General features: G+C 35.3%; 65 protein-coding genes, 3 pseudogenes and 1 riboswitch (1 of these 69 running past the window's edge). Of the genes and pseudogenes, 57 read left to right on the top strand and 11 right to left on the bottom strand.

Annotation, left to right across the window (positions count from 1 at the left end):
• From DZB84_RS25675 to DZB84_RS25055, 5 genes are all read left to right on the top strand, one after another.
• Positions 1-81 (top strand): IS3 family transposase (locus DZB84_RS25675; RefSeq protein WP_142759824.1); only part of this gene is annotated, 81 nt, incomplete at its 5' end.
• Between the two features lie 278 nt (positions 82-359).
• The gene (locus DZB84_RS20815; protein WP_189655327.1) at positions 360-1,331 is read left to right on the top strand and encodes an NAD(P)H-dependent flavin oxidoreductase; all 972 of its coding nucleotides are present in this window, start codon (positions 360-362) and stop codon (positions 1,329-1,331) included.
• 343 nt (positions 1,332-1,674) lie between these two features.
• Positions 1,675-2,202: a P-loop nucleotide/nucleoside kinase family protein gene (locus tag DZB84_RS20820; RefSeq protein ID WP_411266280.1), complete on the top strand. Its 528-nt coding sequence runs from the start codon at positions 1,675-1,677 to the stop codon at positions 2,200-2,202.
• A 568-nt stretch (positions 2,203-2,770) separates the two neighbouring features.
• On the top strand, positions 2,771-3,076 hold the full coding sequence (locus DZB84_RS20825) for a DUF5634 family protein (protein WP_116354228.1): 306 nt from the start codon (positions 2,771-2,773) through the stop codon (positions 3,074-3,076).
• Positions 3,077-3,169: 93 nt separating this feature from the next.
• Positions 3,170-3,310: a hypothetical protein gene (locus DZB84_RS25055; protein ID WP_189655328.1), complete on the top strand. Its 141-nt coding sequence runs from the start codon at positions 3,170-3,172 to the stop codon at positions 3,308-3,310.
• A 151-nt stretch (positions 3,311-3,461) separates the two neighbouring features.
• Here the strand turns inward: DZB84_RS25055 and DZB84_RS25060 are convergent, their stop codons facing one another.
• Both DZB84_RS25060 and DZB84_RS25485 read right to left on the bottom strand, forming a co-directional pair.
• The gene (locus tag DZB84_RS25060; protein WP_189655329.1) at positions 3,462-3,611 is read right to left on the bottom strand and encodes a hypothetical protein; all 150 of its coding nucleotides are present in this window, start codon (positions 3,609-3,611) and stop codon (positions 3,462-3,464) included.
• A gap of 18 nt (positions 3,612-3,629) precedes the next feature.
• Entirely contained in the window at positions 3,630-3,764 is a 135-nt protein-coding gene (locus tag DZB84_RS25485; protein WP_262983989.1) for a hypothetical protein, read from the bottom strand.
• 246 nt (positions 3,765-4,010) lie between these two features.
• Between DZB84_RS25485 and DZB84_RS20830 the strand changes: the two genes are divergently transcribed.
• The 5 genes and pseudogenes from DZB84_RS20830 to DZB84_RS20850 all read left to right on the top strand — a co-directional run bounded on the left by DZB84_RS20830 (position 4,011) and on the right by DZB84_RS20850 (position 10,578).
• Positions 4,011-4,274, top strand: a complete 264-nt coding sequence (locus DZB84_RS20830; protein WP_116354229.1) for a DUF1292 domain-containing protein — start codon at positions 4,011-4,013, stop codon at positions 4,272-4,274.
• Between the two features lie 8 nt (positions 4,275-4,282).
• A complete protein-coding gene (locus DZB84_RS20835; RefSeq protein ID WP_116354230.1) occupies positions 4,283-4,660 on the top strand; it encodes a hypothetical protein in 378 nt (125 codons plus the stop codon).
• Positions 4,661-4,669: 9 nt separating this feature from the next.
• A pseudogene (locus DZB84_RS20840) lies at positions 4,670-5,938 on the top strand (erythromycin esterase family protein).
• 377 nt (positions 5,939-6,315) lie between these two features.
• Positions 6,316-6,400, top strand: a riboswitch (cyclic di-GMP riboswitch).
• A 168-nt stretch (positions 6,401-6,568) separates the two neighbouring features.
• Entirely contained in the window at positions 6,569-8,845 is a 2,277-nt protein-coding gene (locus tag DZB84_RS20845; protein ID WP_189655330.1) for an EAL domain-containing protein, read from the top strand.
• A gap of 53 nt (positions 8,846-8,898) precedes the next feature.
• A complete protein-coding gene (locus tag DZB84_RS20850) occupies positions 8,899-10,578 on the top strand; it encodes a diguanylate cyclase domain-containing protein (protein ID WP_116354232.1) in 1,680 nt (559 codons plus the stop codon).
• A 68-nt stretch (positions 10,579-10,646) separates the two neighbouring features.
• On the opposite strand, the gene DZB84_RS20855 is transcribed toward DZB84_RS20850, so the two are convergent.
• Together DZB84_RS20855 and DZB84_RS20860 are read right to left on the bottom strand one after the other, a co-directional pair.
• Complete coding sequence (locus DZB84_RS20855; RefSeq protein WP_116354233.1) at positions 10,647-11,363, bottom strand: 3-ketoacyl-ACP reductase; 717 nt, start codon at positions 11,361-11,363, stop codon at positions 10,647-10,649.
• 182 nt (positions 11,364-11,545) lie between these two features.
• Positions 11,546-12,136, bottom strand: coding sequence for a TetR/AcrR family transcriptional regulator (locus tag DZB84_RS20860; protein WP_116354234.1), 591 nt, complete (start codon positions 12,134-12,136; stop codon positions 11,546-11,548).
• Between the two features lie 646 nt (positions 12,137-12,782).
• Between DZB84_RS20860 and DZB84_RS20865 the strand changes: the two genes are divergently transcribed.
• The 5 genes from DZB84_RS20865 (at position 12,783) to DZB84_RS20885 (ending at position 18,917) form a co-directional block, all read left to right on the top strand.
• The gene (locus tag DZB84_RS20865) at positions 12,783-13,151 is read left to right on the top strand and encodes a hypothetical protein (protein ID WP_223254525.1); all 369 of its coding nucleotides are present in this window, start codon (positions 12,783-12,785) and stop codon (positions 13,149-13,151) included.
• Positions 13,151-14,710: a sodium/solute symporter gene (locus tag DZB84_RS20870; protein WP_411266281.1), complete on the top strand. Its 1,560-nt coding sequence runs from the start codon at positions 13,151-13,153 to the stop codon at positions 14,708-14,710. The genes DZB84_RS20865 and DZB84_RS20870 overlap by 1 nt, the downstream gene beginning before the upstream one ends.
• A gap of 82 nt (positions 14,711-14,792) precedes the next feature.
• Positions 14,793-16,646, top strand: coding sequence for a 6-bladed beta-propeller (locus DZB84_RS20875; protein WP_116354236.1), 1,854 nt, complete (start codon positions 14,793-14,795; stop codon positions 16,644-16,646).
• A 110-nt stretch (positions 16,647-16,756) separates the two neighbouring features.
• Complete coding sequence (locus tag DZB84_RS20880) at positions 16,757-18,352, top strand: long-chain-fatty-acid--CoA ligase (protein ID WP_116354237.1); 1,596 nt, start codon at positions 16,757-16,759, stop codon at positions 18,350-18,352.
• 241 nt (positions 18,353-18,593) lie between these two features.
• Positions 18,594-18,917 (top strand): hypothetical protein, encoded by a 324-nt coding sequence (locus DZB84_RS20885; RefSeq protein WP_116354238.1) that lies wholly within the window; start codon positions 18,594-18,596, stop codon positions 18,915-18,917.
• 53 nt (positions 18,918-18,970) lie between these two features.
• Here DZB84_RS20885 and DZB84_RS20890 read toward each other — a convergent pair whose 3' ends face one another.
• Both DZB84_RS20890 and DZB84_RS20895 read right to left on the bottom strand, forming a co-directional pair.
• Complete coding sequence (locus DZB84_RS20890) at positions 18,971-19,183, bottom strand: hypothetical protein (RefSeq protein ID WP_116354239.1); 213 nt, start codon at positions 19,181-19,183, stop codon at positions 18,971-18,973.
• Positions 19,184-19,375: 192 nt separating this feature from the next.
• Positions 19,376-20,917 (bottom strand): LysM peptidoglycan-binding domain-containing protein, encoded by a 1,542-nt coding sequence (locus DZB84_RS20895; RefSeq protein ID WP_116354240.1) that lies wholly within the window; start codon positions 20,915-20,917, stop codon positions 19,376-19,378.
• A 253-nt stretch (positions 20,918-21,170) separates the two neighbouring features.
• On the opposite strand from DZB84_RS20895, the gene DZB84_RS20900 reads away from it, so the two are divergent.
• The 5 genes from DZB84_RS20900 to DZB84_RS20920 all read left to right on the top strand — a co-directional run bounded on the left by DZB84_RS20900 (position 21,171) and on the right by DZB84_RS20920 (position 25,150).
• Positions 21,171-22,148 (top strand): S8 family peptidase, encoded by a 978-nt coding sequence (locus DZB84_RS20900; RefSeq protein WP_116354241.1) that lies wholly within the window; start codon positions 21,171-21,173, stop codon positions 22,146-22,148.
• A 264-nt stretch (positions 22,149-22,412) separates the two neighbouring features.
• Positions 22,413-22,736, top strand: a complete 324-nt coding sequence (locus DZB84_RS20905; protein ID WP_116354242.1) for a PadR family transcriptional regulator — start codon at positions 22,413-22,415, stop codon at positions 22,734-22,736.
• A complete protein-coding gene (locus DZB84_RS20910; RefSeq protein WP_116354243.1) occupies positions 22,729-23,286 on the top strand; it encodes a DUF1700 domain-containing protein in 558 nt (185 codons plus the stop codon). Before DZB84_RS20905 ends, DZB84_RS20910 begins: the two co-directional genes overlap by 8 nt.
• Positions 23,283-24,197: a DUF4097 family beta strand repeat-containing protein gene (locus DZB84_RS20915; RefSeq protein ID WP_116354244.1), complete on the top strand. Its 915-nt coding sequence runs from the start codon at positions 23,283-23,285 to the stop codon at positions 24,195-24,197. The genes DZB84_RS20910 and DZB84_RS20915 overlap by 4 nt, the downstream gene beginning before the upstream one ends.
• Positions 24,198-24,502: 305 nt before the next feature.
• Positions 24,503-25,150: a 2OG-Fe(II) oxygenase gene (locus DZB84_RS20920; RefSeq protein WP_116354292.1), complete on the top strand. Its 648-nt coding sequence runs from the start codon at positions 24,503-24,505 to the stop codon at positions 25,148-25,150.
• A gap of 72 nt (positions 25,151-25,222) precedes the next feature.
• Here DZB84_RS20920 and katG read toward each other — a convergent pair whose 3' ends face one another.
• Positions 25,223-27,439 (bottom strand): catalase/peroxidase HPI, encoded by a 2,217-nt coding sequence (gene katG, locus DZB84_RS20925; RefSeq protein ID WP_116354245.1) that lies wholly within the window; start codon positions 27,437-27,439, stop codon positions 25,223-25,225.
• 373 nt (positions 27,440-27,812) lie between these two features.
• Here katG and DZB84_RS20930 point away from each other — a divergent pair, with 373 nt between their 5' ends.
• Positions 27,813-28,256: an SRPBCC family protein gene (locus DZB84_RS20930; protein ID WP_116354246.1), complete on the top strand. Its 444-nt coding sequence runs from the start codon at positions 27,813-27,815 to the stop codon at positions 28,254-28,256.
• Between the two features lie 39 nt (positions 28,257-28,295).
• Here the strand turns inward: DZB84_RS20930 and DZB84_RS20935 are convergent, their stop codons facing one another.
• Positions 28,296-28,559 (bottom strand): hypothetical protein, encoded by a 264-nt coding sequence (locus DZB84_RS20935; protein ID WP_116354247.1) that lies wholly within the window; start codon positions 28,557-28,559, stop codon positions 28,296-28,298.
• 276 nt (positions 28,560-28,835) lie between these two features.
• On the opposite strand from DZB84_RS20935, the gene DZB84_RS25490 reads away from it, so the two are divergent.
• From DZB84_RS25490 to DZB84_RS21060, 24 genes are all read left to right on the top strand, one after another.
• The gene (locus tag DZB84_RS25490) at positions 28,836-28,964 is read left to right on the top strand and encodes a hypothetical protein (RefSeq protein ID WP_262983990.1); all 129 of its coding nucleotides are present in this window, start codon (positions 28,836-28,838) and stop codon (positions 28,962-28,964) included.
• 370 nt (positions 28,965-29,334) lie between these two features.
• Entirely contained in the window at positions 29,335-29,700 is a 366-nt protein-coding gene (locus DZB84_RS20945) for a hypothetical protein (RefSeq protein ID WP_116354248.1), read from the top strand.
• A gap of 65 nt (positions 29,701-29,765) precedes the next feature.
• Positions 29,766-30,515: a phosphotransferase family protein gene (locus tag DZB84_RS20950; protein ID WP_116354249.1), complete on the top strand. Its 750-nt coding sequence runs from the start codon at positions 29,766-29,768 to the stop codon at positions 30,513-30,515.
• A gap of 132 nt (positions 30,516-30,647) precedes the next feature.
• Positions 30,648-30,833, top strand: coding sequence for a DUF2187 family protein (locus DZB84_RS20955; RefSeq protein WP_116354250.1), 186 nt, complete (start codon positions 30,648-30,650; stop codon positions 30,831-30,833).
• A 272-nt stretch (positions 30,834-31,105) separates the two neighbouring features.
• Complete coding sequence (locus tag DZB84_RS20960) at positions 31,106-31,567, top strand: CarD family transcriptional regulator (protein WP_189655331.1); 462 nt, start codon at positions 31,106-31,108, stop codon at positions 31,565-31,567.
• Positions 31,568-32,265: 698 nt separating this feature from the next.
• Positions 32,266-32,712: a GyrI-like domain-containing protein gene (locus tag DZB84_RS20965; protein WP_116354252.1), complete on the top strand. Its 447-nt coding sequence runs from the start codon at positions 32,266-32,268 to the stop codon at positions 32,710-32,712.
• A 127-nt stretch (positions 32,713-32,839) separates the two neighbouring features.
• The gene (locus tag DZB84_RS20970; protein WP_116354253.1) at positions 32,840-33,313 is read left to right on the top strand and encodes a GyrI-like domain-containing protein; all 474 of its coding nucleotides are present in this window, start codon (positions 32,840-32,842) and stop codon (positions 33,311-33,313) included.
• A gap of 51 nt (positions 33,314-33,364) precedes the next feature.
• Complete coding sequence (locus tag DZB84_RS20975) at positions 33,365-33,709, top strand: avidin-fold protein (protein ID WP_189655332.1); 345 nt, start codon at positions 33,365-33,367, stop codon at positions 33,707-33,709.
• Between the two features lie 80 nt (positions 33,710-33,789).
• Complete coding sequence (locus DZB84_RS20980) at positions 33,790-34,425, top strand: DUF4253 domain-containing protein (RefSeq protein ID WP_116354254.1); 636 nt, start codon at positions 33,790-33,792, stop codon at positions 34,423-34,425.
• Positions 34,426-34,624: 199 nt separating this feature from the next.
• On the top strand, positions 34,625-34,975 hold the full coding sequence (locus DZB84_RS20985; RefSeq protein WP_116354255.1) for a YciI family protein: 351 nt from the start codon (positions 34,625-34,627) through the stop codon (positions 34,973-34,975).
• A gap of 145 nt (positions 34,976-35,120) precedes the next feature.
• Positions 35,121-35,453 carry an HIT domain-containing protein gene (locus DZB84_RS20990; protein WP_116354256.1) on the top strand — a complete coding sequence of 111 codons (333 nt, stop codon included), beginning with the start codon at positions 35,121-35,123 and terminating at the stop codon, positions 35,451-35,453.
• Between the two features lie 141 nt (positions 35,454-35,594).
• Positions 35,595-36,155, top strand: coding sequence for a class I SAM-dependent methyltransferase (locus DZB84_RS20995; protein WP_116354257.1), 561 nt, complete (start codon positions 35,595-35,597; stop codon positions 36,153-36,155).
• Positions 36,156-36,328: 173 nt separating this feature from the next.
• Positions 36,329-36,706: a nuclear transport factor 2 family protein gene (locus DZB84_RS21000; protein WP_116354258.1), complete on the top strand. Its 378-nt coding sequence runs from the start codon at positions 36,329-36,331 to the stop codon at positions 36,704-36,706.
• Between the two features lie 188 nt (positions 36,707-36,894).
• Positions 36,895-37,227, top strand: coding sequence for a hypothetical protein (locus tag DZB84_RS25680; protein ID WP_116354259.1), 333 nt, complete (start codon positions 36,895-36,897; stop codon positions 37,225-37,227).
• Positions 37,228-37,349: 122 nt separating this feature from the next.
• Positions 37,350-37,802 (top strand): GNAT family N-acetyltransferase, encoded by a 453-nt coding sequence (locus DZB84_RS21010; protein ID WP_116354260.1) that lies wholly within the window; start codon positions 37,350-37,352, stop codon positions 37,800-37,802.
• A gap of 761 nt (positions 37,803-38,563) precedes the next feature.
• Positions 38,564-38,737, top strand: coding sequence for a PspC domain-containing protein (locus DZB84_RS21020; protein ID WP_116354262.1), 174 nt, complete (start codon positions 38,564-38,566; stop codon positions 38,735-38,737).
• A gap of 54 nt (positions 38,738-38,791) precedes the next feature.
• Complete coding sequence (locus DZB84_RS21025; RefSeq protein WP_116354263.1) at positions 38,792-39,193, top strand: DUF3221 domain-containing protein; 402 nt, start codon at positions 38,792-38,794, stop codon at positions 39,191-39,193.
• A 147-nt stretch (positions 39,194-39,340) separates the two neighbouring features.
• Positions 39,341-39,817, top strand: coding sequence for a hypothetical protein (locus DZB84_RS21030; RefSeq protein WP_116354264.1), 477 nt, complete (start codon positions 39,341-39,343; stop codon positions 39,815-39,817).
• Positions 39,818-39,885: 68 nt separating this feature from the next.
• Complete coding sequence (locus DZB84_RS21035) at positions 39,886-40,269, top strand: hypothetical protein (RefSeq protein ID WP_116354265.1); 384 nt, start codon at positions 39,886-39,888, stop codon at positions 40,267-40,269.
• A gap of 109 nt (positions 40,270-40,378) precedes the next feature.
• On the top strand, positions 40,379-41,164 hold the full coding sequence (locus DZB84_RS21040) for a TIM barrel protein (RefSeq protein WP_223254526.1): 786 nt from the start codon (positions 40,379-40,381) through the stop codon (positions 41,162-41,164).
• 351 nt (positions 41,165-41,515) lie between these two features.
• Entirely contained in the window at positions 41,516-42,208 is a 693-nt protein-coding gene (locus DZB84_RS21045; protein WP_116354267.1) for an SGNH/GDSL hydrolase family protein, read from the top strand.
• Positions 42,209-42,398: 190 nt separating this feature from the next.
• Complete coding sequence (locus DZB84_RS21050) at positions 42,399-43,505, top strand: glycosyl hydrolase family 18 protein (RefSeq protein ID WP_116354268.1); 1,107 nt, start codon at positions 42,399-42,401, stop codon at positions 43,503-43,505.
• Between the two features lie 172 nt (positions 43,506-43,677).
• Complete coding sequence (locus tag DZB84_RS21055) at positions 43,678-44,127, top strand: GNAT family N-acetyltransferase (RefSeq protein WP_116354269.1); 450 nt, start codon at positions 43,678-43,680, stop codon at positions 44,125-44,127.
• 125 nt (positions 44,128-44,252) lie between these two features.
• A complete protein-coding gene (locus DZB84_RS21060) occupies positions 44,253-44,795 on the top strand; it encodes a CBO0543 family protein (protein WP_116354270.1) in 543 nt (180 codons plus the stop codon).
• Between the two features lie 84 nt (positions 44,796-44,879).
• On the opposite strand, the pseudogene DZB84_RS25575 reads toward DZB84_RS21060, so the two are convergent.
• Positions 44,880-45,303, bottom strand: a pseudogene (locus tag DZB84_RS25575) (tyrosine-type recombinase/integrase); the annotation flags it as partial.
• Between the two features lie 112 nt (positions 45,304-45,415).
• Between DZB84_RS25575 and DZB84_RS25495 the strand changes: the two are divergent.
• The 3 genes from DZB84_RS25495 (at position 45,416) to DZB84_RS21075 (ending at position 47,088) form a co-directional block, all read left to right on the top strand.
• Positions 45,416-45,550, top strand: coding sequence for a hypothetical protein (locus DZB84_RS25495; protein WP_262983991.1), 135 nt, complete (start codon positions 45,416-45,418; stop codon positions 45,548-45,550).
• A gap of 118 nt (positions 45,551-45,668) precedes the next feature.
• Positions 45,669-46,367 (top strand): MBL fold metallo-hydrolase, encoded by a 699-nt coding sequence (locus DZB84_RS21070; RefSeq protein WP_116354271.1) that lies wholly within the window; start codon positions 45,669-45,671, stop codon positions 46,365-46,367.
• A 211-nt stretch (positions 46,368-46,578) separates the two neighbouring features.
• Positions 46,579-47,088 carry a DinB family protein gene (locus tag DZB84_RS21075; protein WP_116354272.1) on the top strand — a complete coding sequence of 170 codons (510 nt, stop codon included), beginning with the start codon at positions 46,579-46,581 and terminating at the stop codon, positions 47,086-47,088.
• 79 nt (positions 47,089-47,167) lie between these two features.
• On the opposite strand, the gene DZB84_RS21080 is transcribed toward DZB84_RS21075, so the two are convergent.
• Positions 47,168-47,620, bottom strand: coding sequence for a GNAT family N-acetyltransferase (locus DZB84_RS21080; RefSeq protein WP_116354273.1), 453 nt, complete (start codon positions 47,618-47,620; stop codon positions 47,168-47,170).
• A 414-nt stretch (positions 47,621-48,034) separates the two neighbouring features.
• Between DZB84_RS21080 and DZB84_RS21085 the strand changes: the two genes are divergently transcribed.
• From DZB84_RS21085 to DZB84_RS25065, 5 genes and pseudogenes are all read left to right on the top strand, one after another.
• Positions 48,035-48,703 (top strand): Type 1 glutamine amidotransferase-like domain-containing protein, encoded by a 669-nt coding sequence (locus DZB84_RS21085; RefSeq protein WP_116354274.1) that lies wholly within the window; start codon positions 48,035-48,037, stop codon positions 48,701-48,703.
• Positions 48,704-49,255: 552 nt separating this feature from the next.
• Positions 49,256-49,693, top strand: coding sequence for a VOC family protein (locus tag DZB84_RS21090; RefSeq protein ID WP_116354275.1), 438 nt, complete (start codon positions 49,256-49,258; stop codon positions 49,691-49,693).
• A gap of 154 nt (positions 49,694-49,847) precedes the next feature.
• On the top strand, positions 49,848-51,005 hold the full coding sequence (locus tag DZB84_RS21095; RefSeq protein WP_116354276.1) for an acyltransferase family protein: 1,158 nt from the start codon (positions 49,848-49,850) through the stop codon (positions 51,003-51,005).
• A 395-nt stretch (positions 51,006-51,400) separates the two neighbouring features.
• Positions 51,401-51,826, top strand: a pseudogene (locus DZB84_RS21100) (NUDIX domain-containing protein); the annotation flags it as partial.
• Positions 51,827-52,528: 702 nt separating this feature from the next.
• Positions 52,529-52,720 carry a hypothetical protein gene (locus DZB84_RS25065; protein WP_189655334.1) on the top strand — a complete coding sequence of 64 codons (192 nt, stop codon included), beginning with the start codon at positions 52,529-52,531 and terminating at the stop codon, positions 52,718-52,720.
• 126 nt (positions 52,721-52,846) lie between these two features.
• Here the strand turns inward: DZB84_RS25065 and DZB84_RS21115 are convergent, their stop codons facing one another.
• Positions 52,847-52,951 (bottom strand): YjcZ family sporulation protein, encoded by a 105-nt coding sequence (locus tag DZB84_RS21115; RefSeq protein WP_116354294.1) that lies wholly within the window; start codon positions 52,949-52,951, stop codon positions 52,847-52,849.
• A gap of 961 nt (positions 52,952-53,912) precedes the next feature.
• On the opposite strand from DZB84_RS21115, the gene DZB84_RS21120 reads away from it, so the two are divergent.
• From DZB84_RS21120 to DZB84_RS21135, 4 genes are all read left to right on the top strand, one after another.
• Positions 53,913-54,104 (top strand): hypothetical protein, encoded by a 192-nt coding sequence (locus DZB84_RS21120; RefSeq protein ID WP_116354278.1) that lies wholly within the window; start codon positions 53,913-53,915, stop codon positions 54,102-54,104.
• 90 nt (positions 54,105-54,194) lie between these two features.
• Positions 54,195-54,698 (top strand): hypothetical protein, encoded by a 504-nt coding sequence (locus DZB84_RS21125; protein WP_116354279.1) that lies wholly within the window; start codon positions 54,195-54,197, stop codon positions 54,696-54,698.
• A 1,160-nt stretch (positions 54,699-55,858) separates the two neighbouring features.
• Positions 55,859-57,106 (top strand): DUF4153 domain-containing protein, encoded by a 1,248-nt coding sequence (locus tag DZB84_RS21130; RefSeq protein WP_116354280.1) that lies wholly within the window; start codon positions 55,859-55,861, stop codon positions 57,104-57,106.
• 450 nt (positions 57,107-57,556) lie between these two features.
• Positions 57,557-57,671: the 5' end (the start) of a hypothetical protein gene (locus DZB84_RS21135; RefSeq protein ID WP_116354281.1), read on the top strand. 194 nt of this gene lie beyond the right edge of the window; the window shows 115 of its 309 coding nt (coding positions 1-115); the start codon lies at positions 57,557-57,559; its stop codon lies beyond the right edge, outside the window.

Raw genomic sequence — 57,671 nt, forward strand, 5'->3', positions numbered from 1 at the left:
ATTTATTTCTATAATCACAATAGATATCAAAAACGACTAAACGGCCTCAGCCCTATGGAATATAGAGCTAAAGCCGCTTAGGTCATTTTTTATTATTTCCACTGTCTACTTGACAGGGGGCAGTTCAGAAGCCTGTGACTTTTTTGTGGAAGGGATTAGTTCACTATGGTGTGGATTATCGAAGAAAAGGATGACCAAATCCAACAAGGATCTGTCCCTCTAACCCAATAATTGAATCGATTCTTGAATCTTTTGTGACAACATCAAAATTATGATCTACTTTTAGGATTAGGTATTATATTTGTAACTATTCAATTGATATCCAGTCGTTACAATAAGCTTGAACGATAACAAAAATAATGAAATGGGGTATTCTTTTGAACTTTCCACAATTAAAAATAGGCCATATGGAGCCCAAGGTTCCAATTTTGCAAGGTGGTATGGGAGTAGGTATTTCTTTAAGCGGACTTGCTTCTGCTGTTGCAAATGCTGGAGGGATTGGTATTATTTCAGGCACTGGAATTAGTTTTGATGAATTGCGATATCACATAAGAAAGGCGAAAGAATCCATTCAGGATGGCGGATATATAGGAGTGAATGTTCTTTTTGCGATGAATGATTTTGCCGAAAAAATGAAAGTAGCTATTGAGGAAAAAGTTGATTTCATTATTTCAGGTGCTGGAATATCAAGAGATATGTATAGTTGGGGCAGAGAAGCTGGAATACCGGTTATCTCAATTGTGTCTTCAGCAAGACTTGCGAAAATATCTGAACGATTGGGAGCGTCTGCCGTTGTTGTAGAAGGCAATGAAGCCGGTGGGCACCTAGGTACCGAAAGACCTTTGTTCGAAATTTTGCCAGAGGTGGTAGAAGCCGTTAGGATACCCGTAATTGCTGCTGGAGGGATTATGACTGGGGAAGATCTTGCTCGTGCCATTCAAGTAGGGGCTTCCGGAGTACAAATGGGAACAAGATTTGTTGCTAGTAACGAATGTGATGCACCATTAACGTTTAAAGAAAAATATGTACAAGCGAAGAAAGAAGATACAGTTATGGTAAAAACAACGGTGGGATTAGAAGGTCGTGCAATAAAGAATCATTTTACTGAACTTATATCAGATAATAAAAAAGTAAAAATCAAGAAGTGTATTGATTGTCTAAAAGATTGCTCTTATCGCTTTTGTACAATGGATTCTATGATTACATCAATGAATGGGGATTGTGAGAATGGTCTTGTATTTGCAGGAGCAAGAGTGCATGAAATCAATGAAATCCTTCCTGTCAGAACGATCATCCACAATATTATGACTGAATACAAAGCCTGTATCTAAGGGCCCTATCCTGAAAAAGAGTAATGGAAGTTTTATGATAAGAGAGGTCAAAGTATTTTTCTTTAAAATTGTAGGCTATATTGCCTATCAATTTAACTAGATTAATATATTTGAATGCCGAATACATAGTCAAATGTGAAGTGTAAACAGTAATGTAGGTACATTTTAACTTGCATTTATTGGACACGTTATCATAAACGATTAGGAATACAAAGTTGTATTCGTTCCCTAATTTCTATATATATTCTGGGTACTTTGTTAAAATCAGCATATATTTGTGAAAAAGTGTATTGGAAGGAATGCTGCATGTACGTTTATTGAGGAATAATATATAGGGGTGTTTATGATGAAAGAACAATTCGGGGAAATAATAAACCAAAAAACTTCAAAGCCATTAATTATAATGATGTGTGGTGTCGCAGGTTCAGGGAAGACTACATATGCACAACAATTGGAGAGAGAAGGGTTTGTTCGTCTTTCGATTGATGAAGAAATCTGGAAGGTTAATGGACGTTATGGAATTGATTATCCTGCTGAGAAATATAACGATTATCAAATTGAAGCTGAAAGAAGACTTCGTAATCAATTGGTAAGGCTTATTCAGGATAAACGAAAGGTTGTTATTGATTTTAGTTTTTGGCAAAAGGCCAAACGAGTTGAATACAAACAGCTGATTGAAGAAGCTGGTGGTGAATGGAAACTTATTTATTTGAAAGTTAGTCCTAAAGTTATTCGCGAACGATTGAAAGGGCGAAGTAAAAGATTTGATGCAAATGCTGCCTTTCCGATCACCGAAGATACACTAATTTCTTATCTAAACGGATTTGAAGTACCTTCACAAGAAGGGGAAATTGTAATAGAGTCAACATAAAAAGTTTAATTTATGGAATGTACTAAAGGATTAGTTTAATTGAAAGATGGATTATATATATTCATAGGGATAGCTCGGTATCTGCAAGGCTTTTTTATTTAAAAAGCACCGCAAATTGCGATGCAAATAGAATATTACTAGGGTAAATTAGGTTTTTGCAATAGGAACGTAACCTTTAAAGGGAGTTCCCACCTCTCATCTCCTATAAACGTGTATCTTTTTTTGTTCGATTTCCATAATCTTTGAAACCAAGAATATACTTTCATAACATAATACAAAAACAAAAACGCTCTAATCGTCATTAGATCACACAGACCATAATTTATCCAGACCCATTTCTATAATATCAGAGTACTTATGGTACTCTGTTTTTTATTTTTTGGACAATCCTGTGGTCATCTACCAAATCCTCATTGTTTTCTATCCACTTTAATCATTATCACTAGATCTCAGTGTTCATTACATTTTTTACCATTAATGCAGCAGCTAAATCCGTATGAAGAAACACGGTTTAAATGAACGAAAGTATGGCATATTAAGGAAAAGAACTAGGAAGGGAGAATTTTTAGTGGATTATCTATCTCGTGAACAAATTATGAATGAACTACAGCAATCGTTTCAACCATATATAAATAAGTATGGAATTGAAAATATCGGAATTTTTGAAGAAGAAGGACAAGACGATCGCTACTATCTTGGATATACAACTCGAAAAGATGGAAAAACCCATCATATTCATCTGCCTTTTCAAAAAAATAATGATGGCTGGTTAGCCCCAATTGATAGTAAGTGGACAGTAGAATCAGACAATCCACAGGAAAAAGATCTAAAAGAATTTGAAGATCTAGATCATGTATTCCGCGAAATATACTAAAAAATATTTAGATTACATTTGTGAAAGACATAGAAAAAAGACGAACCTGATTAACCAAATAAGAGAGGCTAATTTACATTTCAGGAGGGTACTATGGATAAGAGTCAATATAATGATGATACCAATTTAATAAGAAAAGAAAATGAAACATTAGAAATAAGTTCAACAGGATATGGGTTAGAATCTGTTCGAAAAGAAAATGAAGATGAATACAAAGTGGAGCAAAAAAAATAGCCATTAACATCGGCAAAACGAGAACTGATTTTTAATGGGACAGCAAAATCTACATTAAAAGCCAATATTCAAAAAAACAACTCTTAATACGTAATAAGAGTTGTTTTTTTATTTTAAGTTTTGTGAAACGAAATAATTGAAAAAAGGGCTTTTAAATGCGGTCATCTTCCCATGCTCTATCATAATCTCTTACAATTTGACTTTCTGTTGAAGTATCTTCTTCTTGTTGAATTTGTTTGAACTCAACAAATTCCTGGTTTGCCTTAATTCCTTTTGCTGTGTTTATTTTTATGTACTTCAATTACGCTCATCCTTCCGTCTATTCCTTACTTTTCTCATTTAAATATAATGTTTTAATACCTTTTTCTTGATTAGGCAAATCAAAATGGGGAGCGGGATTAGATGAGTAGGTTTTGGTCAGATTTTTATTATTCGTTGGTCGTTTATTTTTCATTGGGCCCTCCTAGAATGGTTGAATGATGTTTTTAATGATTCAATTTTACAATGTGAGTTTAAAGCTATTTTTATTCCCGTGACGAAGATCATTTTGAATTGAAAATTTCAGTTCAAAAAGATTATCTATAATTACCTTGCCTTTTTTTCTTTTCGTATAAAAAATAACTTTGTCTACACAGTAGTTTGTTAACTAATTTCTTACGTTTAGGAAAAGATATGAATGCAAATTACAGGAGGTGTGTTCATGAATAGTGATGTGTATCGGGATAAAATTGTTGTTTTAGATGAGAACGGGGATGAAAAAGAGTTTTCGATTGAGGCCTTATTTGATATGAAGGATAAAACATATGCATTGTTACGTTCTGAACAGGATCAAAATCACACATTTGTCATGCAAGTGGAAAATACGGAGGATGGCCAGTTTTTAACAGGTATCAACGATTCATCCGAACGTGACATGGTACTAGATGCGTATGAGATAGCTGTTGATGCTAATCCCGCGGAGTAAGATTCCTTATGGAAAAAAACATCATTGCTGTTATCGATCCTCAAATGAGGAAACAAATAGAGGAAGAAATTGCAGGTTTTACCTTTACCAAAAATTTTCGATCTCCTTCTGCAGAGGAATGGTATGTTTTTTTACCGAACTATCAAGATCCGATTACCGGTGGTGCAGCTGGAAAGGTGATTATTCATTATAACTTATTTGATACAAAGGAAATCTTCATAAATACCACCATCATATTTGATGACCCTGTTTTACATCATTCGTCACTTCATCAACTTGTTTACGCCATTGCTGATGAGCTTGTAAACCGGTTGGTTGGATATGCGGATACTCTTCTTTCTGTTCATTCGGGTGAGAATTCGTATAATGCAGAATACAAGAACTGAGGGGTTCATATGGTTGATAAAATGATACAAGCGGTACAACAACATTCATTTCCAATTAGAAATCCTAAGGAGAATTTTGAACAACTTGTTACTTCTATAAAAAATGAGAAATACATTTTGTTAGGGGAATCCTCACATGGCACGTCTGAGTTCTACCAAATTCGAAAGGAACTCACGAAAAAATTAATCGTTGAAAAAGATTTTACCTTTATCGCTGTGGAAGGTGATTGGCCAGCCTGCCAAGAGGTGAATCGCTATATTAAAGGGTATTCAACTAAATATAACAATGCACGAGAAGTACTCATGTCATTTAAACGTTGGCCAACGTGAATGTGGGCAAATGAAGAAATCATTGACTTAATTGAATGGCTTAAAGAATATAACCAAGGAAAACCGAGTGAAAAAAAGGTTGGCTTTTATGGGATTGATATCTATAGCTTATGGGAATCCATGAATGAAATTTTAAAGTATTTAGAAAAACGAAACTCTCCTGATCTTGAGATCGCGAGAAAGGCGTTCGCCTGTTTTGAACCTTTTAATCGTGATGCAGAAAAGTATGCACTATCGTCTGCATTTTATTCCGAAGGCTGTCATGAAGAAGTTACGAAACTTTTAACGGAGATAAGTGTTAACAAACATATCTATCATGATTCAGAAGAAAGTAGTTTAAACGTAGAGGTAAACTCACTTATCACTGCTAATGCTGAAAACTACTATACAACAATGATAACGAATGATAATGAATCATGGAATATCAGAGACCGTCACATGGTTGAGGTCATCCATAAAATAGATTCCTTTTATAACCATCAATCCAAAGGAATCATCTGGGAGCACAACACACATGTTGGGGATGCACGTGCTACAGATATGGCGAATGAAGGAATTGTAAATGTCGGACAACTCTTGAGGGAGCAAGTAGGTTCTGAAAATGTGTATATTGTAGGTTTCGGTACACATCATGGTACGGTTATCGCAGCTAGTGAGTGGGGTGAAAACTTTGAAAAAATGAATACACCTCCCGCAAACACAGGAAGTTGGGAAGATCTACTATATAAAGCGGGGAATTACGATAAACTCCTACTTTTTACGGATAAAAACAGACATTTATTTGCTAACTCAATTGGCCATCGTGCAATTGGCGTTGTCTATCATCCACAATTTGAACATTATGGAAACTATGTCCCGTCTGTCATTTCTGAACGTTATGATGCGTTTGTATTTGTAAATCACACCAATGCGTTAACTCCACTTGAAGTATCAGGCGTGTTGATTTAACCAAATTTAGCAGAATCCATACTGATGGGATTAATGCAAAAGATATAAGTTGGAATAAAAACAAATTCGAACAAACTAAGCTAAAGTTGCCGAAAATTCTTCCATGCCTGACACCTAGTATTGTTAGAAGCCTTAAATACTAGGGTTGGGCTCTTTTTCGACTCATCTTACCCACTGACCTGCCCCTAAACACTTTCACAAATCATCAAAAAAAATGTGATAAAGAGCACAGATACTGGGAATTATTTTGGATATTCTTAGAAGGGTAGAACGTAATTTTGCATTTAATTGGTATTTTTAAAAACCTGTTGAATATAAAATCTTTTTCTACTATTATAAGTTAGTACTAAAGTAATACATATAGTGAATAAGTATTACATCGATAAAGGCAAACTTATCAAAAGATAGGGACGCAAAGCCACGAGCCTAACGCAATCATGCTATGGTAGTCGGGTTACCGAAATGATGGAGAGAAAAGGAAACTCCCGTTTTTCGGTGAAGTTTCTTTTTTTATTTACTGGCAATTTAATTAAATCTTAAGGTAAAGAACAGCTTCGCGCTGAGTAAAGACTGAAACTAATGAAAATGAATAAGACATACATCACTAGATTTTCCTGGGGGAGGAAAAGAATGAAATTATTAGATCGACTCCGAAAAAAACACCATGAGGTTGATTTAAAGAGAAAAAAGGGTATTGATGCTTATTTTGAGAGTCTTTCAAGTAGTAATATGGAAACATTTGTAGAGGACATCGCAACCACATTTAATAATAGTGAAAAGCTCGATTATTACCGGTTAATATCGAACCACTTAGGCTTGGCCTTATTTACTATTGATCTAAAAAACAAAGAAATAATCTATGTTTCTAGAAAAATTGAAGAAATTTTGGAAATTTCCAAAGAGAATTTAACAATCGAGTATTGGAAATCACTTTGGTATCAAGGGGGCACTATCGATTTTTCAGCAATTTATGCGAGATTAACCAAAGAAGGTAAAAATTCACACACTTATCGGATTATAACCCCAAGTGGTGCTGTTAAATGGATTAATGAAACCACAGTTGCCGTTAAAGATGAGATGGGGAATATCGGAAAAATTGTTGGAGTAATAGAAGATTGTACCAATGCTTTACATCTAGAACAGAAAATAAATTTTATCACCACACACGACGAACTGACGAATCTTCCAAACTTTTTAAACGGAAGTGAACATATACAAGAGGTCATTGAAAGCTATAAAACTACAAGAGAAAGATTTGCTTTGTTTTGTGTGAATTTAGATGGGTTTAGCCGCATTAATAATACATTAGGATTTAAAATAGCGGACGAAGCGTTTAAGCAATTATCCATTAAACTTGAAAAATACCTAAATAAAGGAGTTTTCCTTTTCCGTTCTCAAGGAGATGAATGGTACGCTGTTGTAGAATGCTCCATGAAGAATGAAGAGTATATGAGTCATGCGAAAGAGATTATTGATATTATTCAAGCTCCACTCCAAATTCAGGATTATTCGATTCGAATCACGGCTAGCATTGGAATTAGTGTTTATCCGGATGACGGACAAAATAAGGTTGAACTTATAAAAAATGCAAACACTGCATTAAAACGAGCAAAAAAGCATGGTGTAGCAAACTATCAATTATATGCTGCAAATATGAATATTGAATCCTTTAAAACCTTTCAATTAGAGACAGATTTACAGAGTGCAATTAAGAATGGTGAATTGTATATCGAATACCAGCCAAAAGTGGATGTGAAGTCGCAAAAAGCAACAAGTGCAGAGGCACTAATCCGTTGGAAACACCCACTATGGGGAGAAGTTTCACCATTGGAATTTATCACGATTGCAGAAGAAAGTAATTTTCACCGTGAAATATCAGAGTTTGTCATCGATACGGTAAGTAAGCAAGTGGGCCAATGGGAAGAGCAAGGTATTCAATTTAAGACGGTTTCATTTAATTTATCAGCTAAGGACTTTTTAAAAAGCTCCTTAATTAGTATATTAGAAACTACAATTAGTAGGTATCAGATCAATCCAAAACATCTGGAAATTGAGCTCACGGAAGGTACCTTGTTACAAGAAACAAGTGTTGTTCAGGATCAAATTGAGCAAATAAAAGCGATGGGCATTTCACTATCGTTGGATGATTTCGGGACGGGATATTCGTCCATCCATTATTTGAAGAAACTGCCATCTGATATCATAAAAATCGATCGTTCCTTTATTCAACACATTCATAAAAATGTAGAGGATAAAATAATCGTAAAATCGATTATTGAGCTTACAAAAGGATTAAATAAAACGGTCGTAGCAGAAGGGGTAGAAAATGAGGAACAATTTAGTATCCTGCAATCATTGGGATGTGACTTAATCCAGGGATACTACTACAGCAAATCGGTTTCCTCGAAAAGGATGACTGAACTTTTTAAAATGAGTCAGATAAAGCCTGCGAGCAGTAAGTCTGGGGCTCCAATGAACCGTCGTAAATATTATCGAGTAAGTTTTCCTTTCTTTCCGTTACATACCGAAATGACAATCGTATCCTTTAACGGAAAAGCTGTTACCCTTGGTACAACGGATGTGATGGTTTTAGACATTGGATTGGGTGGGTTACGGTTTGTAAGCCATTTAAAACTTAAGCCACATTCCGATATTTTGTATAACTTTAAGACAACTCTTTTGGGTAAGGAAACGATTTTAAACGGAACAATCGTTCGGTATAATGAGAAAGAGCAAGACATGTTTGAATATGGTGTAGAGTTTCAAATGGAGGAATCTGATCGGGATGAATTGGCATCAATTTTAAATAAAATCTCATTACAAATGAAGCAAAATCCGCTGTTTAATGATGGGGATTTTATTGACGAAAATCCAAGTAGCTATCTTTCAAAAATACAAAGGCGCTAACCATGGTGATTTTCGAAAAGGAACAAACGATACCAACAAAATGGAGATGACGAATGCAGGAACTACAAAATCAATTTTTACATCAAGTCATAATGGAAGGTATTAAGGAACCATTGTTTATTGTAAAAGTAGGGGATGATACAGAGTTCTATTATGAATGTCTGAATCATACAGCGATGGAGAAAACAGGTTTAAACGAAAAAATAATCGGAAAATCCATCTCAGAAGTTTATCCGAAAGAAAGAGCGGATTTCCTTAATAAACAATATAGACTTGCGGTTTCAAAAGCAGAAAGTATAAAATATACAGATTCATATAATTCGTTACTTGGGGAGAAGTATTATTCTGAAACGACAGTAACGCCACTACTAGATAGGGTTACTAATCAATGTACCCATGTTATTGCACATGTTCATGATATAACGGAGAAGAAGTGGGGAGAATTCGAACTACGGGAATATTGGAAAAAGGTAAATGAGAGCAATCAGAAGTACAGTTCCCTTTATAAGAATAATTCGGATGCTATTATCACATTTAATATCGACGGTGACATCATAGAAGGTAATAATAAGGTTGAAGCCCTAACCGGTTATAGCATGGATGAGATTGCATATTCTGATTTATCTGCTTTATTCGATCAGAAAAATGTTGAGTTATTGCAAGCGAATTTTAAGAAAGCTATAGAAGGTGAGCTATTAGATTTTTCATTAATCATGAACAAGAAAACGGGAGAGCAAATCGAGCTTGTTGTGAAATTCACCCCAATTATTGTAAATAACCAAGTCGTTGGGATTTTTTCCATGATGAAGGATATCACAAACCTCATCCACATCACACGAAAATATATGGATACAAAACAACGTCTTAAGATTATTACCGAAAAATCACAAGACTTGATCACAATTCTGGACCCACACGGATTCATCGTTGATGCTTCCCCGTCTCATAAACATATATTAGGCTATGAGCAAGAGGAATTAATAGGTAAACATTTTACTTATAATATTCATCCTGAAGATAAATCTCTTTTAGAGGAAACGATCTTACATGCGATTCATATGGACAAGTCCGGAAGAATTCATATAAGAAAAAAGCATGCGGTTAACGGGTGGATGTGGTTTGATATGAAGGCAACGCCTGTTTTTAATGAAGATAATGAATTCATTTATATGGTTTGTGTATCAAGCGATATTCAATCACAAATGGATTATGAATTAGAACTGAAGCATCTTGCATTCCATGATTCGATGACGAATTTGCCGAATCGAAGGTATTTAAAAGATTTCTTGAAAAAATCCGTAGATGATTACGTAAATAACAAGATAAATGGACTTGTCGTTGGAATGATGGATCTCGATCATTTTAAATCGATAAATGATGAAATGGGACATGATGCTGGAGATGCTGTCATCATTGAATTTGGGAATAGAATCAGAAAAAATCTGAGGAATATTGATTTTATTGCACGTCTAGGTGGCGATGAATTTGTCATTGTATTACCTGATACCCAAGAAGTCGAAATAGGGAACATACTTGAAAATATACAGAAGACTATACACGAACCTTGGTTCATTGGTGATAAAACGTTCCATTTAACAACAAGCATTGGGATTGGAATTGTACCTAAAGATGAAATCTCGATTTCCTCCATATTAAAAACGGCTGACATTGCTCTATATGAAGCAAAAGAAGCGGGGAGAGACACCTATAAAATAATAACGATGGGGACATAGGTACAGTTACCGTCCCAGAACGAAAAAACCTAAACGCAAATTTGTGTTTAGGTTTTTTGTTGGAATGATTAAGGATTTGTCGACCAAAGTCCTGCATGTTTTAACACAACACGTGGATGAAGCTTTAGTTGAGCAACCATTAATTCTGCTAAATCTTCTGGTTGCATCACTTTTTCTGGATTGCCGTCTGTTAAATTAAGCTCGACCGCCATATCAGTAGCAACCGTACTTGGTGTTAACGTTGTTACTCGAATATTTTTCTTGCGCACTTCAAGCATTAAGGACTCACTTAGTCCGATAACAGCAGCCTTTGAAGCTGAGTATGCACTTGTAACGGGTGCCCCTTTTTGACCAGCAGTTGATGAAATATTAATGATGTCCCCAGTGTTACGTTCTAACATTTCTGGTAAGACTGCACGGGTAGTGTAGTACACACCTTTTACATTGACATCGATGATATTGGTCCATTCTTCAGGGGTTAAGTCCATGAAACTGCCGAATTTTGAAATGCCGGCATTGTTTACTAAAATATCGATTGCACCAAGTTCTCCTCGAATGGATTCAACCGCTTGGGTAATCGAATCTAAATCCGCTACATTTGCTGCAGCGAATGCTACCTTCACATCATATTGTTTAAGTTCATCTGCTACTTTTTGTACGTTTTCAAGCGTTCGTCCCACTAGGCCTACGTGAATACCTTCTTGTGCAAAAGCAATTGCTGTTGCTCGTCCAATTCCTCTGCCTGCTCCAGTAATTAATGCCACTTTTCCTGCAATGGTTTGCATGTACTTCGCTCCTTTTGATTGAGATCATTTTATTATACATGAAATTTCATTTCGATTCATATGGTGCATCACATTGCATGAATGTATTCGGGTTACCGAATTTATTGGAGCAGAGAGTAACTTTTTTCATGTTGGAGTTTAAAGAAATCTTTTAAACTTCCTTAATAAGAAGTCGAATTTTCCTACTTCAAAATTCCGTGTAAGACCATCTCCATTGCTTCATCTAACACTTCCTTAGGGACCTCTTCGCCTTCCCAATAAATCCATCTCATCCCGATAAACTGACCGATGCCCATTAAATTATAAGCCAACGCTTCGTGATTTAGTGACTTAAATTCACCAGTTTTATCAGCTTCTTTTAAAACTCTAATATAACCAGATGCTAATTTCTCGTAGTACCAGCGATATAAATCCTTATCAACAATAACTGCCTGGAAAACAATGCTGTATAAGTTTCGGTTTTCGCTTACCCACTCAAAAAACGCTTCAAAACCTCTCCGATGCACATCGACTAGAGGTGATTTATCGATCGCCTGTTTAATATAAAGGCGTAGATCCCGACTCATTTGCTGAACTAATTCATCATATATAGCCTTTTTCGAAGGAAAATACTTATAGATAGTCCCTTGTGCAACATTTGCTTCTTGGGTAATATCGACAATTGACGCTTCAAAATACCCCTTGGTACCAAACACCTTTTCAGCCGCTTTTAATAGTTTTCTTCGTGTGTTTAACCCCTTTTTCGTTAATGTTTTTTCAGTTTTAAGTGACATGTGAATCACCTCTTATTTAATTTTATGTTAACCATTCCCTCATGCATATGGATAAGCGAAATAATATCAAGTGAAAATATGAAGTAACAATTTTGGGAGTTTTCTGATTTAATCATATCGTAATTGGCAGCAAAAGTTAAGATTTCCTTATTTTAAGGGCTTGAAAGGTTTGAAAAATAGTCGGAATAGGAGAACTAAAATGTGAAAGTACTTTCTGAAATATAGGAAATGCAGGATGATGAATCATGGAAAAAAACTTTATTGAAAATATTAGGAAAATTTAGTATAATCAAAAATTGAAAAGTGATTCACTTTTCACAAATGGAAAACGGACAAATTAGTTGACGAAGAAAGGGGGAAGAAACGACAAAAATTAATGGATATAACAAAGGAGATTTTTGTAAAAAGGTTATTTTGACAGGTCCATCGTTTAAATTACTTTGAAGGCAGGGGGTGAGTCACAAGGGGGGATTTTACAATTACTTTCCAACGAAAAAGTAAATAATGATGAATTTATTTTTCAATTGAGTTCCAGGTGCTGTGAAAGAAGTTTGGGGATTTAGATTAATGAAAAAGCCGGCTACATACGTGTTTTGACTGGGTGATCCCGGCAAAGCTACAAAATACAAAGGGAGTTGAAGCTGATTTGAAAGAAAAAGAATTTGTCATGACAGATGAGCCGTGTGAAACGATTGACATCAAAAAGCTCCAAAAACTGGATAGGGAAACAAGGTATATTGTTAGGTCCGAATTTCGAACCGGGTTATCATTGACCATTATTTATTTTGTCTTTATTTTTTCGGTTCCGGTGATGAACTGGTTTAAACCGGATTGGGCTTTTGCCAAGTTGTTCGGCGGAATGTCGGCCAGCTGGTTTTTAACTTCGATAATTGCCATGGTCATGGCCTTTATCATTGCTTATGTGCACACGAAGCTCTATGAGAGATGGGAAAAGAAAGTTCAGACTATCACGCCTTCAGCCGGAAATAAAGTAGAGAAGGAGACTGTTGTATGATGCAATTACTTGACCCCAAATATCTTTTTACCATTCTTCTCCTTGGAACTATTGTCTATATTACCTATCTTTCAAAAAGGAATGATAGTGCAAGTGACTTTTTCGTTGGTGGGCGTGTATTTGGATGGTTTACAAATGGTTCGGCCATTGCTGGAGACTATTTGAGCGCTGCGACATTTCTTGGGTTAGCAGGTCTCACCTTTGCGATTGGTTATGACGGTGCCTTTTATACATTTAGCTTTTCAATCGGGTTAACACTTTTGGCACTATTTGTTGCTGGTCCCTTGCGACGATTGGGAGCGTATACAGTAGCCGATTTTGTTGCGTATCGCTTTCACAGCAAACGAGCCAGGATTATCGCAGTAGTCGTTGTTTTGGCTATTTCAGGTTTCTATGCAGCACCGCAGTTGCTAGGAGCAGCATCTATTTTAAGCATGTTTTTCGGGATTTCCTATGAATTTGGGATTATCTTTACAAGTGTTGTCATGATTTTCTATGTCGGAGTCGGCGGAATGAAAGGAACGACATTAAATCAGGCATTGGAGCTTTGGATCCGATTGGGGGCTTTTATCGTTATGGTTGCGGCTGCCATTTATGGCGGTTTCCACTATCAGAAGATTTTGCTGACCATTAGTGAATTCAGTGGAGCCATCATAAACACAGGAGCCTTTACAGCAGACGGAAAAGATATTGTTTTTAACGGGGAAACCTGGTACAAATCCGGTGCATTTAATCCGAACTTTTGGCACAGCGTTTCCATGGTAATCGGGCTCGCACTGGGAGTAATCGGGTTGCCACATATTTTATTGCGTTTTTACACAAATCCAAATGCCAAAGCTGCGCGTAAGTCTGCGGTTATGTCGATTGGCATCGCCAGTTTATTCTTTGGGCTTGCCGTGTACCTCGGTGTTGTTGGCCGAGCAATCTTTTTAGAAGGGAATGCAAGTCCGGAGGTTATGAAGAACTTACTTACCGGCGGTGATAACATGGTGATTCCGTCCATTGCGACAGCGCTTGGGGGGAAATGGCTTCTAGGATTCGTTATTGCAGGCGCTTTTGCTGCCATTTTCTCGAACTTGTCCGGACTGTTTATTGCCAGTTCGGGAGCGATCGCCCATGATTTGTATGCAAAGTTTTCAAAGAAAGAATTAACGGAAAAACAACGTGTACGTGCTGGGAAATGGGCAATTTTATTTCTCGGAGTGTTTTACGGAATTCTTGGTTTATTGGTCAAGAATGCGTCAATCGGTCACCTTGTAGCCCTTGCATTTACCGTCGGGGCAAGTACCTTTGCACCTATTTTTATACTTGGTATATGGTGGCGGGGCATCACTGAAAAAGGAGCAATCGCTGGTCTGACGATGGGTCTTTTGGCTTCCATGTTCATGATCTTTTTCTCATCCGTTCTACCAGAAGCGTTGCAGTTTAGAGTTCCTGGCATCATTACTGTTCCTATCGGCTTCTTATCCGTCTATGTCGTATCAAAACTGGATAGAAAAGTGCCGGCAGACGTGAACTCGTTCATGCGGAAGGTTCATGCAAAAGAAGAAGTCGCGTAAGAAATATGGGATATTCCTAGCCAAGCCTAAGTAGCGGCTTTTAGTAATTGGGAGTGATGTTCAAAACTAGGGGGAAAACAAGATGAATCAAAGCGCTAAACGGTTTGGAAAAATATTGCCTTCCATTTTAATCGCATTTTTACTATTTAGTGGAACAGTTAGTGCTCATTCTGTTGTTGACATTTGGGGAGAGGCTACTGAAGGAACGGGGGTCATTTTTAATACGCCCGTAGCGATGGCGAAGGACGCAAGTGGAAACATTTATGTAGCTGATATGAGTAATCATAGAATTGTCAAGATGGATCAAGACGGAAAAGTCATTAAAAAGTTCGGAAAGCTAGGTAGCGCAAACGGAGAATTTAATACGCCATTTGGTGTAGCAATTGACAATAATGGAAATATTTTAGTTGGCGATACGGGAAATAATCGTATCCAAAAGTTTGATTCTAATTTCAATTTTATTAAGGCTTGGGGGTCCCGTGGCTCAGGGAATGGACAGTTTGGTCTAGCTAGAGAAATTGCCATTGATAGTCAAAATCGTTATCATGTTACCGATGAATTTCATGATCGTATTCAGGTGTTTGATCAAAATGGAACTTACTTATATCAATACGGTAGTCGAGGAACGGCAAATGGCAAATTTCGCTTACCTCAGGGAATCGCTATAAAACAAGATACAAATGGTGATAAAGTATATGTTGTCGACACTTTTAACCATCGTGTACAAATTTTAGACGTAAATGGGAATTATCTTGGACAAATTGGTGCAACTGGTCAGAGTGGAGATAGTGGAAGCCGATTTTTTTATCCTAGAGGAGTCAACTTGGATACAAATGGAGATGTCTATATTGTAGATACAACAAATCATAAAATTAAGAAATATAATAGCAACCACCAATATCAATATTCGACAGACTTAGGTATTTATAATTTGGAACCTAGTTTCCCTTCTCAAGTATTGCCGCTTGGAAATGGTTACTTTATCGTTTCTGATACAGGGAATAGTCGATTAATAAAATTTAGAGGGTATTCAACCTATGCTTCTGTTCAATCCTATTTAGGAAATTTACGGAACGCTGATGGCGTGTTTTCAGAGCCTGTAGGAATTGCGGTTGACAATAACGATCACGTTTATGTTACCGATACCTTTAACCATCGTGTGCAAAAATTCGATAATAATGGAAGCCTCTTAGGTAAATGGGGTGGCAACAACGGAAATGGTGGTCCTTCAGCTTACGGGATTAACTATTGGCAGTTTATCGCTCCAAAGCAGATAACATTTAATAAGAAGTATAATGAGATCGTCATTGCTGATACAGGAAATTCTCGAATCCAAGTATTTAGTCAAAACGGTTCATGGTTATCTAACTTTGGTTATTATAATTTAAGCTTTCCTATGGGTGTAACGACAACAAGTGACGGCTATTATTATGTCGCTGATACTGGAAATAATCGAGTCGTAATGTTTAATCCCTTTGGCTATTTTGTAAGAAGTTGGGGATCAGAAGGATTGGGAGATGGCCAGTTTAGACAACCAACATTTATTACAGTGGACTCTCATGATAATCTTTACGTTGTCGACAGATACAATAGTCGAATCCAAAAGTTTGATCAATCAGGAAAATTTATTACTAAGTGGGGGACGAATGGTGGGAACCCACAAATTGATCCGTTAGACAATTGGGGTGAAGGAAACGGAGATCTATTCCTCCCGGTTGGCATTGCAGTGGATCAAAATGATAATGTTTATGTCGCTGATTCATCAAATAATCGCGTACAAATGTTTAGTTCAAACGGAACATATTTAGATACGATTGGGCAATTTGGTGGAGAAGATCAAAATTTCTTTTCTCCTCAAGGAATTGCTGTAGGGGCAAATGGTGACATTTATATTGCTGATACGCTATTGAATCGAGTTGTTAAATTCAGACCATAAAACACCCTATTGCTACGCATGCACTTACCTATGCAAAAAACGAGAGTTATTTTCAGATGATTCAATATAGTTTGATATACCCTAAAACTAGATTCATTGGAGGAGTTAACATGTACGTACCGTTACTATTGACAGATTTTTTAGATCGAGCCGTTAAGCTATATGGAGATAAGACGGCAGTCATTGATGACGAAAAGGTTGTCACGTATTTTGAACTGAATGAAAGAGTAAACAGACTCTCCCATGGGTTGAAAGAACTGGGGGTCGAAAAAGGGGACCGGGTTGCTATCTTGGCACCGAATACGTTGGAAATGCTAGAAGGGTTCTACGGAGCATTTCAATTGGGAGCCGTTACTGTCCCGCTAAATATTCGGTTAAAACCAAATGATTATTTGTTTATTTTAAACCATAGCGAAACGAAAGTATTATTTGTCGATTGGGAATTGTACGATCTTATCGACCCAGTCAGAGATCAGTTAAATGTTGAGCAGATCATTGTCCACGGAGGAGGCAACATCAAACTTGAAGAAGATGATCTTGATTACGATAAGTGGATGGTCAAATTTCCGGAAAAGCCGTTTGAACGTGCAGAAATGGACGAAAGAGATATTGCCAGCCTACTATACACAAGTGGCACGACAGGAGACCCGAAAGGTGTTATGCTCACTCACCGAAATAATTACATTCAAGCCCTTCAAGTAATGCATCATTTACGTGTAAGTGATCAGGATGTGCTGCTTCATGTGTTGCCAATGTTTCATGTCAATGGTTGGGGCTCGATATTTTATTACACAGGCAATGGCTCTACTCAGGTCATGTTAAGAAAAACCCGTCCCAATATCATCTTTGAGAAGTTGCAAAAGCATGGCGTGACGATTATGCACATGGCGCCTACTGTACTAAATTCACTGTTACAATACTACGATCAAAATAAACTAAATTTAGGTCAAAATCAAAATGTAAGGGTTATCATTGGCGGTTCCGCACCACCTATTACGTTTGTTGAAAAAGTGGAGGATGAAATGGGGTGGGAATTCATTCAGATTTATGGAATGACAGAAACGTCCCCACTGACTCTAACGTCCATTATCCGGGCCCAACATTTGGATGAGCCAAAAGAAGTACAATACCGGATGAAATCAAAAGCAGGCTATCAAATGTTTTTAACAGAAGTGAAAGTGTTCAATGAAAAAGGTGAGGAAGTAGCACCTAACGGTCAGGAAATTGGAGAACTGGTCATCCGGAGCAACGGTGTAATGGAAGGCTATTGGAAAAATGAAAAGGCAACAAATGAGGTTATCAGGAATGGCTGGTTTCATACCGGTGATATGGGAGTCGTCGACAGTGACGGAAATATCGAAATTGTAGACAGGAAAAAAGATGTTATTATCAGTGGCGGAGAAAATATATCGTCCATTGAAGTGGAAAATATCTTGTACGAACATCCAGCGGTAGTGGAAGCAGCCGCAATCTCCATCCCTCACGAAAAATGGGGAGAAACCCCACATGCCGTTGTGGTTGTACGCGATGGAGAAGAGGTAACAGAAGAGGAAATCATAACCTTTGCAAGGGAACGGCTCGCTCACTATAAAGCACCAACATCAGTCAGCTTTGTAAAAGAGCTGCCTAAAACAGGTTCCGGAAAAATACAAAAGGCACATTTGCGAAACGAATTTTGGAAAAACATGAGCAAAATGATTAACTAAGAAGGTAAGTGGAGCACTCAGTTGAAATACAGGTGTGTTGATTAAAGATCATAAAAATGAATAGTTTTAAATAAACAATTTGTACAGTTAAAGGTTCCAGTTATGATTGGAACCTTTTTATATAGATTCAATTAAGTTTTGTTATCCGATTTTAAAAATTTTTATCTCAAGCTAAGACATAAAAATTACCACATATAATGTTTTTGTCTCGTCCACACACTATAGTGAGGAGGGAAGCAAAATGAACTATATGCAACTACTGTCATCCTTACTTAATAGGTGGGGTGGTAAAAAATCAATGAAATTATTCAAACGAAAACAGAACAATAAAGGGTGGATTTGGATTTCTATTTTAGGAGTAGCAATCCTTAGTATATTTGGAAGTAGAAATAGCCGAGTCAATCAAGAAGTTCAAAAGAGATTTCAGCAAGCAACAAATTCATTTCAAAGTTCCTCTAAAATAAGAAGAAATCCTTTTGATGTGAACTTCGATATAGCCACAGAAATAGCTAAAGAAATTAAACCTGAATTTGAAACCCAAACTCAACTAGAAAAGAATAAATAAATATATCAAATGGCTGGAATCCATTTTCTCCAGCCATTTTTTTACATCATATTCTAATTATGTATTTGTTGTTGAACCTGTTGTATAATCTGTTGCGCTTTTTCTAGTTCATTTTGGGCAAAATGACATGCTTCGGATTCGATACTGTTCGAATTAACTTGTTTTAGATGAAAATGTGCTTGATGAATAATATCTTGAGCTTCCTGTAATTTGCTTTTAAAGTTCAAGGCAGTTCTTCCCTTCTTTAAATAGTTCTCTTTTATCATGTTGTGCTACTCTTCATTTTTTCTGTACTGTTTCAGAAGAATTAGAAGTGGGTATTGTATGACTTTTATCAGTCTTTGTGTCCCAGATACTATACTTAATCTTATTTTGTGAGTTGTTATTGTTTTTAGCCATTTTCTTTAACCTCCCATAAAAATTGTTTAGATATAAGCTACGAGTAATAGGGTTATTCTTTAAAAAGCAAACACATGGTTCCCAATCGTAGTTGAGACTGTACGGCTTCTCAGATAGGAGCTTGATGTTTTATTAGGGTTGTAAAAAAATAAGGCTCCATTTGTTGGATCTTCTCCACTTATAGCTCGTTTGGCTGCTTCGATATGTTGGGCATTCGGAGTGGCCGTTTTTATAACACCCGTTTCTGCTGGTGTAAATTGATAATACCCATTGCTTTTTTCAAACAAAACATCTTTTACGGTATTAGGGAATAAAGGACTTTTTACCCGATTCATGATAACTGCACCAACGGCAATTTGCCCTTGAAGTGATTCACCTCTTGCCTCACTATAGATCATTTTTGCTAACCACTCGACATCTTCTTGGTTATAGGCTGACTGTTGTTTGGAAGCGATCGATTTTTTAGCCGGTGTCTTCGAACTACCAGAAGGAATGGCTAACTCCTGACCAACCTCTAATAAATTTGATGATAAATTGTTGGCTCTCTTAATCGCATCAATTGACGTTCCATTTCGAGTAGCAATACTGTATAACGTATCTCCGGGAGCAACTTGATAAGTAGATTCACTAGTTGGAGCTGGAGTCACCGTACTGCTAGAAGGGAGCGTCAAAGTCTGTCCAATACTTAATATATCGGAAGACAGTTGATTGGCCTTCTTAATACCATCCACTGAAGTGCCATGCCGTTGCGCGATACTGTATAACGTATCCCCCGAAACTACTTGATGAGTGGTAGTAGAAGCTTGGCCAGAAGATGATGCAACACCAGAAGGCATCGTCAACGTCTGTCCAACACTTAATATATCGGAAGACAGTTGATTGACCTTCTTGATACCATCCACCGAAGTGCCATGCCGCTGCGCAATACTGTATAATGTATCCCCCGAAACCACTTGATAGGTTGTAGTCGTTTGAGTAGGAGATGAAGTATCACCAGAAGGCATCGTTAACGTTTGCCCAACACTTAATACATCGGAAGACAGTTGATTGACCTTCTTGATGGCATCCACTGAAGTGCCATACTGCTGTGCAATACTGTATAACGTATCCCCGGAAACAACTTGATATGTATTGTGAGTAGGGATTGCCATTGGTATACCGCCAGAAGGAATCGATAATGTCTGCCCAACTTGTAGAAGATCTGAAGTTAAATGATTGGCCTCTTTAATGGCATTCACTGTTGTGCCATACAGTTGTGCAATACTATATAGTGTATCACCAGCGGTAACCGTATAAGATAAAGAGGCAGTATGTGAAGGTGTGCTTGTTTTCTTTGCTGCAGATGCTTTATCTGCAGGTAATGCACCAATGCCTAGAATGGAAAATAGGATTCCTCCAGCCATCACTTTCACAGTTTTAATTTTTAAAGAAGGCAGCTTTCTTTTGATAAAGCTAATTGCTTCATTTTTTAAGCTTGTCTCCTGCACGTTTGAAATCGACCCTAATTCTGCAGAGAATTCTGTTGTGTTTTCATTCATATATAAGACAACTTCAATTCCATTTTCTGTTTCATTGATTTTATAATGAGTAAAAGTCTCCATGTCATTCACCCTCCATTTACTTTACTATCCCCAAAACGTAAACCAAATAATAAGAAAATAGTCTGCTTTTCATAATTGGGACAAAGTATTCATTTTTATAATTTTCAGTTTATTTACTTGTTAAAAATATGGAGCCTTGATAAAATGAAACAAACCTTCCCGAACCAATGAAGGTTGCCAACCACACCTAGATTGGACAGAAGGGAATAAAGGTAATTAGTTTTGAAAATTGATTTGAAGGAGGAAACCCATCGTGAAAAATCAAGTCAAATTATTACCGTTTACCATTCAGTCAGTTGTGGATCAAACAAATGAAACACCAGAGGGAGTTCAATTGGTACAGGCGCCTTCAATATGGGAAGAAAGCAGTCAAGGTGAAGGCATTGTCATTGCAGTCATTGACACCGGAATTGACACGTCTCATCCAGATTTAAAAGATCGAATTATAGCGGGACGGAATTTTACCACGGATTATCAGGGAAAAACAGACATATTTGAAGACAATAACGGACATGGTACCCACGTATCTGGTACGATCGCGGCAAGTCTTAATAATGAAGGAGTTGTCGGTATTGCACCAAAGGCTCAAATATTGAGTTTAAAAGCGTTAACGGGAGAAGGGTCAGGAAACTATGAATGGATTATCGATGCCATTCACTATGCAGTGCAGTGGCGAGGTCCAGCCGATGAAAGAGTTCGTGTGATTTCCATGTCACTAGGAGGTCCCGAAGATGTACCTGAGTTACATGAGGCGATTCAGCAGGCGGTTAATCAAAATGTATCCGTAGTCGTTGCGGCTGGAAATGAAGGGGATTCTCAAGAGGATACATTTGAATATGCCTACCCTGGTGCGTATAACGAAGTGATTTCGGTAGGGGCTGTAAACATGGATTTAGAGCTAGCTCCATTTTCCAACACCAACACGGAAATCGATCTTGTTGCTCCTGGTGTTGATGTGGTTTCAACATACCCAGATAATAAATATGCACAACTAACAGGAACTTCGATGGCAGCTCCGCATGTCGCAGGTGCTATCGCTCTACTGATTAATGTAAGTGAAAAAGAGTTTGAACGAACACTTAGTGAAGCAGAGGTCTATGCCCAACTCGTCAGACGAACAGTACCACTAGGTAACAGGAAAAGCGCTGAAGGAAATGGATTCCTCCAGCTTGACTTAATTGAAAGATTACATGATGTGATTTTGACTTCAAGCATGAATGTTACAAATTAACTGAACAAATCGCGTTAAATCACTACTTCACATAGGGACAGGAAGCATTACGTAAGGGGGCACACTAAAAAAAGTGTGCCTTTTTGCAATGGTTCTTTTAATGAGGAATGTAAATAATATGTAAATTTATAAAACAGTACCTTGCAATGTTCAGTACTTGTTGTTATATTATTCCTAGTTGCTATATTTTTTTGTTAGGTACTGTTTATTACACGGTAGTGTCTGTTGTACGATAAAAATTAATAAAGAGCGAGGTGAATCCGCATGAACGTTCAATTCAAAAAGGGAGTCCTAGAGCTTTGTGTCCTTGTATTGCTGGATAAAAAAGATCGCTATGGGTATGAACTCGTACAGAAGATTTCCGATCAAATTGAAATTTCGGAGGGAACTGTGTATCCATTGTTAAGAAGGTTAACGAAGGAAGAATATTTCACAACATATTTACAGGAATCCAGTGAAGGACCTTCAAGAAAGTATTATAGACTTACAGATAAAGGGCGGACATACTTACATCAATTAGTCGACGAGTGGAAGGAATTCTCTAAAGGAGTCAACCAATTAATTAAGGAGGGAATGTCTAATGAATAAGAAGGAATTTCTATCAGATTTGGAGCGGCAGTTACGAAAGCTTCCAAAAGATGAAAAAGAGGATATTTTACAAGATTATGAGGAATATTTTTTGATGGGTGTAGAGCAAGGTAAAACAGAAGGTCAGATAGCAGAATCACTTGGTTCTCCAAAACAACTTTCGAAAGAATTACTAGCCAATTTTCATATTGAAAAAATGGAAGTAACCTCATCCACTCGACATATGTTCAGAGCCGTTTGGGCCGTGATTGGTCTTGGGTTTGTTAACTTGTTGCTTGTTCTTGGACCATTTCTTGTTATACTTGCCCTTTTAGCAGCAGGTTGGATAGCTGGCATAGCTGGGGGTATTAGTCCTTTATTAGTATTTGCTAATGCCATCGTCTATCCGGAAATTTTTGAATGGTTTGATGTGTTCTTTTCAATTGGGTTATGCGGACTTGGTCTATTTATCTCTATTGGGATGTATTATGCAACGGTTGGTGTTAAAAACGGATTCCTTCGTTATCTGAAATTCAATGTATACATTGTGAAAGGTGGGAAACCAGTATGATTAAAAAGGTTACTATAGTAGCTTCCTTATTAGTTCTAATTGGTGTAATCGGAAGTGCGGTAACATATGCATCAGTGAATAAAGAAGTTGCCATTAATGAAATAAGACAGATTGAAGATGAGACTATCACTTCCATACAAGTAAATGTAGATAGTATCGATGTAGAATTCATTTCAGTTCCAAGTATGGATGAAGCAAAGGTTGAGCTAGTTGGCACAGGTGTAGGAAAAACAATGAAAGACTTTTCCGTAACTGAAGACGATCAAACACTTTTAATTGCATTGCAATCTGAAAATAAAAAATGGTTTAACTTTACCTTCTATACTACAGATTTGAATTTAAAAATATTTGCACCAGAAAAAATCTATGACAACATAAAAGTAAATGGGTTTTCTTCTGATGTTTCTTTACAAAACTTTCAGTCAAAAACGATTAATCTAACAACAGTTGATGGTGATGTGAAATTAGAGAATATCAGTTCTGAGAAGATGAATATAAAAACTTTGACTGGTGATGTGAAGATGGAAGAAGTACAAGGAGCAATTGCATTGGTTACAGAAAGTGGTGATTTGAATGTGTCAGATGCACCTGTACAATCTTTCAATGCACGTGCATTCACTGGGGATATTAGCTTAGAAAATGTTATCGGTCCACTTACAACAAATACTGTCGATGGAGACGTTTTTATATCAATTAATGAAATTAGACATGCCATTTATGGAAAAACATTAAATGGTGATATCAAAATTGAATCGGAAAAGGAACCTAGCAATGCTCAATTTGAGGTGAAGACATTGTCAGGTGATGTAATTATATTTGATAAATACGAAAGAAATGCCAAAATGGGTGAAGGAACTGCCTTAATACAATTAGAAACAGTAAGTGGCGATGTCACTGTAAAAAATAAATAAGCGGACAGAGGGACAGGTCCACTGTCCCAGAGGTAAAAGCCTAGACACAAGTTCTAACTTGTACCTAGGCTTTTTCCTATTAATCTTTCGGTAATATGTAATTTTTTTCAAAAAATAATAGAAAAATAATCTTTCAGGGTATAAAATAAAAAAGCAAATTCTTTCAGGAGAAGTTTGTAAGAGTTTACATCCATTTTGATAAACAGGAGGGACCAAAGAAAACGAATAAATTACTGCTTTCTGTTTTAGATCAATCCATTTGTTTTTAAAATTTAAACGATTAAAGAGGTTGATGAAAGTTGACAATGGATGCTACAGATTTACCAATTAAAGAGCCAACTATTTTTAGTCATATTGGCAATAAAATTATAACAGAAGATCGTGAAATAAAAATTATTGCTAGATTGGAAGAGCCACTAATCGTCATTTTGGGAAATGTGTTAAGTGATGAAGAATGTGATGAATTAATTAGATTGTCTAAAGATCGAATGCATCGTTCAAAAATTGTGAATGCCAATGTAGATAACATGAGAACGAGCAGTAGTACATTTTTAGACGAAAGTGAAAATGTCATTGTTACGAGAATTGAAAAGAGGATCTCACAGATCATGAATATACCAACTGAATATGGAGAAGGTCTTCAAATTCTAAATTATAAGATTGGGCAGGAATATAAGGCTCATTTTGACTTTTTCAATTCTTCCAATAAGGCAAACAACAACCCTAGAATTAGCACACTTGTCATGTATTTAAGCGATGTAGAGCAGGGTGGGGAAACGTATTTTCCAAAGCTTCATTTTTCAGTATCTCCACAAAAGGGCATGGCTGTGTATTTTGAATACTTTTATAATGACCAAACTTTAAATGACCTTACCCTACATGGTGGTGCCCCCGTTATAGTAGGAGATAAGTGGGCTGCCACACAATGGATGAGAAGGAAAAAAGTGAAATAGAACAAAACTAAAACATCTTCCATGACGGAAGATGTTTTAGTTTGAATTGCTGATGTATCATACACTCACCAATTAGTTACTTGCTAGTTGAGCCTTCTTGTTTTCAACCGATTTAAGGTCAAAGCGATCTGCATTCATCACCTTTACCCAGGCTGCAATAAAGTCACGCACAAACTTCTCTTTGTTATCCTCTTGAGCGTAAACCTCTGCAAGGGAACGAAGAACAGAGTTTGAACCGAAAACGAGGTCCACTCTAGTTGCTGTACGTACTACTTCACCTATTTTACGATCACGACCTTCGTATACGTTTTCTCCTACAGGTTTCCATTGTACTCCCATATCAAGCAAGTTTACAAAGAAGTCATTTGTGAGTTGACCAACACGATCCGTGAATACGCCGTGCTGTGTGTCGCCATAATTTGTACCTAGTACACGCATACCACCAATCAGTACAGTCATTTCCGGTGCAGTTAGACCAAGAAGTTGAGCCTTATCAATGAGGAGTTCTTCTGGACTCACACTAAACTGTTCCTTTTGATAGTTGCGGAAGCCATCAGCGATAGGTTCTAAGACTTCAAAGCTTTCTACATCTGTTTGGTCAAGTGTTGCATCGCCACGTCCAGGAGCAAACGGAACTGTAACATCAAAGCCTGCATCTTGTGCAGCTTTTTCAATTGCAGCACATCCTCCTAATACAATTAAATCAGCCAAACTGATATCGATATCTAGGTCGTCTTTAATTCCTTCTAATACTTGAAGCACCTGCGCAAGTTGTTCGGGTTGGTTCACTTCCCAATCCTTCTGTGGAGCTAGGCGGATGCGTGCCCCATTTGCACCACCTCGATGATCGGAGCCACGGTACGTACTTGCAGATGCCCAAGCTGTTGTTACAAGCGTACTGACTGTGAGACCGGAGTCTAGTATTTTAGCCTTAATCTCAGCGATTTCAGCATCCGTTAAATCATAATTACCAGCTGGTACAGGGTCTTGCCAGACGAAATCTTCTTCAGGAACTTCTGGACCAAGGTATCTTGCCTTAGGACCCATGTCACGGTGAAGTAGCTTGAACCATGCACGAGCAAATACGTCTGCAAATTCATCTGGATTCTGGTGGAAACGACGAGAAATTTTTTCATATTCTGGGTCATGACGTAGTGCCATATCCGCAGTCGTCATCATCGTTGGAACTTTAATAGATGGATCTTCTACATCTGGAGCAAGATGTTCCTCGGCTGGATCTACCACAAGCCATTGCCATGCACCTGCAGGACTCTTTGTCAGCCACCACTCATATCCAAATAATAGATCAAAGTAGCCATTGTCCCACTGTGTGGGGTTAGCAGTCCAAGCACCTTCGATACCACTACCGATAGTGTCGCGACCATACCCTTTACCGTAAGAACTTTGCCAACCTAAGCCTTGCGCTTCAATAGGAGCAGCCTCTGGCTCTGGACCTACTTGAGAAGGATCTCCTGCACCATGTGCTTTACCGAAAGTATGTCCTCCAGCGATTAGTGCAACTGTCTCTTCATCGTTCATTCCCATCCGTGCAAAGGTTTCACGAATATCCTTTGCGCTTGCAATCGGATCAGGTTTTCCATTTGGCCCTTCTGGATTCACATAAATAAGCCCCATTTGCACGGCAGCAAGCGGATTTTCAAGGTCGCGTTCGCCAGTGTAACGGTTATCAGCAAGCCATTCGGTTTCAGTTCCCCAATAGACGTCTTCTTCTGGATGCCAAATGTCTGGGCGTCCTGCTCCAAATCCAATTGTTGGTCCACCCATATCTTCAATGGCAACATTACCTGCTAAAACAAGTAAATCTGCCCATGAAATCTTATTCCCATACTTTTGCTTAATCGGCCATAGGATTCGTCGTGCTCTGTCAAGGAGAACGTTGTCAGGCCAACTGTTAAGTGGTGCGAAACGTTGGTTTCCTGTTCCACCGCCACCTCGACCATCACCTATACGGTATGTACCAGCAGCATGCCAAGACATACGAATAAACATAGGACCATAATGTCCATAGTCGGCAGGGTACCAGTCTTGACTGTCTGTCATGAGATCACGAAGATCTTGCTTTAGAGCATCGTAATCTAATTTCTTAAATTCTTCTGCGTAATCAAAGTCTTCGTCCATAGGGTTGGATTTTCGATCATGCTGATGGAGAATATTCAAGTTTAGCGCATTTGGCCACCAGTCTCGATTCGTATTCCCACTTGCTTTGTTGCTAGTAACACCCCCATGAAACGGGCATCCTCCAATGTTTTCATTGCCTTTAGTATCCATTTTTAAATCTCTCCTTCTGTGATATTTTAGTAATTTATACATCTAGTTTTAAGAAACTAGGATGATCATAATTTTCGTGTGATTATTACAATAGAAGAAGGGCAGAGTTGAAAGAAATATAGACTTTGAAAATTCTAGAGCATCAGGACTATTATATTTTGAAGTGTAGCCAATTATGATAGATACATAGCTGCGAACAAAAGAAGTAAATCGTAGAGGCAAAAATGATGTAAGGGACTAAGAAGCATACTTGAGTCGAATATAAGATAAAAAGTTACAATATTTTGTATATTACCATTATAATGAAAGTGATGAATATAAAGCAAGTTTGATGCACACACTCCTAAAATCCATAGAAAGGGAGGTCAGTTAAATGCCATTTATCAACCATAAAACCTATATTAAAGTACCGTTAGAGGTAGTGTATAAAACAATTTCAACATCCCATGGGTGGAATGCTTGGTTTACCGATGACACATCTTTAGAGATCAGCCCAGATGGAACCGGTGAAATCAGATTAAGATGGAAAAATTTCGGTTGTGAGAATGTAAATATTGAGGATAGGGGTAAGATCCTTGAGGCAACCCCTAACAAAAAATTTGTTTTTCAATGGTCTCCAGGTGAACAAAATACTACAGTAACTTTTACACTTGAGCCTTATAAAGACGGAACATTAGTTGTACTTGATGAGACGGGTTACACTTATTCTGAAAAAGACGTAAAAGCCTGTATTAGTTGTGCTGTAGGATGGGGAGAAGCATTAACCCTATTAAAAATATACTTAGAACATGGAATTGTGTATAAACAGGATTTATAAAAAAGCCGATAAGACTAAATGGCAAGCAAATATCTATGTCTAGTCCTTTTTAGTCAATCTTTTCCATCCTTTCTGGATACCGATTAAAATGATAGAAAGAATACTCGTTTTAAATAAAAAGATCATACCTGTAAGGATGATGAACGGGATAAAGTCCTTAATGCTTAATTTCCCTAATTGAGAAAAATCAAAGTTTTGTAGAGTAAAAGATAAGATGATAAGTGCAGCTATTACAACAAGCCATTTCTTTTTAATAGGATTAGAATCATTCACGGTCATACCTGCTTTCGATTTAGTTCTCAAAATTCAAGCTTTCTTTCATTATACTAAATGCATGGCATGCTGTAATTGGCTGGAATGCTATTTCATAAACCTGTCAGAAATTGTTCGATTAGTAGAGATGGATTTAAGTACCGTACAGGATTGGAAAATAAATTACAAGCTAAAGAGCATTTTAATAAAGGACTTTTACATTTTTTGTGGAATGATTAGTTAAGTTGTTTATGATGATATTCAAGACTTTATGGGCTTTTTTCACAATTACCTGTGTTGCTAAGAGGCAAGGAAAGGAGTTCTAAAATGAATTGGATCTACCTTGTTTTATTAATTGTTACGATTCCATTGGGACTTTGGGGATTAGTAGCTAGAGCGAAATGGTTAGAAGAGCAATCAAAAAAGATTAGAAGTGAAAACCATTCAAACAAATAACATCTAAGACTATAGGGTGCTTGCCTTTAAGAAGGAGAAGCAACCTTTTTTATTTCATAAGATATATTGTTAGATTGATGAAAAATAAATAAGGGATGGTACACTGTAAAAAATATTCCGTCACAAAAGGAAGCAGAGAAAATGGGGATGCAGGATTATAAGATATTTGAGAAAAGTGGAGAAGAACAAATTGCTCAAGTAACTTTTAATACGGATGATTGAGAAATCTGTGAGATCGTGTATAGGCAGTATGTGAAACAATGTATATGCCACCTCCGTGCGACGACCCATGAAGAATTATCTCTTTTGGAATTTGTGTATAAACGCTGCAGTAAAGTTTAAAGAGTAATTATCCAGGGGGGATATCCTTATGACAATAACAAGCAAAATTATTTTACTCTTATTTACTTTTATTTTTTTGGTTTCAGGTTGTACATATCCCTATCCAAAAACAGAAATCGTTTCAGAAGAACCTTTAATCATAGGCTATATAACAGATATAAATGAAGAAAAACAAGTTATTCAAGTTGTAGAAAATATCTCGAAAGAAGAAGCCTTATATGGTGTAACAAAGGATAATGGTTCCTGGATCCAAATGAATAATGTGATTATTAATGATGTTTTTGAAATTGGAAATAAAGTTGCTATTTGGGATTCACCAATTAACGAGAATTCAAGTAAAGAAGAGAGGAAAGCCATGCCACTTGCAAAGAATATTGTATTGATAGAGAAATAATGCACTTTTTTTGAAGTTATAATGCTAACAAAGCAGGAAAATTAAAAAAGTAGGGAGATAACCCAATGTTTTTAGGTAATCCAATAGCGATAGGTAATACTGCAAAAATTTATCTTTCTGACAACAAAGTAGTAAAAGTTTTTAACGATTTTTTGCCAGATACGGAATCTATAAATGAAGCAAACAAACAAAGATATGCCTATTCATGTGGACTTCCTGTACCCGAGATTTTTGATGTTACCAAGATAAACGGAAAACAAGCAATCATAATGGAATATGTTAAGGGAGAAACATTGGGAGATTTATATATCAAACATAAAGATCAAGCAGAACATTACTTGAATATTTCAGTTGACATGCAGCTTGATATTCATAGTATCATTCCTGATGGCCTCGAACCAATGTATCATAAATTATACCGTCAAATTGAGAGTGTAAATGAATTAGATAAACGGCTAAAAAATTATTTGTTAAAGAAATTGGAATCATTTACTTACGAAGATAGGCTCTGTCATGGTGACTTTCATTTATTTAATTTGATTCTGTCAGAAAACCAAGTAGTCGTTATCGATTGGGTTGATTCAAGTGCTGGAGATATTCGTGCTGATATATTTCGAACCTATCTTTTATACTCCCAATTTTCGTTTGAATTAGCTGAGATGTACTTGCGACTTTATTGTGAAAAGAGTGGAATTTTAAGGTCTGAAGTATTTCAGTGGGCTCCCATCATTGCTGGAGGAAGATTATCTGAAGGTGTCTCATCGGAGAATTCAGAAAGACTTATTGAGATAATAAATCGCTACTGCCCATTATAATATGACAACGCTATGTATAAAACTTCACTTGAATTAACGGATGCTTTTCCTTAAACAATAATTACAACTCGTATTTTATTGTTCCTGCATTTTTTTATCGTTGCTGAAAATAATAAGTGCGGGGGTGAAAAAATGGCAACTGCTAAAATCGGGGACAATATTGTATTTAAGCGTGATGGGGAAAGCTATGAAGGAACTGTTACGGTTGTAAGAGAAAATTCTGTTATTGTTGAGTACGGATACAATAAGGCAAAAGATGAACCTATTACAACGATAGTCAATCATAAAAATTATAAAATATCGAAAGCATCTTCATGAACAAATGTACGTAAGTAACGAGCGCGATTGCTGAAATTGGCAGTCGCTTTTTGTGTTATTAGCACATGTTGATTAAGAGATTTCAAAATAGACGCTAGAAAATTAATCTTCTCTTTATTGGTAATCCGAAACGATTCTATTGTTTTTCTTTTTTTAATTGCCAAAGAAAAACAGTTGACAATAAAAATAGATTTATGATATTATTAAAAGTTTGATTAAAAATACGATGTGTGTTAAGGTTAAGAAGGTTACCGTATATGGAGGTGGATTATTTGTTTCAAATTGGTGATAACATTGTTTATCCTATGCACGGCACAGGTATCATTAAAGCTATAGAAGAAAAGGAAATCTCAGGAGAAAAACAACAGTATTACGTCATAAAAATGTTAATCGGTAATATGCAGGTCATGATTCCCACGGGTAAAATATTGAGTTCAAATATACGCCCTGTTACTGACATACATGCATTAAAGGACATTATACACATTTTTCAGCATGGAGAATCAGATCGATTACTGCTGTGGAAACAAAGGTATAAAGTGAACGCGGATAAAATAAAAACGGGTAAAATACAAGAATGTGCTGAAGTTGTTCGTGATTTAATGCGTTTGAAGAAAGAAAAAGCACTTAATACAAGCGAAAAAAAAATGTTAGACAACGCGCATGAATTTTTGATTAGTGAACTGGAATTGATCAAAGGAATTACCGAAAATCAAATCAAAAGTTTCTGTTAAGGTTAATTTTAGATAAACCCCTCCCGAAAATAACCTTATTTTTGGGGAATATGTTTATTATTAATTAATAAATCTTTTCAAAGGCACCCAACATTTTTAACTCACCTATAGAGCATTACCCTCTTTTGTTATTTCTACAATCTAATCCATTTTATTATTTGAATTTCTTTTATGAACGTTTTCAAATAAACGTTAAATAGTCACTTGATTTTTGCAATCCTGATTCACACTGGCACGGCCAAGGAGCCGTAAGGATGAAAGAGAGGTAGGGCTTTCATTGTTTTAGGTACACAATATTAATAAGTCATTATTTCTATAAGAAAAAACAAGCAATTTCACCACTATCTTTAAGAGTTTTTCACATCGCTGAGACAGATAATAGAAATTGTTTATATCTTTAAGTAAAAGAGAAAAACGAATTGTAACACCATATGGTCAACTGCAAAAATGGTTTCCAGACTAGGAACCATTTTTTGTTTTTTAGGATTTATCTAAGGGATTTAAAAAAATGATAATTGAACTAAGGGTGCGTTAATTTAAGAGTGATATTAACCACCTTTTTATGAATTCCATATTGAACAAATGTTGAATTTTAGTTGCGTACCAGAAATCCTTACTTCAATGCAGGAAGTAAGGATTTTTTATTGAATAAATAAAATTAGAATATTATGGATTTCATGTAGATGGGAGAAGTTAATATGTCGTTTATGATGGTTGAGAAAGAATTTAAGCTTGTTGGGTTAAAAGGTAGTGGGGAGTTTGTTAACTATGGGGATGAAGTACCCTTACTTGCAAAGCAACTATTAAGTCGCTCAAGGGAAATCCAAAATTCGACAGAGACCGAAATTGCCTTATTTGAGCCTAAAAAGGATGAGGAGCATAGGATAGGTGATTATTATGTAGGGTTAATTGTAAGCGAGAAATTAAATGAAGTACCAACTGGAATGGTTTATATTGAGATAAATAAAAGGTACATAACTACAAGAGGAAATATATTAAACTTGGGAGAACTTCATTTGAATTTATTGAATTGGGCAGAAGAACAAGGTTATCAAAGAAATCTTGATTCTTATATTATCGAGACATATCACCCTATGGGGGAAGGTTTTGAAGAAGTAAAGGTTTATTTACCAATTCAAGCTTAACAAATCAAAAACCATCTTTAACAAACGAAGCAAGTCAGTACAAGTGGGAATTACGCTAAGAGATAAACGGAATAAAAAGTCTTATAACAATGTAATTAGCACTATTTATAAGAAAGGAGAAGTAAAAATGGGAATCCCGGTAACGTTCAATGGAATAAAAGAAATTACGGAAAAGAAATTAGTCGGTTATCGTGTCGTTTGCAGTGATATAACAGGGTATGGTCAAGAAATTCCGAAGGCATCTTTGTTATTGGAGCAACGCAAAGGTGAAATCATGCATTTAGTTGAACCGGTTCATCTCATCGGAGCATTTAAAGTAACGGAGTTATCTGATGAAGATAATGGTTACTGGGTTTGTTACGAGGTTAATGAATTTGAGATGATCCCTGAAGGAATGGTATGTCTTATGGTCCCTACACAAAAGTATGCAGTCCTCCATTTTAAAGGACATGCATCTCAAATTTATCATGTATATACTCATTTACATGAATGGATTAATGAGAATGGGTATAAGCGTTTACCTGAAGAGTGGTCACTAGAAATTTACTCTAAATGGACTGAAACAGAAGATATTGTATATCTATGTGATCCGATTTTATAAATTTAATTTTCGCAGATTGAGAAATGCGCTTAACAAAGGGAAGGATAAAAAATGATAAATTATAATGGTCGTAGATTTGTTTCAATTGAAAATACAGCTAATGGTGAAGTTTCTTCAAAGACTATTTTTGAATACAAACAAGAGGGGCATATCATCTCAGCAACATATAGTGGAGGCGAAATTGTAAAAGGAACATTGGTTGGAATAATAAAAGAAGACGGTTGCTTAGAGTTTAGATATAACCACGTTAACAACAAAAATGAAATAAGAGGCGGAAAATGCGTTTCTACTCCAAAAATCTTACCAGATGGGCGAATTAGGTTATATGAAAATTGGAAATGGCTTGACGCTGAAGCCACGGAGGGTAATTCAATTATTGAGGAAATTAGTATATAAAACTAGTAAAGGGTGCGATTTTACAATAACAAAGAGCAAATAAATGTAAAAAAGATACTTTCATAAGCAGGTGGCGCCGAATGAATTTGAAGAGTTTTTTCGGATTAGGGAAGAAACACAAAAACGAAATAAATGATGAAATGGTTAAAGAACTGGGGTTTATTCAAGAAGTATTAAATATCATAAAGCAAGTTTCTAATAATAATTTACAACCATTAAAGATAAATGATTTATATAACGAAGATGGAATTACAACAATAGGAATATCTTTTATGACCTTGGAAGAGGAAGCCGAAAAGCTGGTTGTTGAACTTCAATCCAAAATTAAACATCTAGGCTATTATGCTTTTATGAATGAACGGAATTTTATTAAGGGTAATAAAAGTAAATGTAGAATAGGGGTTCTAAAAGGAAATGAACAGTTTGAACTTCTAAAAATTTTACAAACAAATGGAGATAATTATGATATTAGCAATGATGATGTTATTTCAAAACTAAAGCAATGGAATAATCGTTTTCCTTTTTCTATTATCGGTGCTGATTTTGATTGGATTGAAGCAGAATTCTTAGTGGCGCCCTCTGACCAACACATACAATCATTTGCTAAAGAAATGTATGAATTTTGTCCAGATATCGTCGAACAAGGAACTGGGAATATTGAAGAACTAATTGAAGAAATCAAGGAAACGAAAAAATTTTACTTGTGGTGGGTTTGATAATCTTTATTTCTTACTACCGTTCATTCAATAAGAGAAGATGAAAATTATCGATTTATTACTTACTTTTGCAGTTGTCATTTTGTTATGTGGAAATTAATAACTATAAAGAAGAATGAAGAGGAAAAAGAAAAATAGATTATTCCTATTAGATGGTCAATTAGAGGATATTCTTCTAAAAAAGAAGGAGGAAATTTTTATGCTGTTTATGCTGATTGTCAAAGCCTCGAAAAATTCGGAAGCAGGAAAACTTCCGAGCTCTGAACTCATGGAAGCAATGGATAAGTACAATGAGGAATTAGTTAAGGCTGGCGTACGGGTTATGGCTAAAGGACTTCATCCAAGTTCAAATGGGATCCGCCTTTCGTTTCCGAAACCAGGGGAAAAGCCGGTGGTTACGGAAGGTCCTTTTACGGAATCGAAAGAACTGATTGCCGGGTTCATTTTGATTGATGTGAACTCAAGAGATGAAGCCATCGAGTGGGCCATGAGGATGCCGGACCCGCAAGGAAATGGGGAAGGTCAGATTGAATTGCGGCAAGTATTTTAGGCGCCATACCAAACTAATAATCGGTTATGAAACAAGTAAAATACTCTGGGTGATTATTTATTGGATTTCATATATTAACAAATCACCAAACAGTAGTTGGTCAATGGAATAGAAGAAAAAATAGTATTTTTTTAGGGAGGGCATTATGACTGAAGATTTTTATTGTGATGAAGTATTAAGTGGTAAAACCCAAGTAAATAAAGTGATAGAGACAGAAAATGTATTAGCCTATTATCATACAAGACCTTTTTATCCAGTCCATATTGTTGCTATACCAAAGAAGCATATACCTTCTTTAATTACATTAGAAGAAAGTGACAACGAATTATTAATTGAATTACTAGGAGTAATTAAAAAGGTTGCAACTATTGTTACTGAAGAAAACGGTGCATGTAGAGTAATTACCAACTTAGGAGATTATCAGGATTCAAAACATCTCCATTGGCATATAGTCTCTGGGGAACCATTGATAAAATAAAATCGTGCTAGAGTGTGTGACGGAGAAACAGAAATTATAAATCTTGAAAAAGACAATAAAATAACGTAATTACCATTCTTGTCGATATGTTTTTATTTGGAATAATATAACCATATCAATCACTAAAGATCGGGGTACTAAATGAACAAACTTCAAGATGAAATAAAGGTTGTTATCGGAGCAGGAGAATATGTTAATAATCCTGGTTGGATACATACACAGGAAGAAGAATTAAATCTATTAAACGAAAAAATGTGGGAAAACAGATTCAGTGAGAGTTCAATAAAAGCTATTTTGGCTGAACACGTCTGGGAACATCTTACTTACGAAGAAGGTATTGAGGCAGCGAAAATGTGTATTAAATACCTAAAACCTTCTGGCTACATTCGTTGTGCGGTACCTGATGGTTATTTTCCGGATGAATCTTACCAAAATACTGTCCAAGTAGGGGGACCTGGGCCAAAAGACCACGCAGCAGCAAGTCATAAAATAGTTCACAATTATAAAACTTTAACAAAAATGTTTAAAAGTGCGGGATATAAAGTTAAATTGCTTGAATATTGTGATGAGGAAGGGAGTTTTCATCAGAATACTTGGGACGGTGCCGATGGTGTAATTTTTCGTTCTAAGAAGGTTGACCCAAGAAACCAAGGCGAAAAACTCGTTTTTCCTTCTTTGATTATTGATGCTTTGAAACTATGATAATTTATAAGTACGTGAAGACATATACTTGAACTAAAGCAGCGATATTCCATGAAGGACTATCGCCTATTTTTGTTGAAAATAGTAAGTTAGTCGTGCAGTTTTACTTTAACTTAAGTCCTCTAGAAAAGGAATTGTTATAGATACCATTAAATCATAGGGAGGAATGAAAATTGAACACTATAGAGGAAGTATTAAATGACTATTTTATCGCATGGAATAAAGGATTCATTTGCAAGAATGGTGATGGAATTAGAGATTGTATGTCAAAGAGTTTTATAGGATATTGGGCTCATTCGAATATAGATAATCCGGAACCGTATTATTATGACTATGACCTCGATAGTGTATTAAGACAAATGGACAATGCTGAAAAAAGTTTTGAAATTGCTTCAATCACTGAGCGTAAAAATGGAGAAGAATATTTAATTTTAGGTAGAGAAACGAACACAATAAATGGTGAACCTTACTCTGCTCAATGTATGTTTGTATGGAGAAAAGAAGATAATGCGTGGAAATTATTGAGAGAATATATTGAATTGGAAAGGTAGGTTCTTCGTACAGTAACAGGATCGTTGACAAAGAAGGGTTAGTGATAGAGTATTTGCAATTTTATGGAAGGCTGTATCGAATGATTGTTATTATTTATAAAAAGTTTTTTCGAGTTCTCATACTGTTAAAATATGGTATATTATTATCAGAGAATTTCAGAATTATATATAAAAGGGGAATGGAATAAATGTGGGAAACTCTTCCTAATTGGTTTTGGAATATATATTACTTGTTTTTATTAACAACATTGGGAGCTGCAATATATAGTCTTAAAATGTATAAAAATAAGATATTGTCCATATTAGCCATAGTATTTATTATTTTAATTCCGATAGTTAGCATATTAAATAGTATAGGTAGGGCGCCAGGCATAGATGAATATGAACACTTAATAAGTCAATTGCAACTGGGCGCTACTTGGTCTATTTTCACAATTATAGCCTATATGTTTTTATTAGTATGGTGGGTATTATTCTTTTTGAAAATCAAGTCTAAAAACAAAGCCACTATCTCAAATTAAACGATATAAGACTCTAATAGTTATATTGATGCTATTAGTTGTTGTATGAACTGACAAAAGAGGAAACTGAAAAAATATATTAGAAAAAATGAAAAAAAATCCAGATAATAGGGGAGAGAAATATGGTCATTCGTAAACTAAATATCAATGAACAGCCCCCAATGGATTTATTGATATTAGCTGACCCTTCGAGGATACTCGTTGAGGAATATATGCAAAGGGGAGAATGCTTTGTAGCTGAAAGCGCTGGTCAAATCATTGGAGTATATGTACTACTCCCGACAAGACCTAAAACGGTGGAGCTGGTAAATATAGCAGTAAAAGAAACCCACCAAGGCAAAGGAGTGGGTAAACAATTGGTAATGAATGCAATTGAAGTAGCTAAGTCGATGGGATACAGAACCATCGAAGTCGGTACTGGAAATTCAAGCATTGGACAAATAGCACTCTATCAAAAATGTGGTTTTAGAATAGTGGGTATTGATATAGATTTCTTCATTAGGCACTATTCAGATGTAATTTTCGAAAATGGAATACATTGCAAGGATATGGTGAGATTAGCTCTAGATTTGTAGGTTGAAAAAGTAAGTTTCTAACTAATGGTACCTAAGGAGCCGTTTAGTTAAAAGGAGATAACCATTAATAAAGTTATTCTGTAATAGGGACCTATCAAGGTCCGTTTTTATTAGTCTAGCATTTAGAAAATGCCAATTTTTTGCGGGCTAAAAACTAAAAGATAGCAATAGCGAAAGAAGGATTATCCCATAGTGCATTGAAGTTATAAATGTAAATGTGGATGCATTCGAATGTAATAAACAGTTTTGTTAATCAAAATGAAGTGGGGAGGAAATAACGTTTGAAAGTAAATTACAAAAAGGTGTTAGGTTACTTATTATATTTTTTGGGTTTCTTTATTTTGTTCGTTTTTGTCAGCAATGTAAATGCCTATTTTCACTACATGTCGAATGAACAGTTTAGAATATATCCTTGGCAAATACTAAAAGTTTTAATGTATTTCCCAATTGGGGTGTATCTGGGACTTCCTGACTTTTTAGTAAAAATGAAAAAGAAGGGAAAATGGACACTAAATTTTTATAAGATTTTATTGGTTGGGCTACCTATGATGTATCTATCTTTTTATTGGTACATTCCCCTTTCATTCCCAATTCCCAATGTTCTAACCTACACAAACCCTATATTTAGTTTGGGAACTATCATTGCTGGTTTTATTTTTATTAACAGCTTTAGCAAAGAATAAAAAATAAAAAAAGTTGTTGTGTCAAACAAGTTTATGAACCAATTAAGTAACATAACAATACTTAGAGGGGGAATTGAAATGTTACAAAAGTTATCTAAATCAACCACTGATAGGGCACTATTTGGAGTATGTGGAGGAATAGCTGAGTCTCTTGGTATTTCTCCACTAATTGTAAGGACTATTTTTTTCGTAACTGTTGGGTTTTCTATCTATTTGTATATATTTTTAGCAGCCGTATTACGAGATAAATGACCCTCGTAATTTCTTATCCAACTTTAGTGAATGTTGTTTTGAGGAGGTTTTAACATGGTTAAGATTCTACAATATAAAAGTATACTGTTAGCTTTTTTACTGCCTTTAGTAATATTTGTGATCCTTAACGCAATTCCACCTCAAAATAAACCTTCTGGTTTTAGAGAACTTCCTGATAATTATATGATTATCGAAGGGTATGTAGTTTCCAAACGAATTGATTCTATCTGGTTGGCAGAAGAGCCAATAAGTTTTGTAGGAAGAGTTTCAGGTTATGTTACAGGGTATGGTGCGAGTAGCATTAATGTATCTAATAGTAAGGATTTGGAGGATAAAATGTCATTTAGACAACTTAGGATTAACCAAAAAGTACGTGTTTATTGTGATTATATTAGAGAATCAAATCCCCCTAAAACCGTAGCTTTCTATCTCGAGATAATTAAAAATAACGATTAACCCTATTACGGTTTAGCAGACTCATCAACTTTTTTATTTTCAATTTTAATTGTACCAAATCCAAATACCATGTCATGATCCAAGAAGGATAATCACTTCTTTTGTTGAAATTAATAAGCAATTAACTGTGATTTTAGGGGGATATTTTTGAAAAAATATTCGTATGCATTTCTGTTGCTACTAATAATTGGTGTAGTTTTAATTGTCACTTATACGTATCGTGAGCAAAACTTGGATGAATTGTTAGATATGGATAATGTTGATAAGTTTCATATAGTTACTGAGTATAAAGACTCTTATGAATTTAAACTTTCAAAAATTGACCAAGAAGCTATTAATAAACTCGCGGCCTATTTAAATCAATACAAAGTAAAACTAACAAATAAGGATGGTTGGGTCTCTAATTATGAAAATGAACGATTTGAACTTTACCTTGGATACAAAAATGGGGAAATGGAAATATATACACTTGAATGGAATGTAATTGTATCAAACAAAGTTTACAAAGTATTGAATGCACCTTTGGATTATAAATGGATAAAGGAATTTGAGCGGGACATCAATTCAAAACAAGAAAAGAATATACGATTGAAAGAAGAATTTATAGTTATAAGTACGGATTGAAAAAACCAAATGGGGAAATCATATTTAAACGTATTCAAACTGTTAGGTTATGGAGAGGGGGAGGTTTATTGGTTACAGAGATAATAGTTTTCGGGATTGTTTGGGGTGCATTATTTATTTACTTCTTAACACCATTTACAAGTTTGGTAACTTTTAAATCTTACAAAGGCATTGATGTAGCATTCAAACATGTTTTTATAGATAGTTTAATTAAAATTGTGATGCATAAAAAAGCGATCCTTGCTCTTCTAATGTTGGTCATTACTTTAGTTTTTATCTGGTCTTATTACTCACAACTTGAATGGTATAATCTTGCTCATGGTGTAGGGGAAGTGTCTACAAAACCAAAACTTTTAGGAATATACTACATCGTAAGTGTAATAATATATTCGGCACTACTCTATCTTTTATTAGCACTTAGAAGAACCCTTGTGTTAATAAAAATACCTTAAGCTAAAATTCAGGTTCTAAAGATGGCAAAATATACAAAAGGTATTTATTATTTGGAAGGTGTGAGTAACAAAAATGCATAATTGTATAGGACTTTCTGGAAGTGTGATTATGACAGAACCTGATAAATTCCCTTTATTATTTACTAATGAGAAAGTAAGTCATATTGAGATTGGTGAGTTTCCAAGCGAAGAGTCGTTACATAATTTCTTAGATTTGTTACATAAGAAAAAACTTACATTTGGTCTACACTCCCCTTTGTATAGAAATCAAAGTAAATATGATCTGCTTGAAAAAGTACAATACGAACCTGAACAGGCGTGGGAACAGTTTGAATCAGAAGTTAAATATATGTCCCAGTTAGGGGCTGAGTATATTTTAGTCCACTTTCCTTATTTTAAAGAAGAAAAAGACATAGATACTACTGAAATGATTGAAAATGGCTTAAAAAGATTACATAAGCTTCAAGAAAGATATTCGATATCTATTGTTTGTGAACCGAAACTGGGTCTTAATAGATCAGCGTTTGGGATAAGAGCTCTTGATCAATTTCCGATTGAAATTTGGGACAAGTATGGCATAAAACTGTGCATAGATATAGGGGATTACTTGTTAGCGACTGGTGATAAAGCTTTAGAACATATCAAGAAATGGACAAGGCATATAAAAGTAGTTCATCTACACAATGTAGAGTTTCATAATAATAAATACATATGGGTACCTGTTCACCCATCTCATGAAAAAGACAATTCCCATTTTAAAGTAAGGGATTTGATTTATAAGTTATCGAAAAGTTCTGGTGTGTTTTTTATTTTCGAACATACACCCCATACAAATCCAACACAAACATTTGTCAATGAGGGAATTAATTGGGTACAGGATATCATTAGAGGATAACCAAATTATGGTGCCTGGCCTAATGGTGCGATAATCAAAAAATGGATTATCGCTTATTTTTGTTGAAGATGGAGAAATTAGCTGATACGCCGGATGTTTAGTGATATTGAAAGGTAGGGGAGACTCGATGTTTTGGTATATAGCAACTACTATTATTAATTTCAAAACATCTACAAGTTAAAGAAGAACAGATGGAAAAAGTAAGTAATGATGAGATAGAGAAACAATTAGAAGAAGATTTAAATCGGAAATAAGGGTGCAATAATCCAAGTAAGGTTAATGCACTTTTTGATGACTTGAACCATAGCAATTACGATTTTGTTAAGGCCATTAAAAGGGAGGAATTTAACAATGAAGATTGGACTAATTGGTGATAGTTTAACAGAAGGTCGACCGGGAGTGTCTTTTGTTAATATTTTAAAAGAAAACTATCCAAAAATTACATTTGATAATCTTGGTAAACCAGGGGAGACAGTAAAAAGTTTGCACACACGTTTAACAAAAATAAAATTAGATTATGATCTTATTTTCCTTTGGATTGGAGTCAATGATGTTTATTCAAAATTGTTGAGAGTCCAAGCGCAGCCTGTTGCAAACAATCCCGAGGAATTTGAGGAGTATTACAACAAAGTATTAGAGTTGGTTATTGCGTCTTCTAAACAGGTGGTTACGGTTTCGCCAGCCATAGTGGGTGAAACTTCACAGAATGAATTCAATAAAGAAATAAAAAATTTATCTTCCATCATCCAATCCCTCTCTAAAAATCATGTAAATGTAAGTTTTCTGGATATGCATTCCGTATTTGAGATACACCTCTCTAGAGTAACTAGTTCAGATTATATCAGTATCAAAGTGATGAGAGTGATGCTTGATGTTCTCTTTTATAAGAATCCAACTAGCATTGACAGGTTATCAAAAAAACGAGGACTTCACTTCACGTTGGATGGCATACATTTAAATAGTACGGGTGCAGCACTTGTTGCAGACGAATATTCAACTATGATAGATCGACTCCTATTCAACGACCACAAGTCCATTCAGTAAAAAATACATTTTTTATAGGGTCAGTAGAAATAGCAGGGTTTAAGAAGGTTGTTATTAAAACTGATGTACTTATATTAATTTGAGATGCTCTTATTTCCGAAATCCTTTAAGGGGAAGAAAATCAATTCGTGAATAAGAAACACCTTTTCTAATCAACTTAAGTAATAACCAAATTAGAAGAAGGTGTAGTATGGCGAGAAATTATTTTCGGACATTCACCATCATTTCGTTAAGCATGGTCTTATTACTAATGTCATCGTGTAGTCAGCCCAAAAGTGAAGAGGAACCCAAAAATGTTAAAACTCCCCGTGAAGTGTTAGGTTTCTACACAGAACAGGAAGGAACGTATCCAGGCTCTCAACCTACAGTTAACTCGCAATTCACCAGTTTAAGCATCATTGCACCTTTTTGGTATAAGCTTGATGATAAACGTCCAGGCCATCTTATAGCTTCCGTTTCATCAGATCATAAAAGTAAGGTTATTCAGAGTGCTCACGATAAAAACTTGAAGGTATATATGGTTGTACATAATCTCTTCTATGAAACCGTGGAGAAGGGAAAGCAAGTAGCGAGTAATGTACTTAATGACGATAAAAACCGGAATGTTTTCATTCAGAACCTACGCAATGAAATAGCACAGTTTAAATATGATGGTATCAATATAGACATGGAAAATTTGAATTTGACTGACAAAGATTCCTTTAGTCTGATGATAAAAGAATTGTCTGATGCTCTACATCGTGATGGAAAAGTAGTTACCGTTTCAGTCCCAGCAAACACTGGCGATTCCCGCGCTAATCCTTGGTCTCCGTGGTTTGATTACGAAAAACTTGGCCGACATTCGGATGGGTTAATGATTATGACATACGATGAACACAATCCAAGAACAAAACCCGGTCCAACAGCTTCAGTTGATTGGACAGAAGCAACGATTCGTTATGCCTTGAAACAGGGAGTATCACCATCAAAGATTTTACTGGGTATCGCAGGTTATGGATGGGACTGGGATACAACAGCAGACAAAGCTGAGTATAGTTCCTATGCACAGTTAATAGATCAGAAAGAAAAATATAAATCGAAAGTGATATGGGACTCCGATTCACAAACACCTCATTTCAGTTACGTAGATAAAGAACAACACAGCCACCAGGTATGGTTTGAGAATAGCAAGAGCCTTCGGTTTAAGTTAGACCTTGTAGAAAAATATGACTTAAGAGGAATCGGGATTTGGCGACTGGGTTTAGAAGACCCAATGTACTGGACAACGATACCAGAGAAAATTGAGGTCAAAAGGTGATGGAATGATCATCCCAATCCTGAACATGTTTTAAACCAAGGGTTTGTATGGTTTCAATTCCATAAAAATGCGATTCCTTAGTTACAATGGGGCGACGGTCCAACGTGGATTATCGCCTATTTTCGTTAACGTTTTTCAGGTAACAAGAATTACGCAATAAGAGGTGATATATATGGGGAAATATGAGGTAAAGCAAATTAACAATCTATTGAATTATGATGTGGATAGTTTAGTAAAACAAAGCAAAGAAGAGAGTTATCGTTTTGTAGAAAGACTAATAAATGATTATAAAAATGGCAGTAATACTTTTGACCATTATGGAGAAGGTTTGTTTGGTATGTTTAATGAAGAAGGTGTACTTGTTGCTATTGGTGGATTAAATAAAGACCCATTTTTAAATGAACAATATATAGGTAGGCTGAGAAGGTTTTATGTCAGTAAAGAGTGTAGGAGAAGCGGGATAGGAAGCCTTCTTGTAAAAAGGATAATTGATGAAGCAAAAAGATATTATAAAATCTTGGTGCTTCATACAGATACCGAACAAGCTGACAAATTTTATTGTGCAATCGGATTTACAAAGGGAAATCTTTATCCAAATTCAAGTCACTATATGGAGTTATAAAGCTAAAATGTTATTAAACAAACTGAGGGAGTTCTATAACTTTTACTTTAGACCAAATGCTGTAAGAATAGTAACTTTTTAAATGGAAAAGTTATATGTAGGATAGCGATTGGGGATGAAAGCCAATGAAACCGTCGTATGAAGATGTTAAAGAAGCTAGAGAAACATTAAAAGATGTTGCTTTTAAGCATTGGATTCAGGATGATGTATTCACTTGGAAATGGTGGTTATTACTTGCTGCTACAATTATCCCCTGGATTTTATGGCTTATATTTCACGATAAAAAGAGAACCTTTGAAATTTTAAGCTATGGACTTATATGGGCAGTTATGGCATCGCTTTTGGATGTGATTGGCGGAGAATTGATTTTATGGGGTTATCCAGACAAATTGTTACCAATGATTCCTCCCTTGTTTCCAGCAGATATTACAGTAATTCCTGTGTTATTTATGGTTATTTACCAACTTTCAAAAAGATTTTATAGCTATTTTATTTTGTCTATACTAGGTTCGGCACTATTCGCTTATGTTATTGAACCTCTATTTATAAAAGGGGAAATGTTTATTTTACATAATTGGACACATTCAAAGTCCTTTTTTGGATTTGTTATTTTATCCCAGATTGCGTATTTGATAATAGTTAAACTTAAATCGAGTATGGGGACTTAACTAGAAAAATTTCTTATTCAACTAGCGGTTGAAATATTTTAATGTAGCAACCAGTTATTAAAACAAGTTGCTCCATAAATTTTTTTAGACATACTTTTGATAAAACTCCTTCCTGAGACGACCACTTAACTCTGCAAATATTCGAGTAGTTTCACTTTTCTCATGACCCTTAAAACTCTGTATCACTTCAAAAGGTGCACCATTATTTAATATGTGGGTTGCATACCTGTGACTCAGTTGATGCAGATAGATTACTTTGTTAATACCTGCACGTTTTGATATTCGTTTAATGATATATCGTGTTGGTGCTATGCTCATTCGGTGGGGATGTCTTTCAGTTGCAAAGACAGCTGCATCATTATCTTCTTGGCTTTCACATAAACTCAAATAGAGCTTTTCCCTTCGGTGAAAAGCAACCTTCTCGAAGATGTTCAATCTCCTTTTCTGTTAAAAATTTTGAGATTCTTTTCCCTATCTTTGGCTCTTTAATCTTAGCTGCTGGATTTTTCTGATATGTCCTTCTTCATATACTCATCAAAAGAGCGATTCATTGAACGAACACGATGTACTAGTGATGTGGGTTTTAATGTTTTATTAGACTTAGAGAGGTAAGCTTTTACTTGTTCTTAGAGTTAAATAAAGTAGGATGGAAGATCGATTGGCGTGAAGGTACTGGAACTATTTATATTAAAGATGACATAAAGGTTATTTTAAGTAGTCAAACGGACTACTTGCTCATTAGCTTAGAGGAATAAGGAGTCTGAACTATCGGATGCTCTGATCCCAGAAGGATTAAGTCACCTTAGTGGAGGAAGGTATTAACAAAAAAATGAGCGAATATTACTTAATAAGTAAAGTAATTGGGGGGATAGAATGAAAACATATCTCGAAGAAATAACGAAAAACGTGTACGCTTTTTTATTGTGGGATGAAACCTGGAACTCTTATAATAACTGCTATTTGTTGCTCGAGAACAATAATATTATTCTTATTGATTCAGGGAAGGAAGAACATTCTCACTTCCTGTTTTCCAAACTAAAAAAGAAAGGAATTTTTAAAAGTGATATAACTCATTTTATTGCCACACACGGTCACAAAGATCATATTGGAGCAATCCAATTTTTAGGTGAAATTGAAGGCTATATTCATAATCAGGATTTAGAACTAATTCCAGAAAATATTAGAAACAAACTAAATAGGAAACTACCAGATATCGGTCTAACTGTAAGTAATTTAGAATGTGTTCTCCTTGGACACCATACTAAAGGTTCTGTTTTACTATATCAACGTAGAAGTAAAGTGTTATTTTGCGGAGACCATCTCTGTTTTTTTGGAGAACAATTGAGCGGTAATGTTGTAGATATAGGTATTTGTGAGAAGGAAAAATATAAGCAGTTTGTTTCTGAATGGTCTCAAAACAAGGAAATGAGAGAACAGCACAATTTTAGTTTATTTATCGAAGGGTTAAAAAAAATTTCCAAATACGATGTTGAGTATTTATGTACGGGGCACGGTGTAGTTTTAAAAGGTAAAATAAATGAATTTATTTCTGATTTGCTTAAGTTTGAATAGTTAACAATCATTTTTTTCAATTTACGGGAGCTAAGATTAGCCTTTTTTATTGAAATAAAGAAGCAGAATAGTTGAACGATTCATTTGTCTTTGTGGTAAAATATGGATAAAAATAATTGGCATGAATACACATTGCAATAAAGGAAATATCTTCTTGACAGTCGAATATTAGCCCAGAACCATAATAAATATTCCGATGAGGAGGATTCTTGTGCGTCCACGACCATTATTTATTGAAAATCCAGAGCATTATAGGTATGTTAGTCTTGTGCCAGATGGAGATATTGAAGAAATACTTAGTAAGCAACGAACTAAGACCATTACCCTCTTAAGCAGCGTATCAGAGGAGTCAGCAAGGAAGGCGTACGCACTCGGGAAATGGACTTTAAAAGAAGTGATTGGGCATATGACCGACTCGGAACGTGTGATGTCGTATCGAATGCTTGCCATTGCACGAAATGAAAGTGCACCACTCCCAGCAATGGATCAGGATCAATACGTTTCTGCGGCAAACTTCAACAAATTATCCTGGGAGCAGTTACTAGCTGGTTTAGATACGGTACGCACGAACACGTTAAGCCTTATTTCAACTATTGATGATGCAGCGTGGGTTCGTAATGGGACTGTAATGAACAGCTCAGTTTCGGTAGGTACCATTGCATATGGCATTGTCGGGCACGAGTTACACCATATGAAAGTGATTAGTGATAAATACTTATAAGTCTTTTTCTATTAATGAAAAAACCTAATTTCTCATTTATTGCTGAAAAATTAGGTTTTTTAATATTGAAACTTCCAGATTACTTTTCCAATTGCCATTTTAACATTTTATTTTCTGAACCTATTCTGTTCATTTGTAACTTTTCTAACACTCTTATTGAAGGAACGTTATCATCAAGGCATTCAGCAACTATCTTAGTTACGTTTTTATCTGAAAAAGCCCACTCTATAAGTTTTTGAACTGCTTCAGTTGCATAACCCTTACCTTGAGTGGAAGGTACAATCCCATATCCAATTTCAACGATGTTTTCTGAATTAGGTTTGCCTTTAAAACCAATATCACCAATAATAGTGTTATTTTCTTGATTAATCACAAACCATACACCCCAACCAAAAAGAGTAGAATCTTCTTTTAGTTCTCTTAAATACATATTTATATGGGGACCCATTTCATAATCTTCTGATGTTCTAATGATGGATATTGACTCTTCTGTACAAGGAATCAATTTCAGTCTTTGTGTTAGTATTTCCATTATTTATCTCCTTTTGATCTCTTTCCAGTTTTTGTACTTGTATTTTACCCTAAAACAGGGATTGACTGTATGAATATTTATACTTTTATAAATCTTTAATCGATAATCACAAGTTAGGTAATGATTGTGAAAATTTGTACTTCAACTATAGGGTGCCATATTTCAAGAAGGAAGTATGGCTATTCTTATTGAAGTAAAGAAGCAGAATAGTTGAACAAGGATTTATATTAGTTTTGTAGAATTGTAAAGTATAGTACAGATTGAGCTTTACTAGGTATTCGAATAGACAAATAAGCTGAACATCGAATAACAATAAATCTGTAGAAGTGTTCTAATCATTCATAAAGTTAGGGTTTTCTAGCTTAGAAGTAAGAACAAATTTGACAGTACCAAACAAAAACAAGGAGTGAAGTTATGAAATTTCTGCTTACATCTGGAGGCATCAATAACAAAACCATCCACGACGCGCTGGTTGACATGCTGGGCAAGCCGATTGCTGACTCTAACGCCCTGTGCATCCCCACTGCGATGTATGGACACCCTTGGGTTGGCCCTGGCGTCAAAGCCTGGCAGTTCATCAGTGGGAAAGAAGAGAATCCCATGGTCGATCTCGGTTGGAAATCCGTCGGCGTGTTGGAGCTCACAGCACTTCCAAGCATCGACGAAGACCGCTGGATACCTCTGGTACAAGAGACAGATGTACTGCTGGTGTCAGGCGGCGACGCCCTTTACCTGTGCCACTGGATGCGTCAATCCGGTATGGCAGACCTTTTACCGTCACTGAACTCTGTCTATGTGGGAATGAGTGCTGGGAGCATGGTGTTGGCACCTAACATAGGGGAATACTTCGTTGGCTGGACTCCACCAGGCGGTGGTGATGAAACACTGAGATTGGTTGATTTTTCAATCTTTCCACACCTGGATCACGAGATGCTGCCGGGAAACACCATGGCTGCCGCAGAGAGATGGGCAGCCGGGATGCAGGGACCTGCGTATGCGATTGACGATCAAACAGCAATCAAAGTAATCGAAGGAGAGGTAGAAGTTTTATCCGAAGGACAATGGAAACTGTTTACACCTTGATCTTACTATAGGCACGTTTCTTGGTACAATCCCTTGGGATAGTGGGATAATTTGAAAATAAATAGATACTTAATGGCACGATTCTTCAATATAGAAGGATCGTTTTTTCTTACACACTAAAGGGTTTTATTGAAGTATAGGGCAGGTATCTTTAATAATAGGGGAGATAAAAGATGGAAGGGAATAAAGAAAAAAACAACTTAAAATTGGCTTTATTTTGTTTGAAGTATTTCTTATATCGGGAAGTATACAAGTTATTTTACCCCATATAACTTTGTTCGAGTTGTATCGTTATTTTTGGTTATTGGAAGTTTATTATCTTTAGGTGCATTTATTAGAGAATTGCTTATTATTAAGACAATGAATCCTAATCAATAAATTTAATTTTCTTTTTAAAGTTACGGGTACATTATTAGTACACAACTATCGCTTTTTCAACGATTGTGGCAGGTGTGTTAAAGAAGAATATTTTCCTGTTTTGAACGAGAATTTTTTATAAAACCTTACACGAACACAGGTATTGAAAATAACAGGTACATAGGAGGACGAGATATGAAGATCAATAGAATAGATCATGTGAGTATAAACGTAAATGATCTTTCAGAGGCTAAAGCGTTTTTTCTTGATTTAGGACTTGAAGTGCAAGCGGAATGGGAATTGGATGGTGAACAGTTGGATAGAATAGTTGGGCTTAATGGTGTTAAAACGGCATGTGTAGGATTGGGGATGCCAGATGGTCAGACATGGATAGAACTAGTTAAATTTTATACGCCATCAGATGAAAAAGATATTCAGCAACCTTTTGCAAATACGCTGGGTATCCGACATATTTGCTTTGCTGTTGAAAATATTGAAGCTGTTGTTGCAAAGTTGAAAAGGAGGGGTACGGAAATCTTTAGTGAGATACAGCAATATGAAGAAAGCTATAAGTTATGCTACGTTCGTGGTCCAGAGGGTATTATTTTAGAGTTGGCGGAGAAAGTTGGATAAATATTGAAGGGTCTTTAAATGATTTAGATCTCCGACTTTAAAGATTTCTTCTTAAACTATCGGGTAGTGATAGTCGAAGAAGGATGAAAATATTCAAAAATGAGTGTACTTAGTTTTATGAAAGATATAAAATTGTCTAAAAAGGGGGAAAGTTATGGAAGTTAGGAATCAATTTTCTAGACATTACGATTTAGACTGGATAAAGGTATTAGTTATGTTCATCGTGTTCCTTTATCATTGTTCAATGTTCTTTAATTCTTTTGATTGGCACATTAAAAACAATAAAATTAACCATACATATATCGAATTTTTTTCCCTCTTAGTGGGAAATTGGATCATGCCAATATTTTTTGTTATATCTGGAATTGCTACTTATCACGCTCTAAAAAGAAGAAATGCTCAAAGTTTTATGAAAGAAAGTTTTTTACGACTTGGAATACCCTTACTTCTAGGAATCTTTCTATTGTCACCACCTCAAGTGTATATTGAAAGAATTACGAATAATCATTTTAAAGGTTCTTTCCTACAATTCTTTCCTCATTACTTTGACGGATTATATTTAGAAATTGGTGGAAATGGTAACTTTGCATTTTTTGGACACCACCTTTGGTATCTTTTAATGTTATTACTTTTTTCGGTCATTACGTTGCCACTTTTTTTAAAAACTAGAAAAAATGTGAGTGGAAAAGAGTTTAATATTCTTCATTACCTATTAATTCCTATCCCCCTTACAGTCGCCGCTTTAACTGTCAATAGTATTGTAAATTTAGCGAGTTGGGGAATAATCTTTTATTTCTTATTGTATATTTTAGGATTTTACTTCTTTTCCAGAGAATCGTTAAGGGAGTTTGTGCGTAAAATTGGCTTTTTAGCTGGTGTTTTAGGTATAGTTTGTACAGCTTCATATATATTCTGGGTTATGTTCTATGGTTTTCCGATGAATGTTTCCATCAGTTGGGCAATATTCATGATAATTCGTGTCCTTTTGGTATGGAACTTGCTATTTTTTATCTTATTCTTAGGCGACAAATATTTGAACATTTCCGGTAGAGCTTTAAAATATACAAGTGAAGCATCTATGCCGTTTTATATTCTTCATCAACCTATAATTATTTTATTAGGATTTTTCATCTATAATTTAGGATGGTTGGTACCTGTAAAATTATTTTTTTTAGTAGCTACAGCATTTTTGATCATTATGAGTTTGTACCATTTTCTTATTCGTCGAGTTAACTTTCTCCGTGTTCTTTTCGGTTTAAAAGAAATGAAGAAAGAAACTTTAAGTCAACAAACTATGGAGATTAGTAAATAGGAATATTTTATGTATTGAAAAATGAGACAGCATATAGTTGCTGTCTTTTTGTTTATTGATAGTGAGTGAAGATCGAGCTTGAGAGATTTCTCCCAAGTTTTTAAGGAATAAAGGGAAATTTTTATTAGGAAAGGGAAAGCTCGATGTTTTATTTTAATTGCTTAATAAACAATCGGGTAGTGTTGATTTAAGAATAATTAATACACTGTTCTGTTGAACGAAAAGAATCGTATGGAAGGATAGTGGAAGAAAGATGCCGAAGTAAAAATTTATAAACGGAAAAAAAGAGTAAATAGTATGTTAGAATTTTTGAGATTCGGACAAATGGCAGTCGCGTTACTTTTAAATAAAGAACAAGAAGTTTTGTTTCTTCAAAAAAAGCCAAAAGACACTTTCCTCGCAGGGTTTTAGTTCCAATTGTGGGACATATCGAGGGTGACGAAATTTATGAACCTCAAAAAGCGTGTACACGAGAGATTGAAGAAGAAACAGGCTTAAGGAGTGAATGCATAGAAGATCTATCACTTAGATACATTGTGCTTAGATTAAAGGAAAGTCAAGAAATTCGGATACAATATGTTTTCTTTGGTAATGTGTCAAAAAATCCTACCTTAATTGAAATTGATGAAGGTTCATTAAAATGGGTAGGTTTTAAGGATATTCCAAATCATAATGTTTCAGCCACTACTGTTGAAATCGTTAAACATTATAAAGAAATCGCTACATTTACTGAAGAAGTATATGTAGGCTCAATGAAATCATTAAATGGAAACCCCCGAAATTACTCGGGGACAATTAGAGGATTGGGAACCTCTGATTAGTTCCTAAAAGAATTATTTGTTCCAAAAATAATTAATGCTTATTTTGTTTATATGGTGATTAATAAAAACGAAAGGGAGTCGAAGGTGAGTTGAATTTATATTCACATAAACCTGAAGCGTATGAATGCCCATTTTTCCGGGTTTTATCAGGAATAGAAAGACCCAATAAAGGAACGAAACAAAGAGACATTTTATATCAAAATAAACACGTTACTGCATTTATCGCAAGCAAGTGGTGGCCTAATAACAAGGGGCACGTTTGGTATTTCCTAATGTCAAAGACGCCCTATAGATTAATGAGAAACCCAACCCCTTTTCACGTATGTCGAAGTAGAAACAAAAAGCGAAGCAAAAAGAGACCATTACATGAAATGTAATAGCCTTAGATGCGCCTTTATATGAGGTTTTTTAAAGTGACAAATGTTGGATCCCACTACTTTTCCAAGGCAAGGGATTCCCAAGTTGAAACAGTTATTTGGAACAATAACAGTATATTCAAAAAAAGATAAAACGACAGGTAAAAATGTTGGAAAAACGTTAAATTTAAATAATAATTTATTTCGCAATTTGATTAGACGGGTATTATCCTTTGGATTCAGCAAATGTCATATAAAATCTAGAAATCAAGACAAATACCCAAGAACATTTACCCAAAAATGCATATGCTGTATTGTTAAATGAAATGAGGAGGATGAATGTTTTATGTACATTAACAGACAGTATCCAGGCATTGGTTTAGGTGGACCAGGTTCAGGTTTTGGTTTTGGACCAGGACTAGGGTTTGGAGGTCCAGGTTTTGGATTTGGTTATCCGTACCACCATCATCACTACCCTTACTACCATCACTACCCTTACTACCATCACTACCCTTACCACCATCACCACCATTATTAAAAAACTAAAAAAGATTCCAAATAATAATGCTTTCTTTAAAACAGGCTGTTTCCACAAAAGAAGAAACGCCTGTTTCTTAATAGATATGAAAAAAGGTTCAGCCTCACTAGGAATACCTTATTTGAATTAATATCCACCATGGACAAAGGAAGCGCCTACGATAATTAAAAGAATAAAAAGGACCACGATTAGTACAAAATTCGTACCATGGCCATATCCATATCCACTCATAGCCCACAGCTCCTTTTTTGATGTTAATTCAGTATATGTAACTGATTTTAACATGCTGGACTATTGATATTATTGTTAATTAAAGAACCCCCATAATAATGTGTGTCCTGTGAAAGGTGAAAAACTATGGAGTACGGAGGTTATTTTTATTCGTAAATTACCAATATGAAATGGACAAGAGTGGGTTTAATAATTCGTTATCCCATTCTATTGTGACGAAGTGTAATTAAATTAAAGGGTGCTAGAGCACAAGATGATGCTCGCTGTGGCGGTCTTTTTATTTATTAAACTAAAAAGCAAATTTTAGTTTAATTTCATTATATAGAACGCTAACCGAAATGATTAACGTTCTATACATGATGGAAGGGCACACGCAGTGTTTTAATATAGAGTTGGAGTCGGAGGAGAACAATAGAAGGAAACAATATCGCTTAAAGCAACCGAATATTGATTCCATCTTCCGCCGAAAAACCTATAACCATAAACTCTTAATTCCCCTACAGTCGTTAAAAAAAACCAGAAACTATCACCGTTTCTAAGCCTCAGAAAGGTGAAACGATAAATACAATTTTGAAGCCCCCAGGGATTCAGTGCATAGAGTGGCATTTGTCGTATTTCCATATTTAGAAGTTCACTCCTTATTGAAATTAGACTAATAACCAGTTTATGCTCATGGTCAAAGCCCTGATTGGATGAATGCCTAGTAGCCCACCTAACATTAGATATGAATAAAGAAGCTTATATGAATGGATTGGGAAACTTTTATTATCGAGAATACTATCATTAAATCAAAGGAAATTATGAATAGTTTATAAGTGATGGGGTTGCTCAACTAAAGGGTACGATAGTCCAAGAAGGATTATCGTTTATTTTTGTTGAAGTATTTTACTAACGGAGCAGGATCGTCTATAAGAAAGTTTAAATTGTGTTTGAATTATTCATAAGAGGTGGCTTTAATAACTTGAGATTTTTAATTGCTGTCCCACTTATTATCATTGGTGCTTTTTTGATTGGACTAACGAACAATGACATGGATGTTATGGGTAAAGCTATGATTAAAATTATAGGATGGGGATCTTTTTTTGTTGGTATTTTAATTTGTGGAAGAAAAAAGAAAGAAAAAAAAGATCATCTTAAAAGACAGGTGCTTTGATCTAAGAAGGATTAACAACCTTTTTTGTTGAATCCCATATTTAACAAACGATGCAGATTATTTAACTTGAGATTTAATTCAGGAGGTATTATGAAAAAATTCTATCTTTTATTTTTCATGTTCGTTTTCTTGGCGGGCTGTTCGTCGTCTACGCTAAAAGATGCCATTAGAAAAAATGGAAATATGAATGTTGATGTTTTATTTCAGGACGAATACGATAAAGTTGTTATATTTTATAACGAAGATAATACTGGTCAACCGTTTTTAAGTATTAATACTTTTTCAAAGGATTATCTAGGATATAAATATGATTCAGGCACTGGAGAATATACTCAAGGTTTAAACATAACAGTTAGTACAGTAGGTAACAGTGAATTCGGAGCTTTTTGGGGCGGGGTTTTTGATTATCCTAACGCTCATTCTGTCAGATATATTTTAAAAGATGAAAATGAAAACAATATCTATGAATCAACGATTAACATTACCGAGAAAGATGTTGTTTACGAAAAATTAAATCATGATATCTATAATAAAATACATAGTCTTCATTACCAAATTTTAGATGCAGACGGAAAAGTGTTATACGAAATGTGAAATGAAATCTGACAGGAAAAAGAAATATTTTGTTAAGCTATTGAATTCCACCAAAAAGGTGCTTTTCTAATTGTGCTCAGTGCAGGTTAGTTCAAAGGTAAAAAGCGGTGTATAGATTAACAAAGTTTTATTTTGCTGCTTGTATAACATATGTATTTCTTAATAAACATTATCCATTCTATGACTAAGCGAACTTTGGTTTTGACGATTGGTGGTATTGCTGCCATTGCACCAGGTTTAACAAAGTTCTTTGGAGATTTATATGGACATTCATAGTTTTTAGTTCCGATATTGTGTTAATAATAAGAAAGTTATTTTTAGAGAAATCAGTTGTAAAACTTTGGATTACGTTATCATTATCTGTATTCAGCCATATTTTTATTGATTATATAGGGAATGGAGTTGCATTAGTTTAGCCTTTTCTTACAAATGAGTATGTTTTTCACATAATAAAGTCTAACGGGTGCAAGAGTGAAGATTAAAGTTGTCACAAGAACAGCTTTTTCTTGTTGTATTAACGAGGCAGAATTGTACAAGATAAGTCATTTTGTAACAAAATTGGAGGGGATTAGCTGTGAGTAACCAATTATCGAGTTGAGCCTGAAAAGTCTAAATTCTTCTATTTAACTAAAGGGTGTAAGAGTACAAGAATGAATTGGTAAGGCGCTCCCTTTTTCTTATTCGACTAACGAAGCAGGTTAATTGTACAGGTTATAAATTAAATGGTTTAAAGTTATAAAGCATTTCTTAAAAGGAGGAATGCTTTTTATTTTTGCTTAAAAACAAAAATGCAATAAAAATGTTATTTAAATTAATAAAAATTTATTGAAAAACAATAAAATATATATTAAAATCAGAATGACTAAGAGAGGTGCTTTTTATGGAAAAAGTAATAAAAATAGCTGTTATGCTTTAGTAGTCCCAGTTCTTTTTCTGTGGGTAGCAAAAAGGAAAATGAGCGTAACAGAACTTTCGGAGAAAATTGGAAAACAATGGCGACCCTTTCTATATTGAAGAAAAAGCAAAAGCGATTCTATAAACCACTTAGAGGCAATTTGTAAGACTTTAGAATGGCAGACTGGAGATATTTCCAATACAAAAGAGACAGTTAAACATTGTGGAGGAAACTTATAATAACAATTATTAGGGGAGGTATAATTATGGACATTAACAATTTGATTACTGAAAATATTGCTAACCCTCATGAGCTGGAAAGAATGTATAGAAAAGACCCCAAAGGTTTTAAAAAGTTATTCTCACACGCATGGGAACAAAATCCTGATTCTCAGGTTCTTGGTGTTTGGAATGAAAGATTGCATTTCAAGGAAACAGCAAATACAGAAAAATCTTCCTTGCTTCAAAAAGGTTTCTTATTCATGGGCATTTTAGCCATTCTGGCCGGGATAAGCACCAGGATCATTTTCCATTTTGTCGAACAGGAAGCAATTGCTCCAATTAACCTTGCTTTTGGTATAATTCCCTTTATTGCTGCCTATTTTGTTTACATTAATACTCCGAAAAAAAGTGTTATTTATTGCCTTGCAGCGTTGTTCCTAATTTCTGGGTTTTATCTTAATATGTTGCCATTAAACTATAAAGACAGTATTATCCTTGTTTATTTACACCTTCCCATATTCTTATGGGTATTGGTAGGGCTTGCGTATACAGGAAATGAATATTCAAAAGGCAGTACAAGATTAGCCTATATTAAATTTAATTTGGAATATTGTATTCTCTACGCCAGTATGGCAGTTAGCGGGATGGTACTAGCAGCATTAACGATGCAGTTATTTAGCTTTGTTGGCTTGGATATAGAAGACTTCTATTTTAGTAATGTCGTTATATTTGGTGCTGCGGCTCTCGCTATTGTGGCTGCATACCTGGTATCAATGAATCTTAAACTTGCTAAAAATATTACACCATATATAGCTAAAATTTTTAGTCCTCTTGTCCTGGTTACATTGTTGGTCTATCTTATAACGGTTATATGGGTCGGAAAAAATCCATTCTTGGACCGAAATTTCTTGATAGCCTTCAATGGAATACTCCTTGGTGTATTGGCAGTCACCATATTTTCCATTACCGAGAGCGACTCAGACGAGAAAAAGAGCATTTCAGATTATATAAATTTTGCCTTAATTGTTCTTGCGCTTTTCATTGACAGTGTGGCCTTGTCAGCCATCGTGTTCAGACTTTCTTCTTATGGGATTACGCCTAATAGACTTACTGTTTTAGGTGTAAACATACTTATCTGGGCAAATTTAATTTGGATAATGCTCTCCTATATGCGTTTTCTACGAAACAAATCCGGACCTTCAACTATCCAAGATGCCGTCACTAAGTATTTGCCGGTTTACGGACTTTGGGCAGCTTTCGTTACATTTACTTTTCCGATAATTTTTAATTAGATTGGATTGATAATGTAGCGAAAAAAATAATCTTCTATAACGTATAAAATCCTTAGAGCCAATATTATGCAGCTTTTTATACAGAGATGCATAGTTTTGGTTTTTTTATTACTAAAGTTAAAAAGAGTGTACTCAAACTAGAAGACATAACATTTTGTTGCAAATGGATTTTTTTAAAAATGTCCAGTTTCACTTACCCAACGAAAAAGGACTTCATGAAACGTATTTGATAAGCTAAACTTGCAGGTTCTAAGTTTGATTTTGATTTATATTAAATATGAAAAGATGTACTTACACGAAGGGATGCGTTGATCTAAGAAGGATTAATGCACTTTTATATTGAAGTTATCAAGCTAACGAAGCAGGATAGTTTAAGAATTAGTGGTATTTTTTGGAATTTAATATTAAAATAAACTAAATTAAATCTATTACATATATTAGGGGGAAATGATGAGTAAAAAACGAATTATTTTATCAAGTTTTTTAATATTATTGATACTATTTCTATCATTAACAAAACCGTCTCCTGATACCTTTAACAATTGGTTATCCAACAAATATAATT

Source organism: Bacillus sp. HNG, assembly GCF_003400205.1.
Classification (GTDB): Bacteria; Bacillota; Bacilli; order Bacillales; family Bacillaceae_L; genus Ferdinandcohnia.

Coding starts and splice junctions, on each gene's coding strand:
- DZB84_RS20815 (WP_189655327.1), top strand. CDS start 360: ATGAAATGGGGTATTCTTTTGAACTTTCCACAATTAAAAATAGGCCAT.
- DZB84_RS20820 (WP_411266280.1), top strand. CDS start 1,675: ATGATGAAAGAACAATTCGGGGAAATAATAAACCAAAAAACTTCAAAG.
- DZB84_RS25055 (WP_189655328.1), top strand. CDS start 3,170: ATGGATAAGAGTCAATATAATGATGATACCAATTTAATAAGAAAAGAA.
- DZB84_RS25485 (WP_262983989.1), bottom strand. CDS start 3,764: ATGAAAAATAAACGACCAACGAATAATAAAAATCTGACCAAAACCTAC.
- DZB84_RS20830 (WP_116354229.1), top strand. CDS start 4,011: ATGAATAGTGATGTGTATCGGGATAAAATTGTTGTTTTAGATGAGAAC.
- DZB84_RS20835 (WP_116354230.1), top strand. CDS start 4,283: ATGGAAAAAAACATCATTGCTGTTATCGATCCTCAAATGAGGAAACAA.
- DZB84_RS20845 (WP_189655330.1), top strand. CDS start 6,569: ATGAAATTATTAGATCGACTCCGAAAAAAACACCATGAGGTTGATTTA.
- DZB84_RS20850 (WP_116354232.1), top strand. CDS start 8,899: ATGCAGGAACTACAAAATCAATTTTTACATCAAGTCATAATGGAAGGT.
- DZB84_RS20855 (WP_116354233.1), bottom strand. CDS start 11,363: ATGCAAACCATTGCAGGAAAAGTGGCATTAATTACTGGAGCAGGCAGA.
- DZB84_RS20860 (WP_116354234.1), bottom strand. CDS start 12,136: ATGTCACTTAAAACTGAAAAAACATTAACGAAAAAGGGGTTAAACACA.
- DZB84_RS20870 (WP_411266281.1), top strand. CDS start 13,151: ATGCAATTACTTGACCCCAAATATCTTTTTACCATTCTTCTCCTTGGA.
- DZB84_RS20875 (WP_116354236.1), top strand. CDS start 14,793: ATGAATCAAAGCGCTAAACGGTTTGGAAAAATATTGCCTTCCATTTTA.
- DZB84_RS20880 (WP_116354237.1), top strand. CDS start 16,757: ATGTACGTACCGTTACTATTGACAGATTTTTTAGATCGAGCCGTTAAG.
- DZB84_RS20885 (WP_116354238.1), top strand. CDS start 18,594: ATGAACTATATGCAACTACTGTCATCCTTACTTAATAGGTGGGGTGGT.
- DZB84_RS20890 (WP_116354239.1), bottom strand. CDS start 19,183: ATGATAAAAGAGAACTATTTAAAGAAGGGAAGAACTGCCTTGAACTTT.
- DZB84_RS20895 (WP_116354240.1), bottom strand. CDS start 20,917: ATGGAGACTTTTACTCATTATAAAATCAATGAAACAGAAAATGGAATT.
- DZB84_RS20905 (WP_116354242.1), top strand. CDS start 22,413: ATGAACGTTCAATTCAAAAAGGGAGTCCTAGAGCTTTGTGTCCTTGTA.
- DZB84_RS20910 (WP_116354243.1), top strand. CDS start 22,729: ATGAATAAGAAGGAATTTCTATCAGATTTGGAGCGGCAGTTACGAAAG.
- DZB84_RS20915 (WP_116354244.1), top strand. CDS start 23,283: ATGATTAAAAAGGTTACTATAGTAGCTTCCTTATTAGTTCTAATTGGT.
- DZB84_RS20920 (WP_116354292.1), top strand. CDS start 24,503: ATGGATGCTACAGATTTACCAATTAAAGAGCCAACTATTTTTAGTCAT.
- katG (WP_116354245.1), bottom strand. CDS start 27,439: ATGGATACTAAAGGCAATGAAAACATTGGAGGATGCCCGTTTCATGGG.
- DZB84_RS20930 (WP_116354246.1), top strand. CDS start 27,813: ATGCCATTTATCAACCATAAAACCTATATTAAAGTACCGTTAGAGGTA.
- DZB84_RS25490 (WP_262983990.1), top strand. CDS start 28,836: ATGAATTGGATCTACCTTGTTTTATTAATTGTTACGATTCCATTGGGA.
- DZB84_RS20945 (WP_116354248.1), top strand. CDS start 29,335: ATGACAATAACAAGCAAAATTATTTTACTCTTATTTACTTTTATTTTT.
- DZB84_RS20950 (WP_116354249.1), top strand. CDS start 29,766: ATGTTTTTAGGTAATCCAATAGCGATAGGTAATACTGCAAAAATTTAT.
- DZB84_RS20955 (WP_116354250.1), top strand. CDS start 30,648: ATGGCAACTGCTAAAATCGGGGACAATATTGTATTTAAGCGTGATGGG.
- DZB84_RS20965 (WP_116354252.1), top strand. CDS start 32,266: ATGTCGTTTATGATGGTTGAGAAAGAATTTAAGCTTGTTGGGTTAAAA.
- DZB84_RS20970 (WP_116354253.1), top strand. CDS start 32,840: ATGGGAATCCCGGTAACGTTCAATGGAATAAAAGAAATTACGGAAAAG.
- DZB84_RS20975 (WP_189655332.1), top strand. CDS start 33,365: ATGATAAATTATAATGGTCGTAGATTTGTTTCAATTGAAAATACAGCT.
- DZB84_RS20980 (WP_116354254.1), top strand. CDS start 33,790: ATGAATTTGAAGAGTTTTTTCGGATTAGGGAAGAAACACAAAAACGAA.
- DZB84_RS20985 (WP_116354255.1), top strand. CDS start 34,625: ATGCTGTTTATGCTGATTGTCAAAGCCTCGAAAAATTCGGAAGCAGGA.
- DZB84_RS20990 (WP_116354256.1), top strand. CDS start 35,121: ATGACTGAAGATTTTTATTGTGATGAAGTATTAAGTGGTAAAACCCAA.
- DZB84_RS20995 (WP_116354257.1), top strand. CDS start 35,595: ATGAACAAACTTCAAGATGAAATAAAGGTTGTTATCGGAGCAGGAGAA.
- DZB84_RS25680 (WP_116354259.1), top strand. CDS start 36,895: ATGTGGGAAACTCTTCCTAATTGGTTTTGGAATATATATTACTTGTTT.
- DZB84_RS21010 (WP_116354260.1), top strand. CDS start 37,350: ATGGTCATTCGTAAACTAAATATCAATGAACAGCCCCCAATGGATTTA.
- DZB84_RS21020 (WP_116354262.1), top strand. CDS start 38,564: ATGTTACAAAAGTTATCTAAATCAACCACTGATAGGGCACTATTTGGA.
- DZB84_RS21025 (WP_116354263.1), top strand. CDS start 38,792: ATGGTTAAGATTCTACAATATAAAAGTATACTGTTAGCTTTTTTACTG.
- DZB84_RS21040 (WP_223254526.1), top strand. CDS start 40,379: ATGACAGAACCTGATAAATTCCCTTTATTATTTACTAATGAGAAAGTA.
- DZB84_RS21045 (WP_116354267.1), top strand. CDS start 41,516: ATGAAGATTGGACTAATTGGTGATAGTTTAACAGAAGGTCGACCGGGA.
- DZB84_RS21050 (WP_116354268.1), top strand. CDS start 42,399: ATGGCGAGAAATTATTTTCGGACATTCACCATCATTTCGTTAAGCATG.
- DZB84_RS21055 (WP_116354269.1), top strand. CDS start 43,678: ATGGGGAAATATGAGGTAAAGCAAATTAACAATCTATTGAATTATGAT.
- DZB84_RS21060 (WP_116354270.1), top strand. CDS start 44,253: ATGAAACCGTCGTATGAAGATGTTAAAGAAGCTAGAGAAACATTAAAA.
- DZB84_RS21070 (WP_116354271.1), top strand. CDS start 45,669: ATGAAAACATATCTCGAAGAAATAACGAAAAACGTGTACGCTTTTTTA.
- DZB84_RS21080 (WP_116354273.1), bottom strand. CDS start 47,620: ATGGAAATACTAACACAAAGACTGAAATTGATTCCTTGTACAGAAGAG.
- DZB84_RS21085 (WP_116354274.1), top strand. CDS start 48,035: ATGAAATTTCTGCTTACATCTGGAGGCATCAATAACAAAACCATCCAC.
- DZB84_RS21090 (WP_116354275.1), top strand. CDS start 49,256: ATGAAGATCAATAGAATAGATCATGTGAGTATAAACGTAAATGATCTT.
- DZB84_RS21095 (WP_116354276.1), top strand. CDS start 49,848: ATGGAAGTTAGGAATCAATTTTCTAGACATTACGATTTAGACTGGATA.
- DZB84_RS25065 (WP_189655334.1), top strand. CDS start 52,529: ATGTACATTAACAGACAGTATCCAGGCATTGGTTTAGGTGGACCAGGT.
- DZB84_RS21115 (WP_116354294.1), bottom strand. CDS start 52,951: ATGAGTGGATATGGATATGGCCATGGTACGAATTTTGTACTAATCGTG.
- DZB84_RS21125 (WP_116354279.1), top strand. CDS start 54,195: ATGAAAAAATTCTATCTTTTATTTTTCATGTTCGTTTTCTTGGCGGGC.
- DZB84_RS21130 (WP_116354280.1), top strand. CDS start 55,859: ATGGACATTAACAATTTGATTACTGAAAATATTGCTAACCCTCATGAG.